Consider the following 56,764-nt stretch of genomic DNA (forward strand, 5'->3'; position numbering starts at 1 on the left):
CGTTTTTATAATTTTTAATGGCATTCGCATCATATCACTATCAACACGTTTATCTTGCATGTACTGGTAATGGTTAGCCATATTTCTAGCGTTTTTACGACTTTCTAACTCACTAATACGGTCAACAACCGTATCAAGAGATAACTTAACTTGTTTTAGTCGGTATAATTCTTTGTCAATCGCAACCATCTTATTATAGACAGTTCTACTAATATCAGAATTGACTTTAATAATTTGCTTTTGTTGAGTACTAGGATATATCCGCATTTTTAATCCGTAATGATATGCTAAATCACACATTTTCTTCATCGATTTTCACCTCACTTTCTATGCTTTTATTATATCACAATGAGTGGTATTATAAAAAATAAACATGTATAAATAAAAGGAAAAGAGTTCTGTGCAATGACTGATAAAAAAACTAGAATTAAGGATGCAATTTATACTCAAAGATACATTTATAATCTGCACTTTCATCTTATTTGGTGTACTAAATACAGAAACAAAACTTTTGTAACTGATGAATTATCTAATGAAATGAAGGATATCCTTCAACGAGTAGCTGATGATAATGAAATAACCATCGAAAATATGGAGGTTATGCCTGACCATGTACATCTGCTAATTTCTTTTCCACCTAGGAAATCAGCAGTTGACGTTATTAAGGCACTAAAAGGTAGAAGTGCATTTATATTTCTAAAAGCACACCCAGAGATTAAAGAACATCAGTATTGGAGCGGACATTTATGGTCTTCTAGTTATTACTTAGGTTCATTAGGTAATATGAGTAAAGAAACAGTGCAAAAATATATTAATGACCAGAAATATAATGCTATGATGAAAAACTAAAAAAGCCCGTAAGGGCTTTTTTTGTTAGGGGCTATCCCTCCATGGGTTAAAAACTATGGATTTCCGCCCCGTGGTCCTTGAATTTTACCCAAAAGAAGACTACAATAATTACCGTAAAATAGTTTTACATTTTGATAGAATTTGCAAAAGAGGCGAAGAATAATGGCTAGCAGATTAAGCAAGGAAGAACGTAAAGCTTTAGCTAAGAAGGCTATGGCTGAACGAGCAAAGCACCCGCAAGCTAAGACGCAATCCGGGTTCGCCAAGCTTGATGAAGATGCCAAGAAGCTACGCTAATGCGCAACTGACATCAATTTAGACCAAAAGACACCCGCAAGAAATTTCTTGCGGGTGTCTTTGTGCCTATTGGGCAAATTGACTATTGTAAAGGTTCGCGTAAAAACCATCGGCTGCCATGAGGCTATCGTGGTTCCCAGTTTCAATGATACTTCCTTGATTCATGACAATAATCTTATCTGCATCGCGAATCGTAGATAAACGGTGCGCCACTACAAAACTTGTCCGGTCCTTGAGGAGCCGTTCCATAGCTTGCTGGATTAAAATTTCTGTCCGTGTATCAACTGAACTGGTAGCCTCATCCAAAATCAAGATTTCTGGGTCAGCTACGAAAGCTCGAGCAATCGTCAAGAGCTGTCTTTGTCCCTGGGAAATATTGGAAGCATCTTCATTTAAAACTGTATCATACCCATGAGGTAATTGACGAACAAAAGTGTCTACGTGCGCGGCTTTCGCAGCTGCGATAATCTCTTCTTCCGTTGCGTCTTCACGACCATATTTAAGATTGTCGTAAATCGTCCCCGTAAATAACCAGGTATCTTGTAATACCATGGAGAAATGACGACGTAGTTCTTGGCGACTCATGGCGCGGGTATCTTGCCCATCAAGACGGATAACCCCACCTTTGATATCATAGAAACGTTCCAAAAGATTAATTAAGGTTGTCTTCCCAGCACCGGTTGGTCCGACAATCGCGACTTTTTGACCAGCTTGCACATCGAAATTAAAATCTGTCATCAATAACTTATCATCAGTGTAACCGAATTGAACATGTTCGAAACTAATTTTCTTACCATCAGCTGGAACACTAGCAACAGCTTGAGGTTTAGTCATTTCTTCTTCATCTAATAATTCAAAAATCCGTTCAGCTGAAGCCACAGTGGATTGAATGGTATTGGCAATGTTAGCCAATTGAGTAATTGGTTGGGTAAATTGGTTCACGTATTGTAAAAAGGCTTGTACGTTCCCTAAAGTTAAGCTACCATTAGCCACCCCGGTTCCCCCAACAATCGCAACTAAGATATAACCAATATTTTTGACCAAGTTCATCAAAGGCATAATTAAACCAGAAATGAACTGGGCCTTCCAGGAGTTTTGGTAGTAGCGGGTATTTTCTTCTTCAAAAACTTGGATAGCTTCATCTTCGCGGTTAAAGGTCTTAACGACAGTGTGACCGGCGTAATTTTCTTCAACGTGATTGTTCATCAAACCTAGGCTCTTTTGTTGGGCGGCAAAATATTTTTGTGAACGTGGTGCCACAATTCCAACTACAATTAACCCTAAAGGAATTGTAATCAGAGCAATCAAAGTTAACTTCAAGCTGATGGATAACATCATGAAGAAAACCCCGACAAAGGTTACCAATGACGTAACTAATTGTGCCAAACTTTGTTGTAAGGTTCCAGCAATGTTATCCATATCATTGACCGCTCGTGACATAATATCCCCGTTTTGGTGAGTGTCGTAGTAATTGATTGGCAAACGTTGCATCTTCTCTTTAACTTGCTTACGTAATTTGTAAACAATCTTTTGTGAGATATTGGCCATGATAATTTGTTGCATGAACGTCAGTAAGGCCGAAGCGACATACATAGCAGCCACAATTAAGAGGATTTGCTTAATGCGATCAAAATCAATCGGATAAGAAGTCAAATGTTTACCCATTTTCATTTCGACAAATCCGGTCTTAATTCCCTTGTAAATTTCCGTGGTTGCTTCCCCTAAAATCTTAGGTGCTCGAATTTGGAAAATCGTTCCGCCAACAGCGAAAGCAAGTACCATTAAAAAGCCCCATTTCCATGGCCCCATAAACTTAGCTAAGCGCCCCAACGTCCCCCAAAAGTTTTTCGCACCTTGCTTTGGACCGTGATTTCTTCCTGGACCCATTAAACTTCACCTTCCTTCATTTGTGAGTGAACAATTTCTTGATAAACTTCATTATCAGCTAGCAATTCTTGGTGAGTACCCACTCCGGCAACTTTACCATCATCTAAGACAATAATTTGATCCGCATTCGTCACCGTTGACACTCTTTGTGCAACAATAACCACCACACTTTGACTGATATCGCGATCAGCTTTTAAAGCTTTCCGCAAGGCCGCATCGGTCTTAAAGTCCAAAGCTGAGAAAGAATCATCGAAGACATAAATGGAAGCGGGCTTAATTAAAGCTCGCGCAATGGCTAGTCTTTGTTTTTGCCCCCCAGAGAAGTTGTCCCCACCTTGTTCAACAACTGCATCTAAGCCGTCAGGCAAATCGGCAACAAAATCCTTAGCTTGGGCAATTTCTAACGCACGCCACATTTCTTCATCCGTCGCATCAGCCTTTCCAAAAGCTAAGTTAGAACGAATAGTTCCCTTAAAGAGCACAGCTTTTTGTTGAACATAGGAAACCTTATCTTGCAAGCTAACTTTGGTTAAATCACGAACGTCTTGACCATCGACCCGTACGGCCCCAGCTTCAACATCGTAGAGCCGAGGAATCAAGGCAATCAAACTAGACTTCCCAGAACCTGTCCCCCCGATAATTGCTAGAGTTTGGCCGGCGGTTAATTTCACATCTACATCTTCTAGGGCCTTTTCTTCTGCACCTTCATAGCGGAAATCAATATGGTCAAATTCTAAACTTGCCACCACATCTTGCTTAGCTACTTGGGCATCAGCTTTTTCTTGCACCTTATTTTTAGTATCTAAAACTTCGATAATCCGTACAGCAGCCGCTTGAGCCCGAGGAAGGAAAACAAAAATCATGGATAGCATCATAAAGGAAAAAAGTAACATGGCAGCATAAGTCATGAAAGAGACTAAATCTCCGACCTGCATGTTCATCTCTCCAATCAAGTTAGCCCCAAACCAAACAATTCCCAAATTAGTCCCATTCATAATGATTGTCATAATTGGCATCATAATAGAAACAATCGAGAAGACTTTAATCGCAGTTTGGGTATAATCTTTGTTAGCGACTTCAAAACGAGCTTGTTCAAATTGGTCTTGACGAAAGGCACGAATGACACGCACCCCTGTCAAACCTTCCCGAAAAACCAGGTTAATTTTATCAATTTGCTTTTGAAGCTTTTGGAAAAGTGGTACGGCAGAACCCATAATTCCTCCAATGGCAATCACTAATAACGGAATTGCCACCAAAAAGACCCAGGTTAATTGCTTTTCGCTCTGATAAGCCATAATCCCAGCCCCAATCAACATTAGAGGAGCTTGAATCATCATCCGTAACATCATAATAATTACGTTTTGGATTTGCAAGACATCATTAGTCGTCCGCGTAATCAAAGATGAAGCTCCTAAATCATCAAATTCTTTGTTTCCCAAAGCCATTGTATGTTTAAAGATTTTACTGCGTAAACGCATCCCCATCTTTTGCGCCTGGGTGGAGGCAAAGTAAACATTACCGACAGCTGCTACCAAACCAAGCAAGGCCAGGCCCATCATCTTGGCACCTACTTGCCAAATATAATCGGTATTACCTTTAGCCACCCCATTGTTAATAATATCTGCAGTTAAATTAGGCAAACTTAAATCACAGATAACTTGGATAGCCATAAAGACAACAGAACCTAAAACCGCCCACCAATCAAGATTTTTCTTTACTAAGCGTAGCACGCTGGTCACTTCCTTTCTGTTTTTAACACACCATCTTGAAACCACGTTAGCACCTTTGTGATTTGTGCTTCAATTTGGCTAATTTTTTCAGCAGTCACTTCGTCATGACTGAGTTTACCACCAATAATCCGAAAGACCGCCCCCTCAAGTATTATATTGAAAAGTCTAAAGTCGCCATAAGATTCAAAACGATACTTTTCTTCCGACAAACTATCATAGACTTCCTGCAACCTTTTCTCAATGTTTTGGTGGTGCTCATCCTTAGATAACAGACGGTAATCGCGATTCGCAATCATCGTACGATAAAACTCCCGATTCTCCCCCAAATAAAAATCTTCTAACATCAAAGTAAAAGATTTTTGATAATAGGAAAATAAATCCTGGCCTGCGAGGGGCAAGATGGCTTTTTGAGCTGCCTCTAAATTTTCCCCCAGTTTACGGGCGAAATATTGATATAAATCATGCTTATCTTCAAAATACTGGTAAAAACTACCTCGTGATACCCCAGCTTCTTTAATAATCTGATTAATTGAAGCTTCGTTAAAGCCACGCCGACTAAACTCATGATGAGCTGCTTCCAAAAGCCGCGTTTGCTTTTCAACAGGTAAGTTGAAGAATGTTTGTTTGGGCATAGCGACCCCTCCTTTTTGTGACAAGTTGTCATATGACATATTGTCATAATACTCCTATCACTAACTTTTGGCAAGCAAAAAAGCCAGATATTTTAAATCCGACTTAAATCTTCTTATTATGCTTCTTGTTTAGTTATTGGGGTAACCAATACCCGATTAAAAATATTGAGTGCACTCTTATTATTTAAAATGGGAAAGTAAACTTCCTTAAAAACGCCGAGAAATTCGGGACGATCAAGAACTTGCTTGAAGGTTTGAGCGACTAAATATGGGTCATTTTGAGAGACCCCACACCCAAAAGCTCCTAAAATTAAAATTTCTACTTCATTATTTTTAAACATACGAATAGTACGCAAAATTTTTTCATGTAAATCGGCTTGAATGCGTCGAAAATCAAGCGGGTGTTGACGTAATTTCATATAAGTGATGTTGGGAGCACTTACGCTAGCAAAATCAATAAAACGTCGGTAAGGTAGGATTTTCCCTTCACTTTGATCTCGCAAAACCTTGACTTGATTTGAATAAATCACATTAGGACTAAAATAACCTTGATTGGGCACCTTGCGATTTAACTCATAGAAACTTTGATTAAACTTCTTTAACTCTGGATAAAGGAAGCTATTACGACAAATTGTCTCCTCTTGACCGTCATATCCCATTAAAAATCCCCCACCCGGTTCCATCGGACTAGCAAAATTCATACAACCCACTTTGCGTTCAAAGTCAATTTTCCAAATCCGTGCCAATAAATTTTCCTCTTCAACATAGATTTTAGCTGGTTTATGACCATAGGCTGCTTGTTCTGGCGGTTGAAAAGTGATAAGTTCTGAAGATTGACGTAAATGCCGACTTTCAATTTGATAAATATTCAATGCCTTATGCCCCAAAGCTTGATTTATTTTTCTTTGTTTTTGACTCATACCAACTTCACCGCCAGTTCTCTCTAATTTTTTCTAATTCTTTTCTAATTTTAATTCTATCATGAAACCCTTTTATTCGGCAAGCAATAATCACCAACTTGCATTTTTCTTTACATTTTTAGCCGAAATATGGTAACTTATTAGCAGGCACATGTTTTATGATAAAACGATTAGGAGGAGATAATATTATGAAACCAAGAATTGCGATTCCTGCCGACACTTTAGCAGAAGCAACCAATATTATTAACGAAAGAAATGCGGCCTTCGCTCCTAAACCTATTATCGAAGCCGTAGTTAAATCTGGTGGGGTGCCAGTTATTTTACCTAGTGTTAACCCCGACTTGGTTAAGCATTATTTACCACTTTTTGATGGAGTGATTTTTGCTGGGGGTTCTGATGTGGATCCTACCTTCTATGGTCAAGAACCACGCCAACAACTCGGCACCACTAACCGTAAGCGCGACCTCTTCGAAGATGAACTGCTTAAACAAGCCTACAAGGCAGGGAAAGCCATCATGGGGATTTGCCGTGGTATGCAACTAATTAATGTTAGTTTAGGGGGAACCTTATACCAAGATTTATCTGAAAACCCCGACGCGACGATTAAACACTCCCAAGCAGCTGCTGGTAACCTTCCAAGTCACCATGCTAGTGTTGAACCAGACAGCCGATTAGTGAAATTAGTCGGGGAAAGAACTTTTGTTAATTCCCGTCACCACCAAGCTTTAAACGACATCGCTCCAGATTTAAAGGTAACTGCTAAAGCTGATGATGGTGTTCCTGAAGCCGTTGAATCAATTGATAATGACCAAATTTTAGCGGTCCAATGGCACCCCGAAAACACCTTCAAACATTACGAAGATTCTAAAAACCTCTTCCAAGACTTAATTAACCGCGCCGCAATTGTCGCTCAAAAACAACGCTAAAAGAAAAATCTCCCCACAAAATGTGGAGAGATTTTTTCTTTAGTTCCAAATTTCCGAAAGACTTTGATTACCATTGCTAATTGGAAGCACCTTTTTGAAAGTAGTAGCTGCTCTAATGCTACTAAGAGCGCTAACGCCACATCATCAATCGCGATTGTCTTATTAATGACTTCGCCACTAGCAAATTGTCCCGTCCCCTTTTCTTCGACTAACGCCACCGGTTGTAAAATTGTAAAATTCAACGTTGTACTATCCATTAAGTACTTATCAGCAAAAAATTTAGCTGTGTAATAATCCTTAATATGAACATAAGGTTCAAGGTCCCAAAATTCAGGTTCAAGCGATTTTTGAGCACTTAACATAATGTAACGATTAATACCATTTAGTTTGGCTGCCTCCATCGTTTTCACCGCTCCAAAAGCATCACTTTGAAGTAAGTCTTTTCCTCGCGAACCCGCTGTAAAGTAGATAGCATCTACCTGCCCAATTACTTGAGCAATTTCCACTACCGAAGCATGTAAATCTAACTTTTTAAACTTTATACCTAAAGCTACCAGTTCAGCAACTTCATGGCGCGAACCCACAATAACTTCATGCCCTGCTTGTAATAATTGTTTAGCGAGGCTTTGGCCCACACGACCAGTCCCACCAACGATAAAAATTTTCATTTTAAAAATTCCTTTCTGTTTACCAGTTCCCCTTAAAGAGCCCTTGCCGCAATTCCGTCGCTGTCAGTGGTTCTTCTCTTTCAAACCCCTGGAAAGGCGAAATTGTCTGTAAAGCTGCGTTTTGATAATGGCGTGCCTTACGCACTGCATATTTTCGCAGTGAACCATCTTCGACATAGTTCATTAACTTAGCCGCCGGTGTCGTACGCGGATTTTCAATCCGATCTTCTAAATCATCCAATAACTCCTGATATTCCGGACCCAATTGAATCCGATTAGCATAAGCTGCTAAGGTCTGAAGGAAAGCTAGAGCTTTATTTTGGTAGCGGGTTGGTTGAGTTGGAGCTTCCAACGCCACCTCATTATTCATCTCATCTGCCCGCGACATAATAGCGTTGACTTCGTCTTCTTTGATAGCCGGATTCATGATAAAGTAACTCGCCAATAAACGAATAAAACGTAGCGTGCTAGTCCGTACCCCAACGGAGCTAGAAGGATCTAAATCCAGCATCCGTAATTCAATGTAATCAATTCCATTTTTCTTAAGATCTTGGAGATTCTTTCCTCCTTTAAGGCGGACAGGTCCATGGAATTCATAGTCAGAAATCAGTGTTCCATCTTTTGCTCCCGCTTCAATCCGTGCCACATAAGCTTTAACACTAGAATAATCACCAGAAAACTTGGTCCCAAAGCCTTGGGAACTTTGGCGAAGTGAACGGACTGCATGCGGTAATTCCTTATCTTTTTCAAAGTAATTAGCTTCTGCTACGGGACTGGCCCCAAAAAGATACGTGATAAACCAACGATAACGAACAAAACCTTGCGCCACTACGGTGTACAAGTGATTGCGAACTTCAGTCTCATTTCGGAAGCGTTCTGGAAAATTTTGAAGCACTAATTTAATAATGTGCTCACTAATACTCAAATTAATATGTACTCCACATGGCGTGCCTTGAGACCAGCCACGACGTTTTGCCCACTCGACTAAATAAGCTTCTTTAGCTGGACCAGCTTTAGCAAAGACTAGGTTTTCCTTAGCTAAATTTTCCGGTGATTTGTCAGCGGGCAAGGCTGGTGGCATTGATAGAGGCCACAACATTTCTCCCGGAGCCAAGGCCACCCGTAAAGCTGTATTAATCCCATATAGGTAGTGCATGGCATCAATCGCATGCTCAGCTGAGGGGGTTACGACTTCAGTCATCACTTCTAAATAATCAGTAGTAATCCAGGGGTTCGTTTTTTCATCACCAATCCCAGCCGGATATGGTTCCTTACTAAAATTTCCTTCTTCATCAATCCGTTGCATCTCAATTTCCAATCCCATGGTGAAATCTGAGGTTTGTGCAACAGCCTCATTATCGAAGATTAACTGACCAATTCGGCTAAACATCTTAATCATCCCCTAATTTAAATTTAAAACATTTTTCATTATCATTATTATGCACTGATTATATCTTTGGTGCAACCTTAAATTGCCACCTTTTCAAACAAAAAGAAAAAACTCGCCAGCAAGCGAGTTTTTCTCATTAACTTATCCTTTAATTTAGCCGCGACTCAATACCCAGAAGAATACTAAAAAAACAAAGAATAGTACGTACATTAAAATAGGAACCTCTTTGCCCCTTTTAGCAGCAATCATCGTAATTGGATACATAATAACCCCTAAGGCTAAGCCATCAGCAATCGAGTAAGTTAAAGGCATTCCAGCTACAATTAAGAATGCTGGAATTGCGATTTCAATTTTACCCCAGTTAACCCGGGCTAAGTTTTCCGCCATTAAAACCCCAACAATAATCAAAGCTGGTGCTGTTACATAGGTCGTAACTACAGCCAAAAGCGGGGAAAAGAACATCCCAAAGATAAATAACAAACCAGTCGTCACGGCCGTTAAACCGGAACGTCCCCCTACGGCAATTCCGGCAGATGATTCCACATAAGTTCCTACCGGTGAAGTCCCTAACACGGTCCCGACTAACATGGCAGATGAGTCAGAAATTAAAGCTTTCCCAACTCTTGGAATTCGACCATCTTTATCGATAAAACCGGCTTGGGTCGTTAAACCAACTAAAGTCCCCGCTGTATCAAAGAAAGCCACCAGTAAAAAGGTCAAAATAACAATTACTAACTGAAAACTATTAATATCAGTCACATGAAAAATCGCTTGCCCAAAAGTTGGTTTCAGGCTAGGTGCAGCTGAGATCACCGAAGATGGCATGGGAGTCAGACCAGTCGCCACTCCAAAAACCGTTGCAATCGCCATCCCAATAAAAATTGCCCCGGGTACATTGAGCACCATTAGAATCGCAATAGCAATTAAACCAACCACCGTAATCCAAGTTTGTCCTGCAAAACTTCCTAAAGTAACTAAGGTTGAACTATTTTTAACAATCAACCCTCCACCTTGTAAACCGATAAAGGCAATAAACATTCCAATCCCAGCCGAGATGGCATACTTCAAATCTTGCGGAATAGCGTTAATGATGGCTTCCCGTAAAGAAGTAGCGGACATAATGATAAAGATAATGGCTGCGATGAAGGCCCCTGCTAGCGCTGTTGGCCAAGGAATTTTCATCCCTACACAAACAGAGTAAGCAAAGAAGGCATTAATTCCTAAGGATGGGGCTGTGGCAATGGGATACTTAGCCACAATCCCCATCATTAAACACCCAAAAGCCGAGGATAACGCTGTCGCCGTAAAGACCGCACCTTTATCCATCCCCGCTGCCCCTAAAACCGTAGGGTTAACAAAGAGGATATAACACATAGAAATAAAAGTGGTGAACCCCGCTAAAAGTTCGCGCTTTACCGAAGTATTTAAGGTATTAATGTTCCCATCTTCGTCTTTGACATTAAAAAAATAAGATTTAATTGCGTTCACAATAAGACTCCTTTTTCCAAACATTGAATTAAAGAACTAATAATTTCATACTTTTAATATACAACATTCAGGAAAAAGTGTAAATACCTTCTTTATTATTAATTAATGTTCGTTTTTTATACCAAAGAAAATTTAATTATAATACTTAGATTTGGTATACTTTTTTCACATTAAAAACGAACATTATTTTAAAAGGTCGGATTGTATAATTTAAGTTGAACATTGCGTGAACAAAAAAACCATAATGATCTTTACCGCGCTTTACACCGCTTTATCCCCAAGGGACGTCCAATTGAAGAAGTTAGTGATGAGGAACTAATGCGGATTAACAGGATAATGAATACGATGCCACTCAAGTGTTTAAACTGGCGAACACCACTTGAAGTCTTTATGGAACATTATTGTTTATAATTTGTTCAATTTATTTCTTGCAATCTACCTTTTTTTAAAAAAACATTGTACAAAACATAAAAATCGTGTTATACTTTGTTGTGTTAAGAAAGCGTTTTCTGAATAACTATGGAGGTCTTGCTATGACAGAGAAGTATATTATGGCCCTCGATGAAGGTACAACAAGCACTCGAGCAATTATTTTTAATCATAAGGGGCAAAAAGTAGCTGACGCACAAAAAGAATTTACCCAATATTTCCCAGAACCAGGTTGGGTGGAACATAATGCAAACGAAATTTGGAATGCGGTTCTTTCTACGATTGCTAACGCATTTATTAAATCAGGGATTCAACCAGATCAGATTGCTGGAATTGGAATTACTAACCAACGAGAAACCACGATTATTTGGGATAAGAAAACAGGTCTGCCTATTTACAATGCAATTGTGTGGCAATCACGTCAAACTAATGAGATTGCCCAGGCATTAATTGATGCCGGACATTCAGAAATGATTCACCAAAAAACAGGCTTGTTAATCGATGCTTATTTTTCTGCTACTAAGATTCGGTGGATTTTAGATAAAGTAGCTGGAGCCCAAGAACGTGCTGAAAAAGGTGAACTTTTATTTGGAACAATCGATACTTGGTTAACGTGGAAATTAACTGGGGGACAAGTTCATGTAACGGATTATTCCAACGCTAGTCGCACCATGCTATTTAACTTAGAAACCTTAGATTGGGATCAAGAAATCTTAGACTTATTAAATATCCCCCGGGCTATCCTACCGGAAATTAAAGGAAATTCAGAGATTTATGGTAAAACAGCTGCTTACCATTTCTATGGTTCTAGCGTTCCAATTTCTGGATTAGTCGGTGATCAACAATCTGCACTATTTGGTCAATTAGCTTTAGAAGATGGCACAGTAAAGAATACTTACGGAACTGGTTCCTTTATTGTGATGAATACGGGAGAAAAGCCAACTTTATCTAAAAATAACCTTTTGACAACAGTAGCTTACAGTATTAACGGTAAAGTAAATTACGCTTTAGAAGGCTCCGTCTTTGTCTCGGGTTCGGCATTGCAATGGTTACGTGACAGTATGAAGATGTTAGAAAATGCGCCAGAATCTGAACAAGCAGCATATAACTCTAGAAATAATGATGAAGTTTTTGTAGTACCGGCATTTACGGGTCTTGGAGCACCTTACTGGGACAGTGATGCACGTGGAGCTGTTTTTGGCTTAACACGTGGAACAACAAAAGATGACTTCATCAAAGCTACCTTACAATCTCTAGCCTACCAAACACGTGATGTTGTGGATACTATGGAAAAAGATACAGGAATAAAAATTCCAACATTACGAGTTGATGGTGGAGCTGCTAAAAACGATTATCTTTTACAATTCCAAGCAGATATTTTAAACACTCCTATCGAAAGAGCTAAAAACTTAGAAACTACTGCAATGGGAGCTGCCTTCTTAGCTGGTTTAGCTGTTGGTTATTGGAAAGATATTTCTGAATTAAAAAATATTTTTGAAGTAGGTCACAAATTTGAACCTAAGATGCAACCACAACGTCGCAATGATTTATACGCTGGTTGGCAAAATGCAGTGAAAGCAACCCGCGTCTTTAAACACCAAGTAAAAGAAAACTATTAGGAGGAGTTCATTATGTCTCTATCATTAAAAACACGTCCATCAACTTTAGAAAATTTAAAGAACGAAGAATATGATTTATTGGTCATTGGTGGTGGTATTACCGGGGCAGGGGTTGCCTTACAAGCAACGGCTTCAGGTTTGAAAACTGCCCTCTTAGAAATGCAAGATTTTGCTGAAGGAACTAGTTCACGTTCAACTAAATTAGTGCATGGTGGGATTCGTTACCTCAAGACTTTTGATGTCGGAGTGGTAGCTGACACTGTGACAGAAAGAGCCGTAGTTCAAGGAATTGCTCCGCATATTCCACGCCCATTTCCAATGTTATTACCAATCTATGATGATCCATCATCAACTTTTGACATGTTCAGTGTTAAAATCGCTATGGATCTCTATGACCGTTTAGCAGGAGTTACAGGGACGCAATACGCTAACTACACAATCTCAGCACAAGAAGCTCTGCAACGTGAACCAAATTTAAAAAGTGAAAAATTGCTAGGTGCCGGGGTTTACTTGGACTTCGTTAATAATGATGCCCGATTAGTAATTGAGAATGTTAAAGAAGCCGCAGAAATGGGGGCTACTGTAGCTAGTCGAGTTAAAGTAGTCGGAATCTTACACGATGAAAATGGGAAAGCCAATGGGGTTAAAGCTCAAGATGTTCTAACCGGTAAAGAATTTGAAGTTCACGCTAAAGTAGTTATGAATACTACCGGTCCTTGGGTTTCCAAGTTATTAAATATTGATAGTAAGGCGGAGGGCCCTACTATTCGCCCAACTAAAGGGGTTCACTTGGTAATTGATGCTTCTCGTTTGAGTGTACCGCAACCAACTTATTCTGACTCAGGCATGGGTGATGGACGGATGTTCTTCGTTGTTCCACGAGAAGGTAAAACTTATTTTGGGACAACAGATACCGACTTTGACGGGGATTATGCTCACCCACGTGTCGAACAAGCTGATGTCGACTACCTTCTTAAAGCTATTAACAATCGTTTCCCAGGCGCTGATATTACGATTAATGATATTGAAGCCAGTTGGGTTGGTTTACGACCACTACTTTCAGATAATGGTAGTTCTGACTACAATGGTGGTGGTGCTAACGTTGGTAAGGTTTCTGATGAAAGTTTCAACAACTTAATTAAAATAGCTAATGAATATAGTGATGATAAAGCAAGTCGTAGTGATGTAGAAAAAGCTATCTCTAGTTTAGAAACTGCCAGTGCTGAAAAAACCTTAAGTCCTTCACAAGTTTCTCGAGGTTCTTCTTTAGATGTTGCTGCTGATGGCTTGGTAACCTTATCGGGTGGTAAAATTACTGACTACCGTAAAATGGCTGCTGGAGCTATGGATTTACTGCGTCAAATTTTTGCTGAACAATACGGTATGGAACTTACGGAAATCGACTCTAAGACACTTCAAGTTTCAGGTGGACATTTTGATCCAACCAACGTGGATGCAACCATGAAATTCTATCAAAATATTGCCATGAGTAAAGGAATTCCAGCTGCAGAAGCTTTAGATTTAGCTAACCGTTATGGTTCAAACACAGGGCGTGTGGTCTCTTACGCAGATCAAGTTGAGGCAGCTCCTGGCTTGAGTTTAGCTGATACTTTAAGTTTGCACTATTCTGTTAATGAAGAAGCCTCATATACTTTAGTGGACTTCTTATTACGGCGTACCAACTACATTTTATTCCATGAAGATGAATTAGCTCCTAAAAAAGATGCTTTTGTCAATGAAATGGCTAAGATTATGGGCTGGTCTGCACAAGAAAAAGCAGCACAAAAAGACGCTTTAGAAAGAGAAATTTCAAATACTCGTTTAGATTACTTAAAATAGAAAGTTGAGGACCCGCTTATGAATGGCTTTCTCGGTGAATTCTTAGGAACATTGGTTTTGATAGTTCTCGGAACGGGGACAGGAGCTGCAGTTAATTTAAATAAATCTTATGCAAAAAATCAGCAGTGGCTTTTTATTACTATCGCTTGGGGTATGGCAGTAACATTTGGTGTTTATGTGGCAGGACAACTGGGCTCTGATGGTCACCTTAATCCAGCGGTAACTTTAGCTTTTGCAAGTTTTGGACTCTTTTCATGGTCTCATGTAGTTCCCTACTTACTTGGACAGTTTCTCGGTGCGTTTCTCGGTGCAGTACTTGTTATAGTACATTATTACCCACATTTTAAAGAAACTAAAAATAATGAGGGTAATAGTGTAGGAATCTTTGCTACCGGTCCGGCGGTTTCTGATACCATTTTTAACTTTTTAAGTGAAGTAATCGCAACCTTCTTCTTTATTTTCACGCTATTAAATCTTGGAGATTTTACTCAGGGACTAAAACCGTTAATTGTTGGTCTCTTAATTATGGTTATTGGTCAGGCACTCGGGGCAACCACAGGCTTTGCTTTGAATCCTGCGCGAGATTTCTCACCACGATTAGCATATTACCTTTTACCAGTTCCAAATAAAGGAAACGCTAATTTTGGATATGCTTGGATTCCAATTATGGGGCCCATTATTGGTGGTTTACTAGCTACCTGGCTTCAAGTTATGATTAACTAATTTGAAATGAATATAATGTAAAGTGGATTTAGTATAAAATTGCGGTTCTTTACGAGATGCTGTGGATTCCTAATATGGGTGTCTGCAGCTTTTTGTGTTTTATGAGAAAAATCAAGGGGAGACTGGAAAAAAACTAGCTCTTTGGATAAAATTTAAGAAATACTGACAATAAAAACCGCTAGATATCAACGTTCTTAGTAACGTAATATCTAGCGGTTTTTCAATTTTGAGACTTTTCATTAAAAACGCAACTTCTTATGCTTTTTAACTTAAATTTTTTGTTGAATATCAGTAACTTTAACCTTTAAAACTTTACGAATCCAAGGAAATTTAGCTTTCATTTCCTCAAAAATAGCACCATTTTCCAAAAATGATCCTTGACCATAAATATGAAAACCTGCACCTGGCCCCTCTGTACCAATAACTTTCTTACTACCGACAGTCAAAGTAAGCGTGGAATCGCCTTCAAAATCATGTTCAATAGAGTGCATACCAGCTGCAGGAATATAAAGATTGTCATTAGCTAAATCAAGTTTTATATAAGACATCCATGTATTAACAACACTAGCTGGCTGAGCATTAACGGTAATAATAGTAACTGGACCTTCATTTTCCATAACTTGGAGAAAAACTTCATTATTCATCATCAATATTACCCCCTTATAAGGCTGATTATAGTCTGTAAAGAATAAAATAGCAATAATTATAGCTATAAAGGAATGAAACGAACTATAACTAGATAGAAGATATGATACTAAGGAAGTTAGCAAACTTTAAATTTAATTCTTATAGGTAAAAGTTAATAACAGATGTCCACAATAAGGAATATTGATTATCATAATGTACTAATTGTTAGTATGTGCGTGGTGCTAGTTGATTGGCAAGTCATAGAATCCTAAAAGGATGATATCGAAAGTAAAATCAAGGACTCTCATTGGGCTCCCGAAACAGTTGCGGCTATGTCTAAGAGTAAATTTTGCTTCAAATCAATCTATAACTGGATTGATAATAACTTACTTGATATTCAGCTAGAAAACCTTCTAGATAAAGGAATTCGTAGAAGACGTGCAGCTGAAACTAGAGGGAAAGCTACTCAACAAGGTAAGTCCATTGAAGTCCGTCCTAAAGATGTTAATAAGCAACTTGTTTTTAGCCATTTTGAGGGCGATACAGTTCTTTCAGGTAAGACTAAAGGACAAGCTTTAGGAACGTTTTTAGAGCGTATGAGTCGCCTCTATATTGTGACACGTTTAAGCGACCGTAATAGTGCTGCCATGACGGAAGCTATCCTTAACTTAGCTGAAAAGTTAGGAACTAAAGGTATGAAGTCGATTGCTGTAGACCATGGGAAGGAATTCTCAGGTTACAAGCAAGTCGAAGAACAGTCTGATATTGACGTTTACTTTGCCCACGCTTACGCGCCACATGAACGTGGAGCTAACGAGAATCGTAACCGTGCTTTACGCCGCTTTATCCCTAAGGGATGTCCAATTGAAGAAGTTAGTGATGAGGAACTAATGCGGATTAACTAGACAATGAATACGATGCCACTCAAGTGTTTAAACTGGCGAACACCACTTGAAGTCTTTATGGAGCATTACCGTTCATAATTTGTTCAATTTATTTCTTGCAATCTGTCTTACGAAAACAATTGACATCGCTTTCGAGAAGAACTATATTTAAGTTGTAAACAATGTTTTTTCGTCAAGATTAAGAGGTGTTTATTATGGAAAAACAAAAAGTTATCATTGTCGGAGCCTCACATGGTGGCCACCAAAGCGCACTTGAACTTTTAGACAAGTACGATAATGTTGATGTCACAATCTATGAAGCGGGTGATTTTGTCTCTTTCATGTCTTGCGGGATGCAGTTGTACTTGGAAGATAAGGCAACCGCTAAAGATGATGTGCGAAACTTCGCCCCTGCTGACCTTGAAGCTAAGGGAGGGCGAATTTTCAACAATCACCAAGTCACAAAGATTAACGCTGATAAGAAGACAGTAATCGTTAAAGACGTTTTAACTGACCAAGAAGAAGAGGTTTCCTACGATAAGTTAATTCTTAGTTCTGGGGTAACCCCTCAAACGCTACCTGTCCCAGGAAATGACCTTGAAAATATCTACCTCATGCGTGGATATGACTGGGCCGGCAAGATTAAATCTGCTTTGAACAATCCCGCTATCAAGAATGTTGCGGTGATTGGGGCCGGAAATATCGGGATTGAAGCCGTCGAAGTCTTCGCCAATGCTGGGCGTAATGTCACGCTCTTAGATATGATTGACAAACCAATGGGCAATTATGTCAACGATGAATTGGCAGACCTTGTCGCAGCTGAACTTGAAAAGCACCATGTCACCCAGGTCTTAGGGGCTAAAATTGAAGCCTTTGAAGGGGATGGTAAGGTCACAGCTATAAAGACGGACAAGGGTCAAGTTGATACAGACTTAGTAATTGTCGCAGCCGGAGTTAAACCAAATACAAAATGGCTTGAGGGCACCGTTGATTTAACTGATCGGGGCTTTATCCAAACAGATGCTTACTTGCGCACTAATCTCCCTGATGTTTACGCAATTGGGGATGCTATCTTACCATGGTCCATCCCAGGTCAAGCTCACATGCCCGTCGCTTTGGCAACAACCGCACGCCGTGAAGCCATGTATCTTGCCAGTCACCTCTTTGAAAGTAAGCCATCCCGTCCATTTAAAGGAGTGGTGGGCTCTTCAGCATTTGGTGTCTTTGACTTACACGGGGCTTCAGCAGGGTTAAACACCTTTTCTGCTGGAAGAATTGGCAAGAAGATTGCGACTTCACTTTATGAAGATTCCAAACGTCCGGCATACGTTCCAGAAAAAGACAATGCCAAAGTATACGTCAGCTTAACTTTTGATCCAGATAGTCACCAAATTTTAGGTGGGGCAGTCTTATCTAGTGATGATATCACCGCCCAAACCAATGTCTTATCACTAGCGATTGAACATAAATTAAGCTTGGAAGATTTGGCTGAGGCCGACTTCTTCTTCCAACCAGGCTACGACCGTCAATGGAGTTTACTGAATTTGGCGGCACAACACGCCTTAGGTTGGGCAAGATTCTAAGATAAAGACCGAGGTACTTCATGTAATGTGAGGTGCCTTTTTTTGTCGTTTCACGCAAACGTTATTATAACAAAAAGTCGTGACTATACATAAATTATAAGATAAGTTAATTATCCGTAAGTTCCTATATATCAAGGTTTATAAGAATAAATTCTTTGATATATAAATTGATTGTCTGCTATATTAAAGGTGCCCAAGAAAGGAAGATTTTATGTTAAAAAGAGTATTAATAGCTTTAGCGGGAGTAGTGGCCTTTTGGGTGCTTTTAATAGGAGGAATCTACGCAGTGGACAGATATCAACATTATCAAATGGTCAAAATTGTGAAGAGTGAGGAAGCGCATAAGGCGTTTGATGAGTGTCTTGAAAGTTATAAACGAAATAAAGAGGATTTTCCGTACGCAGATAAAATGAAATCTTATAAGGTGGATTACAGCAGTATAAAAAAGAATCCAATGTTTGACACAGATGTCACCCTTATTATAAATGATAATAAAGGTTGTGCGTGGTGCTAGTTGATTGGCAAGTCATAGAATCCTAAATTGTACATCAATAAAGAATTTGAAAACCTGTCAAAGAACGGGCGCGATTCTTTTCGATGTCATAATTACTGTTTAAAATCGAAAAACAACGCTCTATCTTACCTCTACAGCGAATTAAATCGTAACTATTTTGCCCCTTTGCACCCTTCATATTAGAGCGATATGGGGTCCAGAAATTATAGCCTAAATCCTTGGCATAAGCTTCACCAATATAGCCCATATCCGCAAGGATATTCTTGCATGGCCTTTCAGCGATTAGTTCAGGTGCTACCCTTACATCATGAATTGATGCTTTGGTGATACTGTAATTCAGAACTATACCTGTAGCTGATGTCATTACATGAGCTTTAAAACCGTAGAACTTTACGTTCTTTGTCGTGTTTTTACCGACATCTGCAATATCCTTGAAAATTTTTGTGGTGTACCGTCTATGTGACATTGATAAAGGCATCGGGAAGCTATCTATAATGGCAATGTCAGCTCCAGGTCCGCTAATTTCAACTAATCTGCGACGCATTATAGCAAGCACCGGTAAGAGTTAACGAGAACGCCGATTAAAACGTGAACGGCTTAATAATGTCTTTTCTGGGAAAGACGTCCTAAATACCCGATAAAATTTACGTTGTGAATTAACACCAATTGCATTTTGGTAAAGCATGAGTGTCAATACCTCAGTATCGGAATTTAGTGCTAAATGACTGCTCTTACGAGATTTTAAGCTAGTGGGACATAGGTTGGCATACAAGAAACGAGCAATTTTCTCAAAGTAATGTCGCGCGTTTTTCTTTAAAATTTAAGTGGTCTAACATGGTATGTAACAACTCCTATAGTTTGATCACTTAAGAGTTTACACCATGTTAGACTTTTTATCTTACAATTTTTAACTAGCACCACGCACAGTATATATTTATATACAAATATATATGTATATTTGTATATCTTTTATCCTCTATAAGGCAAATAAACTTTGCTTAAAGCTCTGTTTTTTCTTTACGAAAAACACCTCCGTACTGAGCCAAATAAAAAGGCACTATTTTCGTAGGGACGCACAAGTACTACTTCCTGCTTTATATCTGTAAAAAAATAATTCGTAATCTTCACTGATTACGAATTATGGCTAAAAGATTTAGTCCTTACTCAAAACCCAAAGGAAAATAATAAAGACAAAAAATAAAGCATACATTAAGACGGGAACTTCCTTACCACGCTTAGCTGCCAACATAGTAATTGGATACATGATAAAACCTAATGCTAAACCATCAGCAATGGAATAAGTCAAGGGCATCCCCGCAATAATCAAGAAAGCAGGAATAGCAATCTCTAATTGATTCCATTCGATACGCGCTAAGTTACCGGCCATTAAAACCCCGACAATAATCAAAGCCGGTGCGGTTACATATCCAGAAACAACCGTTAAAAGTGGGGAGAAGAACATCCCGATTACAAAGAAAATCCCAGTAACCACCGCAGTCAAACCAGAACGACCACCCACGGCAATCCCAGCTGAGGATTCGACATAAGCTCCAGCAGGTGAAGTCCCTAAAATTGAACCAAATAGCATCGCTACTGAATCAGAAATCAAAGCCTTCCCAATCCGTGGAATCCGCCCATCCCGGCTAGTAATACCAGCTTGAGTGGTTAAACCAACTAAAGTCCCGGCTGTATCAAAGAAACAAACCAAAAGAAAAGTCAAGACCACAATTACCATTTGAATAGAATTAACTTCCGAAAGGTGGGTAAAGGCTTGCCCAAAAGTTGGTGCTAAACTTGGGGCCGCTGAGACGATGTGGTGTGGCATGGGCATTAAACCGGTGCTAATGCCAAAAATCGTGGCGATAACCATCCCTATAAAAATGGCCCCTGGCACATTGATAATCATCAAAATAGCTGTCACAATCAAACCAATGACAGTCATCCAGGTTTGCCCGGAAAAGCTTCCCAAAGTTACTAAAGTAGAAGCATCTTTGACGACAAAGCCCCCACCTTGTAAGCCAATAAAGGCAATAAACATCCCAATTCCGGCAGAAATAGCAAATTTCAAATCACGGGGAATAGCGTTAATCACGGCTTCCCGCAAAGGAGTCGCTGAAATAATCACGAAAATAACCGCCGCTACAAAAGAACCTGCCAAAGTTGTTTCCCAAGGAATCTTCATCCCGATACAAACTGAGTAAGCGAAAAAGGCGTTAATCCCTAAAGATGGCGCATGGCAATCGGATACTTGGCCACAATCCCCATCATAAAAGAACCAAAAGCAGCCGCTAAGGCCGTTGCCGTAAAGACCGCTCCCTTGTCCATTCCTGAAGCCCCTAGGACTGTTGGATTAACAAAGAGGATATAGCACATGGATATAAAAGTAGTGAATCCTGCTAGAAATTCTCGTTTGATACTGGTCTCTAATGTTTGGACGTCACCATGTTCGTCCTTTACATTAAAAAAATAAGCTTTAATTGCATTCACAATAATTCTCCTTATTTATGATAAGTGTCACCTAAAGAGTTTACCATATTCCAACGCCAATGTTCATAAAAACATTTAAATTTTAGCTTAATTTTATTTAATCTTCGCATTTTTAGCTATTAAGTCCTAATACCAAGGCTAAAAACACAAAAAAAGAACCGAACCTACGTTCAGCTCTCCTTTTACTATGTTGCCTAGTTGTTTGAAGTAAAACCGTACTTCTTGTTGAAGCGGTCCACACGACCATCGGCTTGAGTAAACTTTTGACGTCCTGTGTAGAATGGGTGGGAGTCAGAAGAAATTTCAACCCGAATCAATGGGTAAGTTTTACCTTCAAATTCAACTGTTTCATCAGAAGTCTTTGTTGAACCAGAAACAAACTTGTAGCCTGTAGCTGAGTCCATGAAAACAACTTCGTGGTATTCTGGGTGAATGCCTTGTTTCATTTTAAATTCTCTCCTTGTGCCCTGATTCATTTGCTGAACCAGAGTTATTTTCTGTCATATTACAACAAGCCTTATCATAACATGTTTTTTAGGCAAGTGCAATCTTATTTTTGCTTTTCTTGTGCCAAAACTTCCCGACAAAAGACCCGATTACTAGAGCTTTGCTTGAGTTTAGCTAAGAGCGTACGCATCTGTTGTGTTTGATCGATTTCACGAGTAAAGCTACCCTCACGACTATCATAAGTACGACTGAAGTGATCACGTAACGCCCAGCTAGCTTTCAAAACTTGCCGGTCAAGTAACAATTCTTCCCGCCGCGTCGAGGAAGCTTTAATATCAATCGCTGGAAAGACCCGTCTTTCCGCTAAAGTACGGTCAAGACGGATTTCTTGATTCCCTGTGCCTTTGAATTCTTCAAAAATCACTTCATCCATGCGACTACCAGTTTCAACCAAAGCAGTTGCGATAATGGTTAAACTTCCGCCTTCTTCGACATTACGTGCTGCCCCAAAGAAACGCTTCGGCCGATACAAAGCTGCCGGATCCACCCCACCGGATAGAGTCCGCCCACTAGGCTTTTCCACAATATTAGCCGCCCGTGCTAATCGCGTCAAAGAATCCATGAGGATAATGACATCTTCGCCTTCTTCGACCAACCTTTGCGCTCTTTGTAAGACCAAATCCGCCACCCGCAAATGATTTTCTGGTCTTTGATCAAAGGTCGAATAAACCACTTCACCCTTAATAGTTCTTTCTAATTCCGTTACCTCTTCAGGTCGCTCATCAATTAATAACATAATCAAGTGAGCCTCAGGATAGTTTTTACTAATTCCTTGAGCAATTTCTTTCAATAAAGAAGTCTTACCCGCCTTAGGAGGCGCCACAATCAGGGAACGTTGACCAAAACCAATCGGCGCAAAAATATCAATCAACCTCGTTGCTAAACGAGTTGGCGTCGTGGTTAATTTAATTTGTTCTTCGGGATAAATAGCCGTCAAGCCCTTAAAAGGTGGGCGCAAGCGCGCTTGACCCGGTGCTTTATTATTGACCTTATCTACCCAAAGGAGAGCTCCATTTTGCCCCAGACGAGCCGGACGTGCAATTCCCGATAAAAGGTCTCCCTGGCGTAAACCAAGTCGTAATTGGGAATACGATACATATAGATCTTCTCGGGAAGGACCATAGTTAACCGGTCTTAAAAAGCCGTAAGGATCCTTATCTTGAGGGTGCATAATTTCTAAAACCCCTTCGATAAAATAATGCCCGTCTTGATCAGCCATGGCCTGTGCCACTGCGATAATTAATTCCTGACGACTCATGTCTGACGCATCTAGACCATACTTATCCGCATCCGCATACAATGCCGCCAATGACTTAGCTTGTAAGGTTGAGATAACATCTTTGCGTGCTTCCGTAATTTGAGCTCGTTCGCTTTCAGTTAGCTCACGCTCAGATTTTCGCTTAGAATAACGTCTATTATCGGTCTGCTTTTCTACCATTATCTCACCTTCACCTACTAATTACCGACAACTTCCAAGTCAACGGACAAACCTTTGAATTTTTCCACAATCCGATCGTAACCGCGCAAAATGTGTTCAGCATTTTCAATCACCGTTGTCCCATGTGACATCAAGCCTAGTCCTACGAGAGACACACCAGCCCGAATTTCGCAAGCATCAACCGTGGCCCCATGAAGGTCCCTTGATTCTTGGACCGTGATAACGCCATTGGCACTGGCAATGTTACCACCCATACGATTCATTTCTGCAATGTGTTTTACCCTTTCGGGGTAAAGGGTGTCAATAATCATTGATTGACCCTTAGCCTTCATTAAAAGAGGCGTAATTGGTTGTTGTAAGTCCGTCGCAAAACCTGGGAAAGGTGACGTTGTGATGGTGATGGGTTTCAAATTATCGCCACCCGGTACATAAATTTGGTCTTCGCCGATTTCTAACTCAACACCCATCTCCACCATTTTTGAAATAAACGGATCTAAGTGTTCGGGAATAACATTTTTTACGGTCACACCTTCACCATTAGCGGCCGCAAAAGCCAAGTAAGTTCCCGCCTCAATCCGGTCCGGAATAACAGTGTGGATGTTTTTGGCTTCTAAGCGATCCACCCCTTGGATCCGAATTTCGTTGGTTCCAGCCCCACGAATCTTAGCCCCCATGTTATTCAAAAATGTTGCTAAGTCGATAATTTCTGGTTCTCGCGCCACATTTTCCATAATGGTCGTACCTTTGGCGCGCACCGCAGCCAATAAAACATTAATCGTTGCCCCGACAGAAACCAAGTCAAAGAAGACCCGCGCACCCTTTAGCCCCTCTGGGCCCGTCGTGATGCGTACTTGGTTACCGTCTTCTTCAACTTTAGCTCCTAAGGCCTTAAAACCCTTAATATGCTGATCAATCGGACGGGGACCGATATTATCGCCCCCAGGAAAACTCACCGTAGCTTGACCAAATTTACCTAATAACGCCCCCATAAAATAATAGGAGGCCCGTAAAGAACGAATGGCATCTCCTGGCAAGGAACTTTCTTCAATTTGCGTTGGGTCAATTTCTAAAACCCCATGTCGAAAACTTGATTCAACATTCATCGCTTTTAAAATCCGCATCAAGTTTTGGACGTCCAAAATATTAGGCACCGAATCCAATTTCACCGGTGTATCGGCTAAAATTGCTGCGGGAATCAAAGCTACAGTACTATTTTTTGCACCACCAATCGTCACTTCACCAGCGAGTTTTTGCCCGCCTCTGACAATCATTTTTTTCATTTATGTTCCTCTCAACAAAACACTTTTGCTTTCTAAGTTGTATTTAATATAAATCGTTTTACCGGATTAATCACTCACGTTTCAGCCGGCAATTTCAAGGCGCAAGAAAGCACCTTTCTTCAGTTTACAAAATTAATTTCTTTCTTTCAATGGATATCAGATTAAATTTGTAAAAATTAGGAAATTTTTTCTTTATTACAAAAAAAGCGCGAAAAAGTTCCTGCTTAACAAAAACTTTTTTGCGCTTCAAATACAATTAGTTAGCACTAGCAGTCACAAAGGCTTTGAATAGCCCTTCTGGACGTTGTGGCCGGGATAAGAATTCAGGGTGGTATTGAGCGGCCACGAAGAACTTGTGGTCACTAACTTCCACAACTTCCACTAAACGGTTGTCAGGGGAGGTCCCTGCAAAGGTTAAGCCTTTTTCACTCAAGAGGTCACGGTACTTGTTGTTAAATTCGTAACGGTGACGGTGACGTTCTTGAATAACATCTTGGTTATCGTAAGCTGCCGCTGCAACCGTACCTGGCTTCAACTTACATGGGTAAAGCCCTAACCGTTGGGTACCACCCATGTTTTCCACATCTTCTTGGTCGGCCATTAAGGCAATCACATTATTCTTGCCATCTGGAGTGACCTCTTGGGTGTTGGCATCTTCAATTCCAGCCACATCGCGGGCAAATTCAATACATGCCATTTGCATTCCTAAGCAGATTCCCAAGAATGGTACGTTGTTTTCCCGAGCGTAACGAATGGATTGAATCATTCCTTCTAAACCACGGTCCCCGAAACCGCCAGGAACGATAATCCCATCGTAAGCTTGTAATTCTTCTTCAGCATTTTCTGCCGTAATGTTTTCGGCATCAATAAAGTCAATTTCCACCTTGGCATTAATTTGGTAACCGGCGTGCTTCAAAGCTTCATTCACAGAGATGTAAGCATCTGGCAATTGGACATACTTCCCAACTAACCCAATCTTGACTACACCTTCAAGGTTTTGGACGCGATCCTTCAAAGCTGTCCATTCTGTCATATCAGCCGCTGGAGTATCTAAGTGTAACTTTTTGCAGACAATCTCATCCATACCTTGAGCTTGTAAGTTCAAAGGAATTTGGTATAAAGTATCCACGTCCATGGATTCGATGACCGCTTCCGGTTCCACGTCACAGAAGTTAGCAATCTTGTTGCGCATACTTTGAGAAATTGGTTGTTCCGTCCGTACAACTAAGATGTTAGGTTGGATTCCCAAACCACGTAATTCCTTCACAGAGTGTTGAGTTGGCTTGGTCTTCATTTCTCCAGCAGCCTTGATATAAGGCACTAAAGTCGTGTGGATATAAGTTACATTATCAGCCCCAACTTCGGACTTCATTTGTCGTAAAGCTTCCAAGAATGGTAAGGATTCAATATCCCCTACCGTTCCACCAACTTCGGTAATCACCACATCAGCATCAGTCACCGTACCGGCGCGCATGATTTTTTCTTTAATCATATTAGTGATGTGTGGGATAACTTGCACAGTTGCACCCAGGTAGTCCCCGCGACGTTCCTTCTTTAAAACTTCTGAATAGATCTTACCAGTCGTCACGTTGGAGTATTTGTTTAAATTAATATCAATAAAACGTTCGTAGTGGCCAAGGTCTAAGTCTGTTTCCGTACCATCATCAGTCACGAAAACTTCCCCGTGTTGGTACGGACTCATGGTTCCTGGGTCAACGTTAATGTATGGATCAAATTTTTGGATTGTTACCTTTAAACCCCGATTTTTTAATAAGCGACCTAAGGAAGCTGCAACAATCCCTTTACCTAATGAAGAAACAACCCCACCGGTAACAAAAATATATTTGGTCATTAGAAAATACTCCTTTATAATTTATGATTTTATTGGGTAAGATACGTTAAAAATAAAAACAACAAGCTCCCTATCCACTCATGAATAGGGAGCTTGTATCTTCCGTACGCTTGCTTCAGCAAAAACTGAAGCGCCCATATAGCATTCTACATGCTTTAAGGATTTGCGTCAAGTAAAAATATATTATTCGTCGTCTTCGGATGCAAAGGCATCTTCGTCAGAGATGGTTGAAAGTTGATCTTCTAAACCGCCATCCAAATCATCATCTTCGTCATCTATGCCTTCAAGATCACGACTGTAATCTTTCAATTCATTATCATCGTCATCTTCGTCATCGTAGACGTCGTTTTCTTCTTGGTCGTCATCATCATCTTCGTCATCATAGTCGATAACATCATCATCTTGAGCGTCATCATCCATAAAGGCGTTAACTTTGGTGTTTTTCTTCGCCGTATCATCGTCATCTTCAGAATGCACGAGCGCTTCGTCGATTGAGTCGAATGGATACCACGAACGTAAACCCCAGGTGTTGTCACCTAATGAAATGAAGCTTCCATCGACGTTTAAGTCAGTATAGAATTGCGACAAGCGTTCACGAATTTCGGCGTCACTTTTACCTAAGTATTCTTGAATCGCATTTGTTAAGTCCGCAAAAGACATAGTTTGTCCTTCGTGTCTTAAAACTGCGTGGGCTACTTCCACCATTGATAATTCATTTTTGTTTACATTTTTAAATTCTTCAAGCTCCAAACTGGTACACGTCCTTTCCACAGTCTACTCTTCATCTTACAATATTAATTTGTAAAATGCAATCGTAATTTATAGTCACCTAATAGTTCTTGCCCAGAATAAAGCTGATAATCAGCCTTAATTACACCTTTGGTTTCCACTTCATCTAGCTCAATCAATAATTTTTGTGTTTGTGCTTGAAGGTCTAATTTGCCAAACGCGGTATGATAACGTGCCGCTAAAGTTTGGCCAGCGCTTAATTGCATTTGCAAACGCAACTGTTCTTGCTTCCGGGTTAGTAAAACCTCTGCTGCACTAATTTTTAGTATCACTTGGGCTTGCCCATTTTCATTTTCCTCTATATAACGCAAATAATATTTATCATCTTTTTGGGTTAATTCCCCTGTAAACTTTTGATTGAACAAGGTGGTTTGGCCATCTTGAACTTGTTTGGTTCGTAAATGAACCCTAACTTTTTGTGATTTCACTTCCATTTTTTTCCTCACTTTGTTTCAAATGTTACCATCTTAAGCTTAACCGGGTCAATCAGACTTTGACGGACCCGCTAGAAAGCTTATAATGGACTTAAGTACTCTTAGTAGAAAGTAGGTTGCCTATGCAAAATACCATTCTTTTAACCAAAGAAAAAGTCCTCCGCGACCCAATCCATAATTACATTTATTTACAACATCAGGTCATTGTTGACTTGATTAATACCCGTGAATTTCAACGTTTGCGACGCATTAAGCAGTTAGGCACAACCAATCTCACCTTTCACGGAGCCGAACACAGTCGTTTCACCCACAGCGTCGGAGTGTATGAAATCACCCGCCGGATTTGCGATCTCTTCTTACGCAATTATCCTTCAAAAAGTCCAAACGATGGCCTTTGGAATGACGACGAGCGTTTGGTTGCCTTATGCGCCGCTTTACTGCACGATTTAGGACATGGTGCTTACTCCCACACCTTTGAACACATCTTCAAAACTAATCACGAAGAAATGACTGTGGCAATTATCACCAACCCTGAAACCCAAATCAATCAGGTTTTAAAAAACGTAGCTCCAGACTTCCCTGAAAAGGTAGCCTCCGTGATTACCAAGACCTATCCTAATCCCCAAGTTGTCCAAATGATTTCTAGTCAAATTGACGCTGACCGCATGGACTATCTCCTGCGGGATTCCTACTTTACTGGCGCTAATTACGGAACCTTTGATTTGACTCGTATTTTACGGGTAATGCGCCCCGATAGTAAGGGTATCATTTTTGATATCAATGGGATGCATGCCGTCGAAGACTACATCGTTAGTCGTTTTCAAATGTACCAACAAGTCTACTTCCACCCCGTTTCTCGCGCGATGGAAGTTATCCTAGACCACCTCTTATCACGTGCCCACCACTTATTTGAAGATGGTAAGTTAAATGACCCACTAAGTCAGCAGTTCCTGCACCCCTTCTTTAATGGAACTTTTACCTTACAAAACTACCTCGCCTTGGATGACGGTATTTTAAACACTTGCTTTGAGCTTTGGCGTAACCATGACGACCCCGTTTTAAGCAATTTAGCCACTCGTTTCTTAGATCGTCAACCATTCAAGAGCGTTAAGACCTCTATGGAAACGCAAGCCCTCTTACCCGAATTACGGCAACTAGTAACCGATGCAGGGTTTGATCCGCTTTATTACACCGCCGTCAATGATAGCTTCGACCTGCCTTACGATGTTTATAATCCACGCAAGGATAAAAAACCCACTCAAATTCGCCTACGCCAAAAGGACGGTTCCACTGCCGAACTTTCCCAGGAAAGCGCCCTAGTTAAGGCTATTACCGGACGGCAAAGCGGAGATGAGCGTTTCTTCTTTCCCAAAGAGATGTTAGCCCAAAATCAAAATCTCGATATTTTCATGCCAGTTTATTTAGAGTTTGCTCAACATATCAAAAACGACCATATCGTTTAAACTGTCAACAGGATTGCTAAAATAATTGCCAAAATCCCTAAGAACAAAGTATTAGCGGCAAACTTATCAAAGTGGATGGGACTATTCTTCTTACTAGCAACGGTATGCACATCAATTTTACGTTTTTGGTAATCTTCATCCCGTTCTCCCTTGCGCTGGCTCTTAAACCAGCCACTCATTAAACTGGCATATAGCAAAATATTAATAATCGCCAGACAAACCAAAGTTAAGCCACCCATGAAGAAAATATCCGATAGTAAGCGGGCCTGACTAGTGAAACGACCAATTAAAGCCACTAAAAAAGCCACCGCACCCACTGTTCCCGTTAGTGGGAGGACGATTTTATTTTTAAAGTTATCTATCATCGCATCTCATCCTTAATTTTTTCTTTAGTGTAGCAAAGACCAAGGACAAATGCAAAAGCTCCACTGCAAAAAAGTGGAGCTTTTTTTAAGCTGCTTTATGACCTTGTTTTTTATAGTGGCGACGACCTACTAAATAAGTAGTGAGCCAAATAACCAAAATAACCGCCAAGGAAGAATATAAGACCTCAACACATTGGCCGACAAAAATCTTGGAATTGAGATAGTATGATGGTTTAGCACCCAATTTATCTAATAAGATAAAAAGTGCGAGATTGCTTCCAAACATCCCAAAAAATAAAGTATTGAAAGTCATTCCCATAATCTGAAAACCAATTGTGCGTCCACTTTTATAAAGTTGACGAAGCAACATGTCCGGTTGTTGTTCTAGCAACTCCTCCAAGCCACTAGCCACTGCAATCGCCGCTTCGGCAATTGCACCTAAAGTCGCTAACATGGTGGTAGCAATTGCTAATTGTTCAAAAGAAACCCCGATTAAAAGATTAAAGGCCTCAATTTCTTCTGATTGTTCATTGGCAAAACCATGAATTTGTAAAACTTTATCAAAACCAATAATCACCACCATAACTACAGCCATCACCAATACGGTAGCAATAAAAGCTAAGTTGGTCACATTTTCGTTATTATTTCCCATATAGATGGTAATCGCGAGGATGGTGACACCCGCAAAAATACTTACACTTAAGGGGGCAAAACCACTAGCTATCAACAAAATTGTGATAAACAAAATTACAAAGTTCAATACAACACTAAAGTAACCCACTAATCCTTGTTTTCCCCCCACTATGGTCATAACCACCAATAAAATTAGGGCTAATAAACTAATGGCTGACATCTTTTTTCCCTCCTAAAGCTTGAGCTGCCAAAAAGGCGGCTGTCGGTACCACTAAGGCAATACCAATCCCACTAATCAAAGATTGAACTACTCCAAGTGACATGGTCCATTCAAAGGTATAAGCAATAGTATTACCCGTCCGAAAATAAAGCACTCCTATGGCAAAACTTTCCGCAAAGAAAACTAAAAACAAGACATTAATTAGCGGACCCATGATAGACTTACCAACTTGGTGACCCGATTTAAATAATTGGGTCTTAGAAACTTCTGGCATGGAAGCCTTCATTTCAAAAACAGTCGAAACAATGTCAGTGGCCGCATCCATCACAGCCCCCAACAACCCAATTAAGGTAATTGAGAAAAATAATTGTTCGGGGTCTTGAGTCGCCATGTCTAAAGCTTCATAATGAAGACCTTTGCTATCAGTTAACCACAAAGCTCCATAGCCTAACAAGAGGCCTAAGCCCGTCCCAATAATAATCGAACTAAAAGTTACCCAACATTGCTTATTGAAGCCCAGCACAATCACTAAAGAGAGACCTGTAAAAATCAGGGCTCCCAAAGCGAAAATCCAAAAGAAATAAGTCTGATTCCAGGCGACATCAAATTGAACCAAAGCAAGGAAAATCACAAAATTAATGGCCACGCTAAACAAGGAACGTAAACCTTGAAAACGCATGGTTAAAAACAACAGACTAAAAATTAACCAACATAACATCAGTAGGTAAGTATCTCGTTTATAAGTTGCGATACTAGCATTAATCTTGCCCTTTTTAACCTGATGGACATCCAAGAATATTTGTTGACCAACCTTGAATTTCTGGTCCAATGCTCCTGATTTAGAATAATTATTTTTTAAATTTACGCTCCAATTACGATATTTTCCATTTAAGATTTTCAGTTTTAAATACTGACTAGTAACGCGATCGTGATTATCAAATTCATCGCTTTGCGCTTGTCCGGGACCATTGTTTACCTTAACCACCTGACCAATTGGTTGCTGGTATAAAAAAGCATCATGGCTAGTAACAACATAAATAACCAAACCCAACAATAACAAAGCGACAACTTCAAGTAAACGTGCGCTTTTATTTTTTAACACAAAAAGACTCCCTTACTGCAAACTAAGCCTAAAGTAACACGCTCGTAGGCAAAATAAAAGCCTTTGGTTAATTTTTAACCAAAAGCTTAAGAAATTCAATAAATATGTTGCACATGCTCAGTAACCCATTCGCTTGGTAAAAGCGCAGCAGCAGCCTCATCTAACAAAACCGTGACGTGGGGGTGCTTTTGTAAGACACTGGCTGGGAGGTCCTCCGTTACCTTCCCTGTAAGAGCTTCCTTGACAGCTTGGGCCTTTTCAGGACCAAAAGCCATTAGAAGAATCTGCTTGGCTTGTAAAATATTACCTATTCCTTGAGTTAAGGCCTGGGTTGGTACCTGACTTTCATCTTTAAAATAACGACTGTTAGCTTTAATGGTGGAAGGAGTTAAATTAACCACATGCGTAGTAGAGGTAAATGGTGTCCCAGGTTCATTAAAACCAATGTGGCCGTTTTGCCCGATACCTAAAATTTGGAGATCTATCGGATTTGTGGCTATAATCCAGTTATAGTGAGTACATTCAACCTTGGCTGAAGGGGCCATCCCATCAGGAAGATATGTTTCAGCGAAAGGTTTTTGGTTGAATAAGTTACTTTGCATATAGTAACGATAACTTTGGGGATGATTACCATCTAAGCCCACATATTCATCCAGATTAATAGCGATACAATCCCGAAAATCTAGGTCACTTTGGCATAATTCCCGATATAAACCCTCCGGGGTACCTCCAGTGGCTAAACCAAACGTCCGGGCTCCATGCTTATAAGCCTGGCGGAAAATTTTCACTCCTTGACGGTCTGCATCTTTTTGATTTTTTACAACAAGCACTTTCATAGCATTCTTCCTCTCTTGTACATTTTGGTATATACCAATTATACGTCTAGACCAATTTTTATGCAAGCGGAAACAAAAAGACCAGCCCATTTTTTGAGCTGATCTTGACCTTATTTGTATAATTCAGCAACTTGTGCTTGAACCGTTTCGTGGTTCAAAAATTCGTCATAAGTTGTTTCAATCCGGTCCACGCAACCTTTAGCAGATACTTCCACAATGTGGTTCGCTACGGTTTGAATCACTTGATGGTCATGGGAAGTCAAAATAATGGCTCCTGGGAAATCAACCAAAGCATCATTTAGAGAAGTAATAGACTCCAAATCTAAGTGGTTAGTTGGGTCATCCAAGACTAAGACATTAGCCTTTTGGAGCATCATTTTAGATAAGAGACAGCGAACTTTTTCTCCCCCAGATAAAACACCGACTTCTTTTTCGATATCATCTCCAGAAAAGAGCATCTTCCCTAAGAAACCACGTAAGAAAGTATTATCGTTTTCTTCTTTAGAAGCAAATTGCCGTAACCAATCTAAGATGGACTGATGTTTATCATCAAAAGCGGCGTTTAAGTCCCGACCCATGTAAGAACGACTAGTAGTTTGCCCCCAAGTCACTGTTCCTTCATCCGGTTGGATTTCACCTGCCAAGATTTGCATCATGGTTGTCGCCGCCAAGTCATTTTGAGAAATGATAGCCGTCTTTTCACCCGGACGTAAGATAAAGGAAATATTATCCAAAATTTTCACACCGTCAATGGTCTTCGAAACATTTTCAACTTTAACTAAGTCATTTCCTAATTCTCTTTCCATTTCAAACTTCACAAACGGATATTTCCGAGAAGATGGCTTGATGTCGTCCAAGGTAATCTTTTCTAATTGTTTCTTTCGGGAAGTGGCTTGTTTAGATTTAGAAGCATTAGCAGAAAACCGAGCGATAAACTCTTGGAGTTCCTTTGATTTTTTCTTCTTTTTTAGCATTAGCATTCGCTTGTAGCTTAGCAGCTAACTGGCTTGATTCTAACCAGAAATCATAGTTCCCTACAAACATCTTAATCTTCCCAAAATCTACGTCACACATTTGGTACATACTTGGTTCAAAAAGTGACGGTCGTGAGAAACAACAATCACAATGTTAGGGTAATCCGCCAAGAAATCTTCTAACCAGGAAATAGTTTTCACATCTAAACCGTTAGTCGGTTCGTCAAGCAATAAGATATCTGGTTGACCAAATAGGGCTTGCGCCAAGAGCACCTTAACCTTATCTTTTTCGGCTAATTCAGACATCATTTGGTAGTGCATGTCTTCACCAATTCCTAAAGATTGTAATAACTGAGAGGCATCAGGTTCGGCGTTCCACCCGTCCATTTCCGCAAATTCCCCTTCAAGTTCAGCGGCTCTAATCCCATCTTCTTCGGAGAAGTCTTCCTTAGCGTATAAGGCATCCTTTTCCTTCATGATTTGGTAAAGCTGTTTGTGTCCTTGAATCACCGTATCCATGACCGTAAATTCTTCAAAACCGAAGTGGTCTTGACTTAAGCTAGACATCCGCTCATTAGGCCCCATACTGATTGTCCCAGTAGTGGGTTTGATTTCGCCTTCTAATAGCCGTAAAAATGTAGATTTCCCAGCCCCATTGGCCCCAATTACCCCATAACAGTTACCCGGGGTAAATTTTAAGTTAACTTCATCGTATAAAAGACGACCTGAAAAGTTTAAACTTAAATCATTAACTGTAATCACGCTTTATTTTCCTCACTTTTTCTTTTTGCTCCCCTTAAAGTACCATACCTCTCCCCCAAAAAGCAAATTTTTCCAAAAGAAAAAGGCCCCGTAGGACCTTTGATACCATTTTTATTCATCTACAACTGGAATGGCTTCCTCATCAGTACCAGTTTCAACACTCTGTGTTACATTAGGTTCTTTATTACTCTGATTGCCATCATTACTACCACCAACTGGATTAGTTGGTGGAACATAGGAACTGTGGCTTCTCCTTGCAACACCACCATTGCTTGACGTTGCACTCCCCCATGGTGTAGTAGTTGTCGTAGTGGTATCTTCAGTTGCTTGATCGATAGTCTCTTCAGAAGATGATTCTGATTCTGATGATGATGCTTCAGAAGAACTTTCGCTAGAAACCTCTTCACTACTTGTTTCTTCTTGAGCGGAATCCTCCCGCTTAGCTAACACCTTTAGAGCCTTGGTCAACTTCTTATTGATTGTCTTAGCTTGCGCAAAGGCTTGATAGTCGGCAAGTTGGTCTTGTAAGTCCTTGACGTCATCTTCGCTAACAGACTGCTTTAACTTACCATGCTATTGTAAAGATTATCTACCTTACCACTTAATTTACTTAGTTCATCAGCCTTACTTACCAAATTATTATAGAATTTTACACGTTTTGCATAATAGGTTGGTAAAACCGTTTCTACACTGGTTTCACTTAAATTATTTTTAAGCTGGCTCGCATCACTTCCCACAGATGACTTATACAATCCTGCCATATCTTTCAAATCTTGACTAGCATCACGATCTTCTAAGGCTTGCTTTCCTGCCTTGCTAAACGCGCATACTTTTGTTTTTCAGAGGTTTCAGAACCACTTTTAGCGTACGCTGCCAACTTGTTCATATCACTTTGACTTGCTTGATCAGTTAAATCGCTTTGGTCATTCGTAAAAGCTCTAGCTACAATATCTTGGGCTTCTTGGGCAGAAACATCTTGGTTGTTACTCTTGCTCAAGAAGAAGTAGCCTCCGATGACAACTAATAAGAGGGCTAACACCAACCAAAGTAACTTTTTGCCACCTTTTTTACCCCCCTTATTCTTGGAAGACTTGTGTCCTTTATGGTGGGGAGAAACGCGCCGTAGGGGGGCATTTCCCGTCACGGGAACTTCCGCTTCTTGTGTTGAAGTTAGATGCTCAGAAGATGCCTCTCTTTCAGGCTTTTGCGTACTTCCAAAGGAAATCCGGTCATTCTCATCAAAATTAACTTTTTGTGACTCTTCTTTTTTAGCCTGTGAATGCTTACCTGAAGGTTGCTTGAAGATATCAATGATTAATTCTTTTTGCGCAGAACGTTTGGCGTTTTTGGCCTCTTCTTCGCGCCGACGCTTCTCAGTACGAGAAAGTAGTGTTTTTTCATCTTTTTCAGTCATTTTTTTCTCCTATATTTTTAAAAAATTTATACCAAATGGCTTTAAATTTAACTCAATTTTATCATTTCCGTGCTAGAATAAAGTTAGATAAGATACGAAAGGATGAGTATTATGAGCGAAAATGTTTTCTTTAACCCTGGTCAAGCCATTGCCAGTGACTATGACTATAACAAAGCCTATATTGCCGCCCAAATCTATCACCAAAAGTCACAAGCCCCCGTCCTAATTGTGCAAAGTAAAGACGGACATCCTTACTATATTTTTGATGAAGCCACAGCCCTTAAACAAGAAGAAGCTGTCAAAAAACAGCAACAAGCTTATCACGTGGTCTCTCGTATCACGCCCGAAGATCATTAAACTTCTTTTAAGTATTCATTAAATCCCCGGCCCCTAGAGCTGGGGATTTTTTGATAAAACCGATATCCGCAACGTTTTACTACCGCCTGACTTCGCTGGTTATCTTCTCTGATTAAAGCATGAATTTCATGTAAATTCAACTTTTCTTTGTTGAGTTTTTCTAAAATTCCCACGGCCCGCGTCATAATCCCTTGACCCCAGGCAGAAGACGCTAACCAATAACCGAGGTCCGCCTTACCTTTTTGCCAATCAATATCATGCAGATCAATCATTCCAACTAACTTCGGGCCTTGATAAATCAGATAACTCCGACAATTATCGGTCAATACTTCTTTGGCTATTATGTATTCTAGATATTGGTCTAAATCCTGGTGGTTTTGAATCTCGTCGACCCAACTGAGCTGCTGATTAAGCTCCTGACGACTTTGATCTAGGACCTCAAAAAATTCCTGGCGGTCTACCTCAAAAATACTTCTTAAACTAATTACTTGCACTCTTTCACCTCCTGACAAAAAAAGTCCGCACAGCACGGACTTTCTTCATTTTTTTGTATTTAGTTTGCTTCTGGGTTACGGAAACGTGTATTAAACAATGGACTAACTGGTTTGTTTTCGTGAATCCGCATAATGGCATCCCCAATTAAAGGACCAACGGAAACTTGAACCAATTTTTCAATTTGTTTTTCTTCTGGTAATTGAATGGAGTCTGTTACCACCATCTTCTTGATTGGTGATTTTTCAATCCGTTCGATGGCTGGACCAGAGAAGACAGGGTGCGTAGCACAGACATAAACTTCTGTTGCACCAGCATCCTTTAAGGCTTGCGCTGCCAAAGTAATCGTTCCAGCCGTATCAATCATATCATCGATTAAGATACAACGCTTGCCTTCAACTGAACCAATAATGTTCATCACTTCGGCCACGTTAGCCTTAGGACGACGCTTATCAATGATGGCAATTGGCGCCTTCAAAAATTCAGCTAACTTCCGTGCCCGAGTTACCCCACCATGGTCCGGTGAAACCACAACCGCGTCTTTTTCCAAACCGTTAGTTAAGAAGTAGTCCGCCAACAATGGAGCTCCCATCAAGTGATCAACAGGGATGTCGAAGAAACCTTGAATTTGCGCTGCGTGTAAGTCTAAGACGATGGCCCGGTCAGCCCCTGCCTTTTCGATCATATCTGCGACTAACTTAGCTGTGATTGGTTCCCGCGAACGAGCTTTACGGTCTTGACGCGCATAACCGTAGTAAGGAATTACCACGTTAATGGTTGCCGCACTAGCACGACGTAAGGCATCAACCATAATTAATAATTCCATCAAATTGTCGTTAACTGGTGCAGAAGTTGATTGGACAATAAAGATTTCGTCCCCACGGATACTTTCTTCAATGTTAATCCGGATTTCTCCATCGCTAAAGCGGTCAACTGACATCTTACCTAAAGGAATGCCAACTGTTTGAGAAATCTTTTCAGCTAAAGGTTTATTTGAGTTCAAAGCGAATATTTTCATCTGTGAACCAGCGTTTTGTTCAGACATAACAGCCTCCATAATTTAATTCAGTATTATCCATCTATAAATATAAGTCATTTTCCCGGTTAAAATCAAGCTCTTTGACAAAACTTTTCGGGTTATTACTCATTTTTTGTTTCTGCATCTTTGGCTGCTTGCGCCACTGGGTAACGGTCGAAGTAGCCCTTCTTATTTATCTGACGCCCCCGAGCAATTCCCATATCATGGGCATCAATATCATCGGTAATCGTAGAACCAGCTGCTACATAGGCATGGTCAGCAATATTGACAGGACCAATGATGTTAGAACCGGAACCGATAAAGGAGTAGTCGCCAACATTCGTGTGGTGCTTATTTACCCCATCGTAGTTCACAAAGACCGTCCCACAACCAACATTGATATCTTGACCTAAAGTGGCATCGCCCACATAAGTTAAGTGACCAACCTTAGTATTCTTACCCAAGGTAGCCTTCTTGACTTCGACAAAGTTACCGATGTGAACACCTTCGCCGATGTCGGCTTGTGGGCGCAAATGACTGTAAGGTCCAATGTTAGAGCCTTGACGCATAATGGCATTTTCTAAATAAGAAGAAGTAACTGTTACTTGATTTTCGAGTACAGTATCCACCAAAGTTGAGTTAGCCGTAATGTAGCAATCTTCACCAATCACAGTTTTACCCTTGAGGCTTACACCGGCTTCAATGACTGTATCAGCTCCAATTTGTACATCAGCATCAATGTAAGTCGCTGTAGGGTTAACTAAAGTTACCCCGTTTTGCATGTGACTTTGGTTAATCCGCGCTTGCATTACTTGGCTAGCCTTAGCTAAAGCCACACGGTCGTTAACCCCCATAGATTCTTCAAAGTTCTTCATTTGGTAAGCCGCGACCACCTTACCTTGACTTTGGAAAATTTCCATCACATCAGGTAAGTAGTACTCACCTTGAGCATTATCATTTTTGACTTGGTGTAAGGCTTCAAAAAGCGCCTTGTTGTCGAAGCAGTAAACCCCCGTATTAATTTCTTGTACTTCAGCTTCTTCAGGTGTAGCGTCCTTTTGTTCCACAATTTTTTCCACAATACCAATTTCATTGCGAATAATCCGGCCGTAACCAAAAGGATTAGGCGTGTGGGCGGTTAAAACCGTGGCCACCGCACCTTTAGATTGGTGATATTGGAATAATTCTTGGAAAGTTTGGGCGGTAAACAAAGGCGTATCACCACAAGCAATCAAAGTCATCCCATCTTGATCACCTAAGATATCTTCAGCCTGTAAGACAGCGTGGCCGGTCCCTAGTTGTTCTGCTTGTAAGGCATACTTAGTCCGGTTACCTAAAGTTTCTTCTACTTTTTGTGCCCCATGGCCGACAATCGTTACCACTTCATCCATATCATTTTTTTCGATTTGGGTTAAGACATGATCCACCATCGGCTTACCACACACAGGGTGTAAAACCTTGTATAATTTGGATTTCATCCGGGTACCTTTACCCGCTGCCAAGATAACGGCAAATTTTTTCATCAAATTTCACTCATTTCTCTAAACACTTAATTTTTACCTCCCTATTATAGCGCATTTAACCTTGACTTTCATCAAGCAAAAAAGCAACGACAGCTGTCGTTGCTTAACCAGTTATTTTTCTTCAGGACCAAAGACCTTGTCCAAATAATTACCGGCACTCACAGAAATGGTCTTGTCCACCGTATTAACTTGGTCAACCTTCAATAAAGAGGTGTACTCATCAACCATGCGCTTGCCTTCGAAAGAACCTTCAGCAAAAACAGTAATTCCGACGAGTTCAGATTCGAATTCTTCAATCATACTCTTCATCCCATTAACTGTCCCGCCGCCTTTCATAAAGTCATCGACGACTAAGACGTGAGATCCACGCTTAAGACTACGCTTAGATAATTCCATCTTTTCAATCCGTTCACTAGAACCAGAAACGTAATTTACGGAAACCGTAGAGCCCTCGGTAATCTTAGAATCCCGACGAACAATCACAAAAGGTACATTAAGATAACTAGAGACACTTTGCGCAATAGGCACACCTTTAGTAGCTACCGTCATCACAGCATCAATTTCCTTATCAATATATTGACGGGCAATTACACGACCAACTTTACGTAAGACATCAGGGCGTCCTAAAAGATCAGATAAGTAAACGTAACCACCTGGTAAAAGCCGATCTTGTTCTGATAATTCACTGGTCATTTGTGCAATAAAATCGCGCGCTTCATCTTCAGAAATAGAGGGAATAAAACGCGCTCCTCCAGCAGCTCCCGGAATAGTTTCTAAAATTCCAATTCCTCTTTGAGCAAAAGTCCGTTTCACAATCGCCAAGTCTTCAGATATTGATGATTTGGCCGATTCATAACGTTCTGAAAAGAACGTTAAAGAAATTAAGGTGTGTGGTCTTTCTAATAAGTAACGTGTCATATCAATTAAGCGATCACTTCGTTTGGTTTTCAAATTTATCCTCCTTTAGTAGCATCTGCATTTTTTATTAATTACACTTGCTATTATACGTTATCTTTCGTTGTTTTCCTAGTTTTTTCCTAAAAAATAAACACAACGTTCGTTTTATGTAAAATTTCGATACCTTTTGACTAGCTAAATTTTTCATTTCATCTAAAAAAATTAATGTTCGTCAATAAGCAACCTAATTAGAATATCATTCTCATCCCTGAGCGTCAATCTTTTCTGGAAAAAAATTTTATTTTAGCTTGATTTTTAAACCTTTCTACTCTATAATAGTACCTGTTATTGCGGGTGTAGTTTAGTGGTAAAATCCCAGCTTCCCAAGCTGATGTCGCGAGTTCGATTCTCGTCACCCGCTTATCGTTTATATTATGACTTAACCTCCTGTTTTATCAGGAGGTTTTTTACTTACCTTTGGTAATTATTTTTGCAAGTGGAGGCGTTTTCTCTTATAATAAATTTAAAAATATATGGGAGCTGATTTTCTTGATTAAATTAATTGCAACTGATATTGATGGTACCCTGGTCAATGATGATAAAAAGCTTAGCGCCAAAACTATTGCTACCATCAAAAAAGCCCGTCAAGCTGGAATTTATGTGGTTTTATGTACTGGTCGTCCCCTCAGCGGTGTCGCTGAATATCTTGAAGAGTTAGGTCTAACCAGTGATGATGATTATGTTATCACCTTCAACGGAGCAGCAGCCCAAAAAGTCGCCAGTCAAGAAGTGCTCTTCAAACACACTTTAGAATTCGATGAATTCCAAGAACTCTTGGACTTTAGCTTAGCCAACCAAATTAAGCACCAAATCATTACTCCTGACAACCAAATTTATACTTGTGATTTTGATGTAAGCTCCTACACCGTGCTCGACGCATTCTATACGCACATGCCACTACATGTACGTACCAAAGCCGGCTTACCCCAAGATTTGACTTGTGCGAAGTTTATGTGGGCCGATCAAAAAGAAAATCTCGACCGCGGGGAAAAGATTTTACCTGCTAAACTCAAAAACGGTCTCTACACTGTTCGCAGTGAAGACTGGTTTTTCGAATTTCAAAATGCCAAAGCCACTAAAGGTCAAGCCGTCTACCAACTAGCAGAACACCTTGGCATCAAACCAGAAGAAGTAATGACGGTTGGCGATCAACAAAATGACCTTTCCATGCTAACACCAGACTTCTTTGGCGTTGCCATGGGCAATGGTAACGATTTGGTCAAAGCGGCCGCAAAAGTTACCACGGCTAGCAATAATGATGATGGTTTAGCTCAAGCAATCGAAAAATATGTCCTCAACTAGTTTGCGCCCTCTTTCTTTTACAAGTATAATGAAAGCAATATAACTTATCGTACTTGGAGGTGAACCCGGAGTGGAAATTATAGAAAAAGCCCCTGCTAAGCTGAATTTAAGCTTAGATACCCCTTTTCGCCACCCAGACGGCGAACCCGAATGGAAGATGGTCATGATTGCGGTGGACCTGGCGGACTATGTAACCGTTAAAACCATCCCACAAAGTCGTAAAATCACGGTCCAAACTAATTCCGGTTTCTTACCTTGTGACAAGCGTAATCTAGCCTATCAAGCAGCTCTATACTTACAAAGCAAGTTCGACATCAATGAAGGGGTAGCCATTTCAATTCAAAAAAATATCCCTGTTGCCGCCGGCATGGGAGGAGGGTCCGCTGATGCGGCCGCCGTCTTACGTGCCTAAACCGCGCCTGGCAACTTGGCTTATCTAAAGCTGAGTTAGCGCAAATTGGGTTGCAAATTGATTCCGACGTCCCATTTTGTATTTATAGCGAACCCGCTCTAGTTACCGGCCGTGGTGAGGTTATCACCCCTTTGGATACCTTACCTCCTATGTGGATTGTCATCGCTAAGCCCAAAGATAGTGTCTCCACACCGTCGATTTTGCGACAAATTGTTGAGGAAAATATCGACCACCAAGATGTGGATGCAGTTGTGTCCGCCCTAAAAACCAAGGATTACCTAGCCTTGGCTCGCCACGCCGGGAATGCCTTGGAAGGTTTAACTTCCCAAAAACATCCAGAAATTTCCCGGATTAAGGAAAAATGCCTCAAATTTGGGGCTGACTTTGCCCAAATGAGTGGTACGGGGCCTACTGTTTTTGGTGTCAGCCAAAAACACAGCCGAGCCCAACACATCTATAATAGTCTTCGTGGTTTTTGTAACGAAGTCTACTTGGTCAGACCCATCCAACTTAGCTAAAGTCCTGCTTCGCCAGGACTTTTTTTGCAATGCAACAAAAAAGCCACCGGATTAAATCCGCCGACCACTGGAAGATTATGCTTCAAAATCTAACTTGATAGTGTTAGTCAACACATCGCGGTAACTGTAAGATACTCTTTCGATGCTTTCTTCTTCACCGACCAGTTCCACAATAAAAATTGCCGGGAAGGTACTAGCCAAGGTCCCATGGTGAACCTTTTCGGTATTACTACGGCCCTTGATAGTTACGGTCAAAGGCTGGCCTAAATGCTCATCGAGATTATGCTTGATTTGTGCCAAATTTGTAGGCATGATATCACCTCTTTAATAAAACATTTTACCACAGAGTAATCAAAAAGTAAAATTATACCATACCAACTTATTGAATTCAATCTATAATTCAAAAAATCCGCTAGTTTTTTTACTAGCGGATTTTGAGACTAAAAGACTGATTTTAAGCAATTCCAAGCGCCAACAAGGCATCTGACAAAATAATGAAATCGTGAATGGTCAGTCTTTCCGCCCGCACACTTGGAGCAATCCCTACTTTTTCTAAGGCTTGAGTCATCGTCGCTTTAACTTCTGAATCTTTTCCATAAAGGCCTTGAAGGTTATTCCATAGACTCTTTCTCCGGTGCATGAAAGCTCCACGTACTAACTTATTGAAGTGTTTTTCATCTTGGGGCTTTTCTGCAATGACTTCCTTCTTCTTGAGGGCAATAATGGCTGAGTCAACCTTAGGCTGTGGCATGAAGACCGTCTTAGGGACAATAAAAGCAATTTCTGCATCCATCGCATATTGAATCCCAATGGATAAAGAAGAATAATCCTTGCTACCAGGTTGAGCCGAAAGTCTTTGCGCAACTTCTTTTTGCATCATCACCACAATCGTCGCAAAATCAATACCTGATTCCAGAAGATGCATGATAATTGGCGTTGTGATGTAATAAGGTAAGTTGGCCACCAACTTCAAATTATGTTTACCATCAAAATTTGCCGCAATTAAAGCCGCTAAATCCGCCTTTAAAACATCCTGGTGGACAATCGTCACATTATCATAAGGTGACAAGGTTTCCCCAAGGACCGGAATTAAACGGTCATCAATTTCTAAGGCCATTACTTGATGAGCCCTTTTCGCTAGTTGTTCTGTTAAGGCCCCAATCCCTGGGCCAATTTCAATCACATCATCTTCAGGACCGACTTCGGCTGCAGCTACAATATTCTTCAAAATATTAATGTCAGTTAAAAAATTTTGGCCTAAACTCTTCTTGAAATTCAAGCCGTAAGTTTCCATGATTGCCTTCGTCCGTGTCGGTGAGGCAATTTCAGGGATTTGGTTGGTCATTAAAGTTCCTCCGTAATTTCTTGCATTGCTTCTTCAAATTCTTCCGGGGTAATTTGGAAAAGATTCAAGCGCTTATGAAGTTGTTTGCCATTGGTATAACCAATATGCAAGTATTCTCCCAATAATTGGCGCTTCTTCTTAGCATCTGCTCCTGACATTAACCCCGCTTGCATTAACATGGTCTTGGTAATTAGTTCTTCACCTTCAGGTTCTTCCGTATACAGATTCTTCAAGGCTGATCGAATCGCTTCAGGACTAGCATGTTCGACCCCAAGACTACCTTGTCCATGAGGCACAGCTTCTCGGCGATTTAAAAAGGCGTGTTTCACACCAGGAACGGCCTCACGAATTGTCTTACGAATTTTTTCCCCTGAAAAATCTGGATCTGTAAAGACAATCACGCCTCGCTTGTCATGTAATTCTTCAATATATTCTAAAGTTTCATCGCTAATGGCAGAGCCCCGCGTTTCTAAGGTGTCGGCATTCACGGCCTGGTGAATGCGTTCCGTATCGGACTTACCTTCCACCACGATGACTTCTCTAATCTTTAATTTTTCCGTCATATTCCTAAAATTCTTTCTGTATTCTCCGTCGTTTTTTGGGCTAATTCTTGCGCAGATAGACCTAGCTTTTGAGCTAAAAATTCCAAAGTATAGCGCGTCATTGCCGGCTCATTCAACCGCCCTCTAAAAGGTAAGGGTGTTAGATAAGGCGCATCCGTTTCTACCAAAATTTTATCCAGTGGTGTATTTAAAGCCGCATCTAAAACTTCCTTAGCATTACCAAAAGTCACTACTCCACTATAAGACAAATACATGCCTAATTCAAGAAACTTCTGTGCCCATTGTTGATCACCATTAAAAGAGTGCATAATTCCTCCAAATTGATCAACCTGTGCGGCCTTTAAAATAGGATAAGTATCAAAAATCGCATCGCGATTGTGAATCGTGACTGGCATATTTAATTCTTTGGCTAAATCTAGCTGGCGCTTAAACACCGCCTTTTGTTGGTCATGATCTACTTCATTATGGTAGTCTAGCCCAATTTCACCTAAGACTTTAACCTTTTCATGTTTCAATAAATCTAACAACCATTTTTCCATTCGATCATCATATTTATCAGCACTATCCGGGTGGATGCCAACGGCACCATAAAAGTGGTTATACTTTTCAATCAAGGGCAACATTCTTTGCGCGCTTTCCTGGTCGTAAGCCACAATTAACATTTGTTTAACTTCCATTGCCAAAGCTCGCTCAATTACATCAGGAATATCTTGAGCAAATTGCCAAGCATTAATATGAGTGTGGGAATCAAAAATCTGCATTTTCTACCTCTATTCTGCAAAAAAAGCAGCTTAAAGCTGCCTTTTTCCTATCCTACCAATGAACCGTTAGGAATGTTGTCATCCACCGTCAATAATTGAACAGTCTCGCCAAATTCTGCTGATAATAACATCCCCTGACTAATTTCACCACGCATCTTCCGAGGTTTCAAATTCGTCACGGCCATCACTTTCTTACCAACTAATTTTTCAAAATCTGGGTACCATTGAGCAATTCCAGACAAGATTTGACGGTCACCTTCATCACCAGCATCCAAACGGAATTTCAAAAGCTTGTCAGCCCCTTTTACCTTAGAAACTTCCTTGATTTCTGCAACTTTGATTTCAACTTTATCAAAATCATCAAACTTAATGGCATCCTTAGTTAAGAGTAAGTTACTATCTTCAGGGTTAAAGTCTGCCTCTTGCCCCTTAGCCATATTCTTGCGTCCCTTAGCCTTTTCATTTGCCGTCATTTGACTCTTAATGTAAGCTACTTCGGCTTCCATATCCAAACGTGGGAAAATTGGTGTCCCCTTAGCGACAACTTGCGTAGCTGTTGGGTAAGCAAAGAAGTCTACCTCAGTTAAGCCCATATTTTCTAACGCCAAACCTAATTGAGTGAAAATTTCTTTTGGTGCATGCGTCATCACTGGTTGAATCAAAATAGCAATTTCACGTAAGGCCGCTGCCAAGTGGGCTAAGACACTATCTAATTCTGCTACCTTGCTTTCATCCTTAATTAAGGCCCATGGTTGGGTTTCATCAATGTACTTGTTAGCCCGAGAAACAAACTTCCAAACAGCGTCTAAAGCATTAGAGAAACGCACTTTTTCCATTTCTTCTTCGTAAGCCACTACTGTTTCTTTAGCCGCTGCTTCGAGGGAAGCATCAAATTCCGTTACACCTGCGACTAACGCTGGTGTCTTACCGTCACGATATTTGTTAATCATAGCTACCGTCCGGTTCAATAAATTCCCCAAGTCATTAGCCAAGTCGTAGTTAACTTTAGCCACAAAGTCTTCTGGTGTGAAGACCCCATCATTTCCAAATGGTACGGCCCGCATGAGGTAGTAACGTAAAGCATCTAAACTATAACGGTCAGCTAAGGTTTCAGGGTAAACCACGTTACCTTTAGACTTCGACATCTTCCCATCTTGCATCACTAACCAACCATGACCAATAATGTGCTTAGGTAATGGTAAGTCCAAAGCCATTAAGATAATTGGCCAATAAATAGTGTGGAAACGTACAATTTCCTTACCCACCATGTGAATATCAGCGGGCCAGAATTTCTTGAAGAGACTGTCATCTTCCCCAGTTTGGTAACCCAAAGCTGTGATGTAGTTACACAAAGCATCAATCCACACATAAACCACGTGCTTAGGATTAGAAGGCACCTTAACCCCCCAGTTAAAAGAAGTCCGTGTTAAAGCCAAGTCTTCCAACCCCGGTTTAATGAAGTTGTTCAACATTTCATTTTTCCGACTTTGAGGAATAATGAAATCAGGGTGTTGGTCATAGTATTCCACCAAACGATCTGCATACTTGCTCATCTTGAAGAAGTAACATTCTTCTTCTACCAATTGGACTTCGTGGCCGGATGGGGCAATTCCTCCTATCATTTGACCATTTTCATCACGGAAAACTTCCTTTAATTGTGATTCCGTAAAGTATTCTTCGTCAGAAACAGAATACCAACCACTGTACGAACCTAAGTAAATATCACCTTGGGCTAGCAATTTTTCAAAAATATTAGCTACGGCTTTTTCATGGTAGTCATCTGTCGTTCGAATGAATTTGTCGTTAGTAATTTCTAACTTCTTCCATAATTCTTGAATATCGGCGGCCATCTTGTCGACATATTCTTGAGGTTGAATTCCCAAAGCTTCAGCCTTTTGTTCAATTTTTAAACCATGTTCATCAGTTCCTGTTAAGAAGAAAACTTCGTAGTCTTGCAAACGCTTGTAACGCGCTAAAACGTCACAGGCGATAGTTGAGTAAGAGTTACCGATGTGTAAGCGCCCAGAAGGGTAGTAAATCGGCGTGGTAATGTAAAATGTCTTTTTTTCTGCCATGTCAGCGATTCCTTTCTGCACAATTTGTCAATAGTTTTCATTATAGCATAGTTTTCCTTATAATTGACCCCTTAAACCTGGACTTGAGCAAATTGCTCCCTGGCATCCCCGATAATTTGTTGTGCTCCTCGAGGCAAAGACAGTGCCTCCCGATTTAAAGCTACAACTTGCGCTCGAGACTGACGATATTCCAATAAATCAGCAAAAGGATAGACAACCAGCGAGGTACCACAAACTACCAATAAATCTGCTCTTTGGATTGCGACTATCGCCCTTTGAAGCCGTGATGTAGGAATCCCTTCTTCATAAAGAATGATATCTGGTCGTAAAACACCGCCACAACCTATGTGGATGGGACTAGCCAAATAATCCTGATAGGATAAATGTCTTTGACCACATTTTTGACAAAAAATTTCGTAAAGATTACCATGAAACTCCACCAAACAATCCTCGGGGGTTCCAGCCTGACGATGTAAATCATCAATATTTTGGGTGATAATTTTCGCCCGACCTTTTTGTGCAAGCTGCGCCATTTTTTGGTGGATAACATTGGGTTGCGCCTTGGGGTAATACATTTTTTGCACAAACGCGTAAAATTTCTGTGGCTCTTTAGCCAAACAAGTGCGACTCAACAAATATTCCGGCCGTTCTTTGCCACCATAAAGGCCACCTTTGGAACGGTAGTCTGGAATTCCCGAAGCCGTTGAAACGCCTGCTCCAGTCAAAAAAACAATCTTTTGCGCTTGATCCAAATAAGTTTGTAAATCCATTTCTATGCGCCCCCTCTGCAACAACTAACGGATTAAGTAAGTAAAACCAAGTTCTTGTAGGTACTGTCCTACTGGTTGTTCGTAGAGACGTTTCATCTCCTCCGGACTAGATTCTGCAGGTAAAGAGAGGACAAAGGAGTTTTGCCCATCATTTTTAAAACGACCAATATAAGCATCCTTGAATTTCAGATTATCCTGTAAATTGCTATGGTAAATTTCAAAGAGTTGACTTAATTGTAGGCGAGTTTGTCTCTGACTCAAAACCGGACTTAGGGTCATAAATTCCTTAAGCCCCATCGGTGCATATCCTGCATCTTGTAAGATTTGGTCAAAACCATCCCATAAGCGCACAATCGCCCGACGCACATTACTTGGTGTGTTAAGTTCTTTTTCCAACATTACTTGATAAAGCATTTGAGCATAACGGAAAGAGACAGGATTATTTTGGGCAAACAACTGGATTATATCTTCATCACCACCTTGGAAGAAAACCAAAGCGTCTAAAAGTGTCAAAATCCGTAAAACTAACCATTGATCAGCTTCTTCTTCCTTAGGGAAACGTTGTACGACCCCTTCTAAATAAAGCTGTTCGATTTCTTCCGTAATAAAGCCGCGCTTCCTTTGTTCTTGATAAATACGGGCATGCAAAACTGCGCTATATAAGTCACTCCCCGCAGCAGTCAAAGTCGCATCTAAGTCCTTATCACCGGTCGTAACATTCACGCTTGCTTGAGGTGTCTTATCAAACATTAACATGAAGTGCAAGAGTTCATGAGAAATTGTGTATTCAGGAGCTGTTTGGTCATAAACATCAACTTGCACCTTACCATCAGCGACATAATGTTGCCCGTGGTCATGGCGCAAATAACCAATTTTTTCATTTTTGGGGTAGTTGATTTGTATTTCTTGGGGATGGATTGCTTTTACCTCTTCTAAAAGCGCTTCTAAAGCTGGACTAAATGTCATATTAATTTCCTCGACTTTCACGTATTTGTGCTAATAATTGACGGGCGCTATTTTCATCACGTTTACCCGCCTTTTCCATTTGGGCTACTAGACTAGTAACCTCACTTTGAGTGGCTCCCACTTTGACTGCCAGGGTCTTTAATTGTAGGTGCATATGGCCTTTTTGAATTCCGTCAGTGACTAAAGCCTTCAGAGCTGCTAAATTTTGTCCCAACCCAACCGCAACAATCACCGTTGCTAGTTGTTTTGCATCCTTAATTTGTAGGAGCTGGTGATTGGCCTTTACTAAAGGAATGACCCCAATCGAACCACCTACCGAACCAACGGGCATAGGTAGGGTCAGACTACCATGAAGCTTACCATCTTGATAGTTCCATTGACTTAAACCACGGTACTGACCATCACGACTAGCATAGGCATGAGCACCTGCTTCAATCGCACGCCAATCATTCCCCGAAGCAAGCACCACCGCATCGATTCCGTTCATAATTCCCTTATTATGGGTGGCAGCCCGAGACGGATCTAATTGTGCTACATGACTTGCTAGAGCAATCTTTTGGGCGACCTCTTCACCGGATAATTCTCCTTTGGCTAGGAGTTTCGGTTCAATTTCACAAGTTACCGTCACTAAACTATGCACAGCATAGTTGGATAAAATCGCCATCAAGACTTCTTGGCCCAGTTCTTGACGTATTTTTTGAGCTAAGGCTTCTAGCATTGTGTTCAACATATTAGCTCCCATGGCTTCTTGAACGTCAACCGCTAAATCAAGTGACAGTAAGCCTTCACTTTCGGAAAGAATCCGTACTTCTAAAAAACGTGCGCCACCACCACGTTTCACAATAGAAGGGTGAGCTTCATTGGCACAGGCCAAAAAATCAGCTTCCTGAGCTAAAATTGTTGCTTTCAGTTTGGCAGGCTCCGCCACCTTTTCTAACACCACCTGCCCTACCATTAAGCGTTCCGTAATATGACTTTGAAAGCCCCCAGCCCGTTTGACCAGGCCGGCTCCATTACTGCTAGCAGCAACCACCGAGGGTTCTTCCGTGACCATTGGAATCAGGTACTCATGACCATCAATAACATAATTGGTAGCTAAACCTTGGGGTAAGCTATAATCAGTCACATAATTTTCAATCAAGCTATCAAATAATTCGGCTTGGTGACCGTTTACTTGGAATAATTTAATTTCATCATCAGATAATAATTGGCTTTGCGCCAAAATGGCGAGACGCTCTTGCCAGGATTTTTGATAAAATTTATGGATTGCTTTCATGAAGACCTCCATTAAGACTTAAGAATTTCCTTAATTATACCACAGATTATCTTTGCTATAATGAGTGAGGAAACTATCGAGAAGGTGAAGTTATATGTTCAAAAAATTTTGCTTGGCCTTGGCCAGTACCTTTTAGCTTGGGGATTAGGACTAGAAATTAGCCAGGCACAAACTATTAAAATCGGAATTTTAAGTAATCCCAGTGCCATAAATTTAAAAAATAAAGCCTATGCTAGTTATCAATTTGACCGCGCTTTAGCCCACAAGGTCTTTCCCAACGACCAAATTAAATTTTACCCTCGCACACAAGCACAAAGCTTGCTTACAGACTTGAAAAAACAAAAATTAGACTTAGTCATGGGACTTGAGGCTCAGAGCGACTTGCAAAATTCGCCCAGTTACTTAAATCCTGGTAATGTCCTCTTTACCCGTCATGACAGCAAGTACAAATCCCTTGCTAAGTTAACTATAAAGCAAAAAAAAGTCGCCCTTCTGGCTTCTGGCAATCAAGGGCCTCTCTTAAAACAACTCGGTCTAAAAACTAAGCGTTACCCTTCAGTTGCGGCCATCGAAACCGCCTTAGCGCAAAAGCAAGTCGCCGCCGCTGTGATCACAGACTACCAATATCAAAGCTACCTCAGCCAAAAACCAACCTTAATTGCCGCCAAAGATGTAAATAACCGCATAGAAACTGATCAAATTTGGGTCCGAATTGCCGAACCACAAATCACGGCCCAACAATTGGTCTTTACCTCCTACCACCAACTACAACTTCAAAAACAAATTAAGACTAAGTTGGCTCAACTCAAAAAACAAGGGCAACTAACAGAATTATCAGAAAAATACTACCACCAAGATTGGTCATATCGTTAAAAAGCCAAGCAGCGCACTGCTTGGCTTTTTAACTTAAATTTTTCCGAAAAGATACGATCCCCCGAGGACGGCGATAATAACTCCCATCCCAATAACCGATAATTTTAAAACCGCAGCAATTAAAGCAATAATTACTAGCCAAAAAATTATTCGAAAGGAAATCTTTAAAATTTGCCACCCCAACCAAATCAATAACAACATCAGTAGAATGGTCATCGTATTTACCTCACTATTCTTCTGTCAAACTACTTGCTAAGAGTCCTTCACGAACCCCACTTTCTGAAAAAATAAGCTCAGGAATTGCTAATTGGGAAATCAGTTGAGCAATGGGCGTCAAGCCCCCCAAAATAATATCTGCTCTTTCACCATCAACACCTAGTTTAGCGACCCGTTCGGCTTGATTTAATCCGAGCCATTCAGTGTAAATATTTAAAAAACTCCGGGCTGACATCCGAATCCCATGGAAATCCTCAAGTTCTTGTCCCCGACGTCTCATTTCCGCCCGCGCTACCACTCGATTAGCCCCGCCTAAGAGGACTAAAGGTAAGTAACGGCCTTCAAAGAGCCAAAGCTGTTCATTGATTAAATCTTGAATAAAACCTTGGAATTTGAAAAGATTTTGCGCTGAAAGAAGATCTTGAGCATGAAATTTTTCCGTTAAACTCACAGCCCCATAAGGAATACTTGTTAAATCCACCGCAATCCCATTTTTGACCACGACAAGTTCAAAACTGCCGCCACCCATATCACAAAGCACAAAATTATCGAGTTTTAAGGCATTACGCGCACCAACATAATCATAGTAGGCTTCCATATCACCAGTGAGAACCTGCACATCTACCCCGGTTAAATCCTTAACCAAAGCTAGAAAATCAACTTGGTTGCTCGCAACCCGCACGGCAGCGGTCGCAATCGCACGTACAGTTACATCTGGGTAACTTTCATAGATAGCTTTGTAATCTGCCAAAGCTTGTAACGTTCGCTTAATCGCCGAATCTTGGAGCGTTTTCACTTCGCCTTGGCCCATATTTTCAGCCATCCGTGTCATCTGCTTTTCGCGTCTAACTTCTTTAAATTGGCCCCCCGGTAAAACCTCACTAATAGAAAGGCGTGTTGAATTAGAGCCTAAATCTAAAATTGCAATATAAGCCATTTAATCCCCTCAACTTTTCTCTTGACTATTCTTTAACCAAAATAGTTAAGTCCCATTGCTTCTTTAACTTCTTTCAAGGTTTGCTCAGCAACGGCATTAGCCTTTTGACTTCCTTCCTTTAACATTTGATAAACGGCCGGCATATCTTGGGCAAATTCCAAGCGGCGTTCCCGAATCGGAGCTAGTTTAGCTTCCAAGACCTCGTTTAAGTACCGTTTAATCTTTACATCTCCTAACCCACCTTTTTGGTAGTGTTCCTTTAATGCTTGCACATGTTTTTTATCATCATCGAAAATATCTAAATAAGTAAAGACGACATTACCTTCAACTTGACCAGGATCTTCAATATGGATATGGTTAGGATCAGTGTACATCGACATAACTTTTTTGCGTAAAGTATCAGCATCATCAGATAAGTAAATTGCGTTACCTAAAGACTTACTCATCTTGCATTTCCATCTAAGCCAGGAATCCGCCCTTGTCCCTTAGGTGGGAAGTAGCCTTCTGGTTCAACTAAGACTTCCTTACCGTAAATAGAGTTGAAGGAACGCACGATTTCACGGGTTTGTTCCAACATTGGTTCTTGGTCATCTCCCACGGGTACGACACTAGCCTTGAAAGCCGTAATATCCGCAGCTTGACTAACAGGATAAGTAAAGAAACCTGCCGGAATAGAACGTTCAAAGTTCTTTTGTTGAATTTCGGATTTGACCGTAGGGTTTCTTTCCAAACGCGAAACAGTCACTAAGTTAAGGTAATACAAGTTCAATTCAGCCAAAGCTGGAATTTGAGACTGAACAAAAATCGTGGTCTTAGCTGGATCCAAACCTACGGCCAAATAGTCTAGAGCTACTTCAGTTAAGGACTTACGAATTTTTTCTGGATCACGAGCATTATCCGTTAAGGCTTGTTGGTCTGCAATCATGACGAAAGGGTCGTATTCGCCACTCTCTTGCATTATAACCCGATTCTTCAACGAACCTACATAGTGTCCAATGTGTAATTTACCGGTTGGTCGGTCTCCAGTTAATAAACGTTTTTTTACTGTCATTTTTGACTTCCTTTCTGCTAAAAAAGCCCTAAACTCCCCCCTAGGGAAAGATTAGGACGAATTACCGTGGTGCCACCTAATTTGCAGGCTAACCTGCCACTTTAAGTATCTAATTTTAACTCTCCGAAACCCAATTCAGTTTTGCCCCTTTTTCCAGCTACCAAGGAGTCTCTGAACTAACCTACTTTATTTCCTCACTGAGTTCTCAATTTCAATTGTAGCCGATTTCTTCAGGGCTGACAAGAGCATTTACATTGTATTTTATCCTCACTATGATAAGATGAAAAAGACAAAAAACGAGGTGAATCTAATGCAGGAAGAACAACAAAAAGAACAAGTCCGCGTCGACAACGTATTGGCCAAAATTAAAGACAGTATCCAAAAGCAAGAAGCCGAAGTCCAAAAGGCCGAAGCCGAACGGTCTTTGGTGGAAAAAAACTATGTCCAAAATGCCCGCATCAATACCTTAGAAGTTGATGACCAAATGGAAACTAACGCCGAAGTCCAACAACAAAAACAACTGGTAGCCAAAAACTTAGAAAATGAAACTATCCTAAAGAACCAACTAGAAGTGCTCAAACTCCTCAAGGACAGCCCCTACTTTGGTCGCATTGACATTCAAGATCCTGGCGATGACGTCGAACAGCTTTACATTGGTACAGCCTCATATGTTGATGAAAATCAAGATTTTCTAATTTATGACTGGCGCGCACCAATTTCTTCCATCTACTACAATGGAACTCTGGGGTCGGTCGCCTATGAAACCCCTGGTGGCCAATTTACCACCGAATTATTAAAAAAGCGGCAATTTAACATTCAAGAAGGCCAAATCGTCAACATGTTTGACACCAACGAAACCATTGGCGATGAAATTTTACAAGCTGTTTTAGGACAACAAAGCGATGAATATATGCATAATATTGTAGCAACCATCCAAAAAGAACAAAATGATATCATCCGTGATACCTACATGACCTGCTCTTAGTACAAGGGGTCGCCGGTTCAGGAAAAACCTCGGCAATTCTTCAAAGAATTGCCTTTCTCCTTTACCATAGTCGCACCGAATTAAGTGCCGACCAAATTGTCCTCTTTTCGCCTAATTTACTGTTTAGTCACTACATTTCCGAAGTGTTACCCAGCTTAGGAGAAAAAAACATGCAGCAGGTAACCCTGGCCCAATTTTTAGCCCAAAGACTCCAAGGACTCAAGGTCCAGACCCTCTTTGAACGTTATGAAGAAAAAGAAAAACTCTCCGCTCAGGTACTAACCGCTCGTCAGGAAAAAGAAGCGGCGAACTTTATGCACTTAGTAGAAAGCTATGTTGCCACCGTACCTGCGACTGATTTGAAGTTCAATGACCTCTACCTCGAAGGACAAGTGATCTTCACTAAAGAAGAAATTCTTACCCTCTATCAGGAATTACCTAGCTTAATGCAACCTAAGCACCGCTTTGAAGAAACCAAAAAACAACTCTTCAGCCTACTCAAAAAACGCATACGTACTGAAAGCCACCAAGATTGGGCTCAAGAAGCGGTGAATTATCTCTCTGACCAAGAATACCACCAATTACTGGTAGATAAATCTAAATTGGAAGATGACTATCAAGGACAATTAGATTACTTGGCCTACCAATTAGTCAAAAAGAAATTTGCTCCGATCTATGACGCTATCTACAATAATTTCTTCTTCGATGCTTATGCACAATATAGCCATTTCTTAGGGCAGGTCCTCCCAAATGGTTTAGCCAGCTATAACGAAAACTTAGAGTTCCACCAGCTCGCGCTCGAAGACTGTGCACCCTTACTTTACTTACGCGATCTCCTAACCGGAAATGGTCAAAACCGAAGTGTGGCTCACCTCTTCATCGATGAAATGCAAGACTATACCTGGCACAATTAATTTATCTCCACCACGCCTTTCCAAAGGCGAAATTAACCTTACTAGGGGATGCCGAACAAGCGCTCTTTAATCCCTTGATTAGTCCCCGGGATTTCTTGCAAAAACTTCAAGAAAATCTCGGAATAAAGAAATCACGGGTGATTTCTTTAAACAAGAGCTACCGTTCAACTAAAAATATTACGGATTATATGAAGGCTATTCTACCAGATGGTGATTTAATTCAGGCTTTTACGCGTCAAGGAGACCTGCCCCGAGTGTTGGTAAGTAATAATCAAGAATTAGGACTAGCAACGCTAAAAAAGGAAATTCAAGCCCAATTAGCTCAAGATAGCACAGTTGCGCTAATCACCAAGGATGCTCAACAAAGTCAAGAACTCTATTATGCCCTCCACCAAGACTTTGATCTAACCTTGCTAAATAACAACGACCAAGGCCTACCTAAGGGTGTTATTATTCTACCAATTTATCTAGCTAAGGGCTTGGAATTCGATAATGTGATTGCCGTCGACGTTTCAGCTACAAATTACCATGGTCCAGACAGTCTGGGAATCTTATACACAATTTGTTCACGTGCAATGCACCACTTAACTTTGATTTCCTTCGGACCTTTGGCAGAACCCCTTAAAAAAATTGATCCTGATTTATATCAACTGCAAGCCGATTTCTATCTAGCTTAAGATTATCTTGCAATTACTTAGCCCCTATAATATACTTATTTAAGTAATTGTTTGCCACTTTAGCTCAGTAGGTAGAGCGCCACCATGGTAAGGTGGAGGTCACCGGTTCAAACCCGGTAAGTGGCTTAGTTTTAAGACCGGAAATTCGTTTTCCGGTCTTTTTTGTTTCATATGAAACATTCTGCCCTCCTCCGACCTTATAAACCGTTTACATTTAACTTTAATTATCGCTATGATAGGTAAGTACACATAATTATAGAAAGGTCGTGTCGTCTTTGGACATCGAAATCAAAGTTCTCTTGGAAGAAATTCAAAATAGTTCTAGCAGCAAGGCTTTCAGCCAGCTCTTTCTCAAGTTCCGTCCTCTGGTCAACTTCGCCATCAATAATTTTCAATTCCGTCATTATGAGGTGGATGACCTACTCCAAGAAGCTCGGATTGTTTGTTATCAAAGTGCACTCACTTTCAATACGAATAACTACCCTCTCTATGGTGCTTACTTTAAGAAGTCTCTCTTCAACCGTTTTAATAGTCTACTCCGCTACGATCTTTCTCATCGGCGTGCAGCAACTAAAGCTGACCTCTCTTATGATCAATTTTACGAAGAGCACGCTGCCTATTTCCATACCCATCTTAAAACTGAACTAGACATTGATACCCGTCTTGCAATCGAAGAAGTTTTACCTGATATTCCAGTAATTTTTTCAAATTTAGAATATCAAATTTTTAATTTACATTGTATTCAAGACCGAAGTGTCAAAGAAATTGCACAACTTCTAGAAATGAAAGAAATGACCGTTTACGGGGCTATCAGTCGTTGTCGCAAGAAGATGAACTCTTTAAAAATCAACAGAAGATAACTACTAGTTTTTCTGAAAAATAGCGACAGTAAAAGCCTTAAGAAATCAAAGTTTTTAAACGTAATTTCTTAAGGCTTTTGGTTTATAAGACTTTTTCCAAACTCTCTTTTAATATGTAAAAAAAGGAAGTCGAACTTGACTTCCTTTTTAACTGCATAGCGACGTCCTACCCTCACAGGGAGCGATCTCCCAACTACTCTCGGCGCTATCAAGCTTAACTTCTGTGTTCGGAATGGGAACAGGTGTATCCTTGATGCCATCATCACTACACTAAATAAAAGAGCGGAAGACGGGATTCGAACCCGCGACCCCCACCATGGCAAGGTGATGTTCTACCACTGAACTACTTCCGCAT

51 protein-coding genes, 3 tRNA genes, 1 rRNA gene and 7 pseudogenes are annotated in these 56,764 nt (G+C 40.5%); 19 read left to right on the top strand and 43 right to left on the bottom strand.

Annotated features, from left to right (window positions below; genetic code table 11):
* Window positions 1-309: pseudogene (locus JCM10991_RS12420) on the bottom strand (helix-turn-helix domain-containing protein); the annotation flags it as partial.
* Between the two features lie 96 nt (window positions 310-405).
* Here JCM10991_RS12420 and tnpA point away from each other — a divergent pair.
* Together tnpA and JCM10991_RS16040 are read left to right on the top strand one after the other, a co-directional pair.
* On the top strand, window positions 406-849 hold the full coding sequence (tnpA, locus tag JCM10991_RS03060; RefSeq protein WP_025020516.1) for an IS200/IS605 family transposase: 444 nt from the start codon (window positions 406-408) through the stop codon (window positions 847-849).
* 162 nt (window positions 850-1,011) lie between these two features.
* Window positions 1,012-1,146, top strand: coding sequence for a hypothetical protein (locus tag JCM10991_RS16040; RefSeq protein WP_263640280.1), 135 nt, complete (start codon window positions 1,012-1,014; stop codon window positions 1,144-1,146).
* A gap of 66 nt (window positions 1,147-1,212) precedes the next feature.
* On the opposite strand, the gene JCM10991_RS03070 is transcribed toward JCM10991_RS16040, so the two are convergent.
* From JCM10991_RS03070 to JCM10991_RS03085, 4 genes are all read right to left on the bottom strand, one after another.
* A complete protein-coding gene (locus tag JCM10991_RS03070; protein WP_025020517.1) occupies window positions 1,213-3,033 on the bottom strand; it encodes an ABC transporter ATP-binding protein in 1,821 nt (606 codons plus the stop codon).
* Window positions 3,033-4,763 carry an ABC transporter ATP-binding protein gene (locus JCM10991_RS03075; protein WP_025020518.1) on the bottom strand — a complete coding sequence of 577 codons (1,731 nt, stop codon included), beginning with the start codon at window positions 4,761-4,763 and terminating at the stop codon, window positions 3,033-3,035. The genes JCM10991_RS03070 and JCM10991_RS03075 overlap by 1 nt, the downstream gene beginning before the upstream one ends.
* Window positions 4,764-4,768: 5 nt before the next feature.
* On the bottom strand, window positions 4,769-5,395 hold the full coding sequence (locus JCM10991_RS14320) for a TetR/AcrR family transcriptional regulator (RefSeq protein WP_023859320.1): 627 nt from the start codon (window positions 5,393-5,395) through the stop codon (window positions 4,769-4,771).
* A 116-nt stretch (window positions 5,396-5,511) separates the two neighbouring features.
* The gene (locus JCM10991_RS03085; RefSeq protein ID WP_025020519.1) at window positions 5,512-6,315 is read right to left on the bottom strand and encodes a TIGR02452 family protein; all 804 of its coding nucleotides are present in this window, start codon (window positions 6,313-6,315) and stop codon (window positions 5,512-5,514) included.
* A 188-nt stretch (window positions 6,316-6,503) separates the two neighbouring features.
* On the opposite strand from JCM10991_RS03085, the gene JCM10991_RS03090 reads away from it, so the two are divergent.
* Entirely contained in the window at window positions 6,504-7,241 is a 738-nt protein-coding gene (locus tag JCM10991_RS03090; RefSeq protein ID WP_025020520.1) for a gamma-glutamyl-gamma-aminobutyrate hydrolase family protein, read from the top strand.
* On the opposite strand, the gene JCM10991_RS12430 is transcribed toward JCM10991_RS03090, so the two are convergent.
* The 3 genes from JCM10991_RS12430 to JCM10991_RS03105 form a co-directional block, all read right to left on the bottom strand.
* Window positions 7,238-7,909: an SDR family oxidoreductase gene (locus JCM10991_RS12430; RefSeq protein WP_225349907.1), complete on the bottom strand. Its 672-nt coding sequence runs from the start codon at window positions 7,907-7,909 to the stop codon at window positions 7,238-7,240. The two genes, JCM10991_RS03090 and JCM10991_RS12430, sit on opposite strands and share 4 nt — an antisense overlap.
* A gap of 19 nt (window positions 7,910-7,928) precedes the next feature.
* Window positions 7,929-9,299: a glutamate--cysteine ligase gene (locus JCM10991_RS03100; RefSeq protein ID WP_025020521.1), complete on the bottom strand. Its 1,371-nt coding sequence runs from the start codon at window positions 9,297-9,299 to the stop codon at window positions 7,929-7,931.
* A 153-nt stretch (window positions 9,300-9,452) separates the two neighbouring features.
* Window positions 9,453-10,787 carry an NCS2 family permease gene (locus tag JCM10991_RS03105; RefSeq protein WP_025020522.1) on the bottom strand — a complete coding sequence of 445 codons (1,335 nt, stop codon included), beginning with the start codon at window positions 10,785-10,787 and terminating at the stop codon, window positions 9,453-9,455.
* Window positions 10,788-11,042: 255 nt separating this feature from the next.
* On the opposite strand from JCM10991_RS03105, the pseudogene JCM10991_RS03110 reads away from it, so the two are divergent.
* The 4 genes and pseudogenes from JCM10991_RS03110 to JCM10991_RS03125 form a co-directional block, all read left to right on the top strand.
* Window positions 11,043-11,198: pseudogene (locus tag JCM10991_RS03110) on the top strand (IS30 family transposase); the annotation flags it as partial.
* Window positions 11,199-11,320: 122 nt separating this feature from the next.
* Entirely contained in the window at window positions 11,321-12,835 is a 1,515-nt protein-coding gene (gene glpK / locus JCM10991_RS03115; RefSeq protein ID WP_025020524.1) for a glycerol kinase GlpK, read from the top strand.
* A gap of 12 nt (window positions 12,836-12,847) precedes the next feature.
* Window positions 12,848-14,674, top strand: coding sequence for a type 1 glycerol-3-phosphate oxidase (gene glpO / locus JCM10991_RS03120; protein WP_023858633.1), 1,827 nt, complete (start codon window positions 12,848-12,850; stop codon window positions 14,672-14,674).
* Window positions 14,675-14,692: 18 nt separating this feature from the next.
* On the top strand, window positions 14,693-15,397 hold the full coding sequence (locus JCM10991_RS03125; RefSeq protein WP_025020525.1) for an MIP/aquaporin family protein: 705 nt from the start codon (window positions 14,693-14,695) through the stop codon (window positions 15,395-15,397).
* Between the two features lie 269 nt (window positions 15,398-15,666).
* On the opposite strand, the gene JCM10991_RS03130 is transcribed toward JCM10991_RS03125, so the two are convergent.
* Window positions 15,667-16,044 carry a hypothetical protein gene (locus JCM10991_RS03130; RefSeq protein ID WP_025020526.1) on the bottom strand — a complete coding sequence of 126 codons (378 nt, stop codon included), beginning with the start codon at window positions 16,042-16,044 and terminating at the stop codon, window positions 15,667-15,669.
* 273 nt (window positions 16,045-16,317) lie between these two features.
* Between JCM10991_RS03130 and JCM10991_RS12435 the strand changes: the two genes are divergently transcribed.
* The 3 genes from JCM10991_RS12435 (at window position 16,318) to JCM10991_RS03145 (ending at window position 19,005) form a co-directional block, all read left to right on the top strand.
* Window positions 16,318-16,929: an IS30 family transposase gene (locus JCM10991_RS12435; RefSeq protein WP_225349911.1), complete on the top strand. Its 612-nt coding sequence runs from the start codon at window positions 16,318-16,320 to the stop codon at window positions 16,927-16,929.
* 194 nt (window positions 16,930-17,123) lie between these two features.
* Window positions 17,124-18,491 (top strand): FAD-dependent oxidoreductase, encoded by a 1,368-nt coding sequence (locus JCM10991_RS03140; RefSeq protein ID WP_025020527.1) that lies wholly within the window; start codon window positions 17,124-17,126, stop codon window positions 18,489-18,491.
* Between the two features lie 211 nt (window positions 18,492-18,702).
* Window positions 18,703-19,005, top strand: a complete 303-nt coding sequence (locus JCM10991_RS03145; protein WP_025020528.1) for a DUF1310 family protein — start codon at window positions 18,703-18,705, stop codon at window positions 19,003-19,005.
* Between the two features lie 34 nt (window positions 19,006-19,039).
* Here the strand turns inward: JCM10991_RS03145 and JCM10991_RS14325 are convergent, their stop codons facing one another.
* The 8 genes and pseudogenes from JCM10991_RS14325 to JCM10991_RS03185 form a co-directional block, all read right to left on the bottom strand.
* On the bottom strand, window positions 19,040-19,561 hold the full coding sequence (locus JCM10991_RS14325) for an IS982 family transposase (protein ID WP_305068725.1): 522 nt from the start codon (window positions 19,559-19,561) through the stop codon (window positions 19,040-19,042).
* A gap of 597 nt (window positions 19,562-20,158) precedes the next feature.
* Window positions 20,159-21,492, bottom strand: a pseudogene (locus JCM10991_RS12445) (NCS2 family permease).
* 194 nt (window positions 21,493-21,686) lie between these two features.
* Window positions 21,687-21,938 carry a type B 50S ribosomal protein L31 gene (locus JCM10991_RS03160; protein ID WP_025020529.1) on the bottom strand — a complete coding sequence of 84 codons (252 nt, stop codon included), beginning with the start codon at window positions 21,936-21,938 and terminating at the stop codon, window positions 21,687-21,689.
* Window positions 21,939-22,042: 104 nt separating this feature from the next.
* Window positions 22,043-23,437 carry a transcription termination factor Rho gene (gene rho / locus JCM10991_RS03165; RefSeq protein ID WP_023859818.1) on the bottom strand — a complete coding sequence of 465 codons (1,395 nt, stop codon included), beginning with the start codon at window positions 23,435-23,437 and terminating at the stop codon, window positions 22,043-22,045.
* A gap of 17 nt (window positions 23,438-23,454) precedes the next feature.
* Complete coding sequence (gene murA / locus JCM10991_RS03170) at window positions 23,455-24,717, bottom strand: UDP-N-acetylglucosamine 1-carboxyvinyltransferase (RefSeq protein ID WP_025020531.1); 1,263 nt, start codon at window positions 24,715-24,717, stop codon at window positions 23,455-23,457.
* Between the two features lie 256 nt (window positions 24,718-24,973).
* Window positions 24,974-26,569: a CTP synthase gene (pyrG, locus tag JCM10991_RS03175; RefSeq protein ID WP_023859816.1), complete on the bottom strand. Its 1,596-nt coding sequence runs from the start codon at window positions 26,567-26,569 to the stop codon at window positions 24,974-24,976.
* 183 nt (window positions 26,570-26,752) lie between these two features.
* Window positions 26,753-27,319: a DNA-directed RNA polymerase subunit delta gene (rpoE, locus tag JCM10991_RS03180; RefSeq protein ID WP_025020532.1), complete on the bottom strand. Its 567-nt coding sequence runs from the start codon at window positions 27,317-27,319 to the stop codon at window positions 26,753-26,755.
* 44 nt (window positions 27,320-27,363) lie between these two features.
* Entirely contained in the window at window positions 27,364-27,792 is a 429-nt protein-coding gene (locus JCM10991_RS03185) for a YwiB family protein (RefSeq protein ID WP_025020533.1), read from the bottom strand.
* Window positions 27,793-27,914: 122 nt separating this feature from the next.
* On the opposite strand from JCM10991_RS03185, the gene JCM10991_RS03190 reads away from it, so the two are divergent.
* The gene (locus JCM10991_RS03190; protein WP_023859813.1) at window positions 27,915-29,255 is read left to right on the top strand and encodes an HD domain-containing protein; all 1,341 of its coding nucleotides are present in this window, start codon (window positions 27,915-27,917) and stop codon (window positions 29,253-29,255) included.
* Here JCM10991_RS03190 and JCM10991_RS12450 read toward each other — a convergent pair.
* From JCM10991_RS12450 to JCM10991_RS03235, 9 genes and pseudogenes are all read right to left on the bottom strand, one after another.
* The gene (locus JCM10991_RS12450; RefSeq protein WP_225349908.1) at window positions 29,252-29,620 is read right to left on the bottom strand and encodes a DUF3899 domain-containing protein; all 369 of its coding nucleotides are present in this window, start codon (window positions 29,618-29,620) and stop codon (window positions 29,252-29,254) included. The genes JCM10991_RS03190 and JCM10991_RS12450 overlap by 4 nt on opposite strands.
* 85 nt (window positions 29,621-29,705) lie before the next feature.
* Window positions 29,706-30,473: a YibE/F family protein gene (locus JCM10991_RS03200; protein ID WP_025020535.1), complete on the bottom strand. Its 768-nt coding sequence runs from the start codon at window positions 30,471-30,473 to the stop codon at window positions 29,706-29,708.
* Window positions 30,460-31,575 (bottom strand): YibE/F family protein, encoded by a 1,116-nt coding sequence (locus JCM10991_RS03205; RefSeq protein WP_025020536.1) that lies wholly within the window; start codon window positions 31,573-31,575, stop codon window positions 30,460-30,462. The genes JCM10991_RS03200 and JCM10991_RS03205 overlap by 14 nt, the downstream gene beginning before the upstream one ends.
* A 95-nt stretch (window positions 31,576-31,670) precedes the next feature.
* Entirely contained in the window at window positions 31,671-32,411 is a 741-nt protein-coding gene (locus JCM10991_RS03210; RefSeq protein WP_025020537.1) for a glucosamine-6-phosphate deaminase, read from the bottom strand.
* Window positions 32,412-32,521: 110 nt separating this feature from the next.
* Window positions 32,522-34,147 (bottom strand): annotated as a pseudogene (locus JCM10991_RS16380) (ABC-F family ATP-binding cassette domain-containing protein).
* Window positions 34,144-34,266: a hypothetical protein gene (locus JCM10991_RS16055; protein ID WP_263640283.1), complete on the bottom strand. Its 123-nt coding sequence runs from the start codon at window positions 34,264-34,266 to the stop codon at window positions 34,144-34,146. The pseudogene JCM10991_RS16380 and the gene JCM10991_RS16055 overlap by 4 nt, the downstream one beginning before the upstream one ends.
* Window positions 34,259-34,597 (bottom strand): hypothetical protein, encoded by a 339-nt coding sequence (locus JCM10991_RS03225; RefSeq protein ID WP_025020538.1) that lies wholly within the window; start codon window positions 34,595-34,597, stop codon window positions 34,259-34,261. Before JCM10991_RS03225 ends, JCM10991_RS16055 begins: the two co-directional genes overlap by 8 nt.
* 110 nt (window positions 34,598-34,707) lie before the next feature.
* Window positions 34,708-34,908, bottom strand: coding sequence for a hypothetical protein (locus tag JCM10991_RS03230; protein WP_155889562.1), 201 nt, complete (start codon window positions 34,906-34,908; stop codon window positions 34,708-34,710).
* Window positions 34,909-34,940: 32 nt separating this feature from the next.
* The gene (locus tag JCM10991_RS03235; protein ID WP_025020540.1) at window positions 34,941-35,561 is read right to left on the bottom strand and encodes a hypothetical protein; all 621 of its coding nucleotides are present in this window, start codon (window positions 35,559-35,561) and stop codon (window positions 34,941-34,943) included.
* A 111-nt stretch (window positions 35,562-35,672) separates the two neighbouring features.
* Here JCM10991_RS03235 and JCM10991_RS03240 point away from each other — a divergent pair, with 111 nt between their 5' ends.
* Complete coding sequence (locus tag JCM10991_RS03240; RefSeq protein ID WP_025020541.1) at window positions 35,673-35,918, top strand: hypothetical protein; 246 nt, start codon at window positions 35,673-35,675, stop codon at window positions 35,916-35,918.
* Here the strand turns inward: JCM10991_RS03240 and JCM10991_RS03245 are convergent.
* The 4 genes from JCM10991_RS03245 to purR form a co-directional block, all read right to left on the bottom strand.
* Entirely contained in the window at window positions 35,915-36,412 is a 498-nt protein-coding gene (locus JCM10991_RS03245; RefSeq protein WP_025020542.1) for a GNAT family N-acetyltransferase, read from the bottom strand. The two genes, JCM10991_RS03240 and JCM10991_RS03245, sit on opposite strands and share 4 nt — an antisense overlap.
* 59 nt (window positions 36,413-36,471) lie before the next feature.
* Window positions 36,472-37,455: a ribose-phosphate diphosphokinase gene (locus tag JCM10991_RS03250; RefSeq protein ID WP_025020543.1), complete on the bottom strand. Its 984-nt coding sequence runs from the start codon at window positions 37,453-37,455 to the stop codon at window positions 36,472-36,474.
* A 95-nt stretch (window positions 37,456-37,550) separates the two neighbouring features.
* On the bottom strand, window positions 37,551-38,951 hold the full coding sequence (glmU, locus tag JCM10991_RS03255) for a bifunctional UDP-N-acetylglucosamine diphosphorylase/glucosamine-1-phosphate N-acetyltransferase GlmU (protein ID WP_035187916.1): 1,401 nt from the start codon (window positions 38,949-38,951) through the stop codon (window positions 37,551-37,553).
* 111 nt (window positions 38,952-39,062) lie between these two features.
* Window positions 39,063-39,902 carry a pur operon repressor gene (purR, locus tag JCM10991_RS03260; RefSeq protein ID WP_025020545.1) on the bottom strand — a complete coding sequence of 280 codons (840 nt, stop codon included), beginning with the start codon at window positions 39,900-39,902 and terminating at the stop codon, window positions 39,063-39,065.
* Between the two features lie 296 nt (window positions 39,903-40,198).
* On the opposite strand from purR, the gene JCM10991_RS03265 reads away from it, so the two are divergent.
* The 3 genes and pseudogenes from JCM10991_RS03265 (at window position 40,199) to ispE (ending at window position 42,140) form a co-directional block, all read left to right on the top strand.
* Window positions 40,199-40,269: transfer RNA gene (locus JCM10991_RS03265), tRNA-Gly, on the top strand.
* 128 nt (window positions 40,270-40,397) lie between these two features.
* Window positions 40,398-41,210: a Cof-type HAD-IIB family hydrolase gene (locus JCM10991_RS03270; protein ID WP_225349909.1), complete on the top strand. Its 813-nt coding sequence runs from the start codon at window positions 40,398-40,400 to the stop codon at window positions 41,208-41,210.
* 70 nt (window positions 41,211-41,280) lie between these two features.
* Window positions 41,281-42,140 (top strand): annotated as a pseudogene (gene ispE, locus JCM10991_RS12460) (4-(cytidine 5'-diphospho)-2-C-methyl-D-erythritol kinase).
* 75 nt (window positions 42,141-42,215) lie between these two features.
* On the opposite strand, the gene JCM10991_RS03280 reads toward ispE, so the two are convergent.
* The 8 genes from JCM10991_RS03280 to JCM10991_RS03315 form a co-directional block, all read right to left on the bottom strand.
* Window positions 42,216-42,452 (bottom strand): Veg family protein, encoded by a 237-nt coding sequence (locus tag JCM10991_RS03280; RefSeq protein ID WP_023859799.1) that lies wholly within the window; start codon window positions 42,450-42,452, stop codon window positions 42,216-42,218.
* Between the two features lie 142 nt (window positions 42,453-42,594).
* On the bottom strand, window positions 42,595-43,485 hold the full coding sequence (gene rsmA, locus JCM10991_RS03285; protein ID WP_023859798.1) for a 16S rRNA (adenine(1518)-N(6)/adenine(1519)-N(6))-dimethyltransferase RsmA: 891 nt from the start codon (window positions 43,483-43,485) through the stop codon (window positions 42,595-42,597).
* A complete protein-coding gene (rnmV, locus tag JCM10991_RS03290) occupies window positions 43,485-44,048 on the bottom strand; it encodes a ribonuclease M5 (protein ID WP_025020547.1) in 564 nt (187 codons plus the stop codon). The genes rsmA and rnmV overlap by 1 nt, the downstream gene beginning before the upstream one ends.
* On the bottom strand, window positions 44,045-44,809 hold the full coding sequence (locus JCM10991_RS03295) for a TatD family hydrolase (protein ID WP_025020548.1): 765 nt from the start codon (window positions 44,807-44,809) through the stop codon (window positions 44,045-44,047). Before JCM10991_RS03295 ends, rnmV begins: the two co-directional genes overlap by 4 nt.
* A gap of 47 nt (window positions 44,810-44,856) precedes the next feature.
* Window positions 44,857-46,884: a methionine--tRNA ligase gene (gene metG / locus JCM10991_RS03300; protein ID WP_025020549.1), complete on the bottom strand. Its 2,028-nt coding sequence runs from the start codon at window positions 46,882-46,884 to the stop codon at window positions 44,857-44,859.
* Window positions 46,885-46,955: 71 nt separating this feature from the next.
* Entirely contained in the window at window positions 46,956-47,654 is a 699-nt protein-coding gene (locus JCM10991_RS03305) for an NAD-dependent protein deacylase (RefSeq protein ID WP_035187899.1), read from the bottom strand.
* 24 nt (window positions 47,655-47,678) lie between these two features.
* Window positions 47,679-48,620: a hypothetical protein gene (locus JCM10991_RS03310; protein ID WP_025020551.1), complete on the bottom strand. Its 942-nt coding sequence runs from the start codon at window positions 48,618-48,620 to the stop codon at window positions 47,679-47,681.
* 1 nt (window position 48,621) lies between these two features.
* On the bottom strand, window positions 48,622-49,896 hold the full coding sequence (locus JCM10991_RS03315; RefSeq protein ID WP_025020552.1) for a hydroxymethylglutaryl-CoA reductase, degradative: 1,275 nt from the start codon (window positions 49,894-49,896) through the stop codon (window positions 48,622-48,624).
* Between the two features lie 84 nt (window positions 49,897-49,980).
* On the opposite strand from JCM10991_RS03315, the gene JCM10991_RS03320 reads away from it, so the two are divergent.
* Window positions 49,981-50,769, top strand: coding sequence for a substrate-binding periplasmic protein (locus tag JCM10991_RS03320; protein ID WP_025020553.1), 789 nt, complete (start codon window positions 49,981-49,983; stop codon window positions 50,767-50,769).
* Between the two features lie 33 nt (window positions 50,770-50,802).
* Here JCM10991_RS03320 and JCM10991_RS03325 read toward each other — a convergent pair whose 3' ends face one another.
* The 3 genes and pseudogenes from JCM10991_RS03325 to trpS all read right to left on the bottom strand — a co-directional run bounded on the left by JCM10991_RS03325 (window position 50,803) and on the right by trpS (window position 52,973).
* Window positions 50,803-50,985, bottom strand: coding sequence for a hypothetical protein (locus JCM10991_RS03325; RefSeq protein WP_025020554.1), 183 nt, complete (start codon window positions 50,983-50,985; stop codon window positions 50,803-50,805).
* A 13-nt stretch (window positions 50,986-50,998) separates the two neighbouring features.
* Window positions 50,999-51,922: a Ppx/GppA phosphatase family protein gene (locus JCM10991_RS03330; protein WP_025020555.1), complete on the bottom strand. Its 924-nt coding sequence runs from the start codon at window positions 51,920-51,922 to the stop codon at window positions 50,999-51,001.
* Window positions 51,923-51,954: 32 nt separating this feature from the next.
* Window positions 51,955-52,973 (bottom strand): annotated as a pseudogene (trpS, locus tag JCM10991_RS12465) (tryptophan--tRNA ligase).
* 310 nt (window positions 52,974-53,283) lie between these two features.
* Between trpS and helD the strand changes: the two are divergent.
* The 3 genes and pseudogenes from helD (at window position 53,284) to JCM10991_RS14330 (ending at window position 56,409) form a co-directional block, all read left to right on the top strand.
* A pseudogene (gene helD, locus JCM10991_RS12470) lies at window positions 53,284-55,549 on the top strand (RNA polymerase recycling motor HelD).
* A gap of 53 nt (window positions 55,550-55,602) precedes the next feature.
* Window positions 55,603-55,675: transfer RNA gene (locus JCM10991_RS03355), tRNA-Thr, on the top strand.
* Between the two features lie 149 nt (window positions 55,676-55,824).
* Window positions 55,825-56,409 carry an RNA polymerase sigma factor gene (locus JCM10991_RS14330; RefSeq protein WP_051527944.1) on the top strand — a complete coding sequence of 195 codons (585 nt, stop codon included), beginning with the start codon at window positions 55,825-55,827 and terminating at the stop codon, window positions 56,407-56,409.
* A gap of 153 nt (window positions 56,410-56,562) precedes the next feature.
* Here JCM10991_RS14330 and rrf read toward each other — a convergent pair.
* Both rrf and JCM10991_RS03370 read right to left on the bottom strand, forming a co-directional pair.
* Window positions 56,563-56,679, bottom strand: a 5S ribosomal RNA gene (gene rrf, locus JCM10991_RS03365).
* An 11-nt stretch (window positions 56,680-56,690) separates the two neighbouring features.
* Window positions 56,691-56,762, bottom strand: a tRNA-Gly gene (locus JCM10991_RS03370).
* Window positions 56,763-56,764: the final 2 nt, after the last annotated feature.

The sequence above is a fragment of the Ligilactobacillus equi DSM 15833 = JCM 10991 genome (genome assembly GCF_000615765.1).
Lineage (GTDB): Bacteria > Bacillota > Bacilli > Lactobacillales > Lactobacillaceae > Ligilactobacillus > Ligilactobacillus equi.

Coding starts and splice junctions, on each gene's coding strand:
- tnpA (WP_025020516.1), top strand. CDS start 406: ATGACTGATAAAAAAACTAGAATTAAGGATGCAATTTATACTCAAAGA.
- JCM10991_RS16040 (WP_263640280.1), top strand. CDS start 1,012: ATGGCTAGCAGATTAAGCAAGGAAGAACGTAAAGCTTTAGCTAAGAAG.
- JCM10991_RS03070 (WP_025020517.1), bottom strand. CDS start 3,033: ATGGGTCCAGGAAGAAATCACGGTCCAAAGCAAGGTGCGAAAAACTTT.
- JCM10991_RS14320 (WP_023859320.1), bottom strand. CDS start 5,395: ATGCCCAAACAAACATTCTTCAACTTACCTGTTGAAAAGCAAACGCGG.
- JCM10991_RS03085 (WP_025020519.1), bottom strand. CDS start 6,315: ATGAGTCAAAAACAAAGAAAAATAAATCAAGCTTTGGGGCATAAGGCA.
- JCM10991_RS03090 (WP_025020520.1), top strand. CDS start 6,504: ATGAAACCAAGAATTGCGATTCCTGCCGACACTTTAGCAGAAGCAACC.
- JCM10991_RS12430 (WP_225349907.1), bottom strand. CDS start 7,909: ATGAAAATTTTTATCGTTGGTGGGACTGGTCGTGTGGGCCAAAGCCTC.
- JCM10991_RS03100 (WP_025020521.1), bottom strand. CDS start 9,299: ATGTTTAGCCGAATTGGTCAGTTAATCTTCGATAATGAGGCTGTTGCA.
- glpK (WP_025020524.1), top strand. CDS start 11,321: ATGACAGAGAAGTATATTATGGCCCTCGATGAAGGTACAACAAGCACT.
- glpO (WP_023858633.1), top strand. CDS start 12,848: ATGTCTCTATCATTAAAAACACGTCCATCAACTTTAGAAAATTTAAAG.
- JCM10991_RS03125 (WP_025020525.1), top strand. CDS start 14,693: ATGAATGGCTTTCTCGGTGAATTCTTAGGAACATTGGTTTTGATAGTT.
- JCM10991_RS03130 (WP_025020526.1), bottom strand. CDS start 16,044: ATGATGAATAATGAAGTTTTTCTCCAAGTTATGGAAAATGAAGGTCCA.
- JCM10991_RS03140 (WP_025020527.1), top strand. CDS start 17,124: ATGGAAAAACAAAAAGTTATCATTGTCGGAGCCTCACATGGTGGCCAC.
- JCM10991_RS03145 (WP_025020528.1), top strand. CDS start 18,703: ATGTTAAAAAGAGTATTAATAGCTTTAGCGGGAGTAGTGGCCTTTTGG.
- JCM10991_RS03160 (WP_025020529.1), bottom strand. CDS start 21,938: ATGAAACAAGGCATTCACCCAGAATACCACGAAGTTGTTTTCATGGAC.
- rho (WP_023859818.1), bottom strand. CDS start 23,437: ATGGTAGAAAAGCAGACCGATAATAGACGTTATTCTAAGCGAAAATCT.
- murA (WP_025020531.1), bottom strand. CDS start 24,717: ATGAAAAAAATGATTGTCAGAGGCGGGCAAAAACTCGCTGGTGAAGTG.
- pyrG (WP_023859816.1), bottom strand. CDS start 26,569: ATGACCAAATATATTTTTGTTACCGGTGGGGTTGTTTCTTCATTAGGT.
- JCM10991_RS03185 (WP_025020533.1), bottom strand. CDS start 27,792: ATGGAAGTGAAATCACAAAAAGTTAGGGTTCATTTACGAACCAAACAA.
- JCM10991_RS03190 (WP_023859813.1), top strand. CDS start 27,915: ATGCAAAATACCATTCTTTTAACCAAAGAAAAAGTCCTCCGCGACCCA.
- JCM10991_RS12450 (WP_225349908.1), bottom strand. CDS start 29,620: ATGATAGATAACTTTAAAAATAAAATCGTCCTCCCACTAACGGGAACA.
- JCM10991_RS03200 (WP_025020535.1), bottom strand. CDS start 30,473: ATGTCAGCCATTAGTTTATTAGCCCTAATTTTATTGGTGGTTATGACC.
- JCM10991_RS03210 (WP_025020537.1), bottom strand. CDS start 32,411: ATGAAAGTGCTTGTTGTAAAAAATCAAAAAGATGCAGACCGTCAAGGA.
- JCM10991_RS16055 (WP_263640283.1), bottom strand. CDS start 34,266: ATGAATAAAAATGGTATCAAAGGTCCTACGGGGCCTTTTTCTTTTGGA.
- JCM10991_RS03230 (WP_155889562.1), bottom strand. CDS start 34,908: ATGGCAGGATTGTATAAGTCATCTGTGGGAAGTGATGCGAGCCAGCTT.
- JCM10991_RS03235 (WP_025020540.1), bottom strand. CDS start 35,561: ATGACTGAAAAAGATGAAAAAACACTACTTTCTCGTACTGAGAAGCGT.
- JCM10991_RS03240 (WP_025020541.1), top strand. CDS start 35,673: ATGAGCGAAAATGTTTTCTTTAACCCTGGTCAAGCCATTGCCAGTGAC.
- JCM10991_RS03250 (WP_025020543.1), bottom strand. CDS start 37,455: ATGTCTGAACAAAACGCTGGTTCACAGATGAAAATATTCGCTTTGAAC.
- glmU (WP_035187916.1), bottom strand. CDS start 38,951: ATGAAAAAATTTGCCGTTATCTTGGCAGCGGGTAAAGGTACCCGGATG.
- JCM10991_RS03280 (WP_023859799.1), bottom strand. CDS start 42,452: ATGCCTACAAATTTGGCACAAATCAAGCATAATCTCGATGAGCATTTA.
- rsmA (WP_023859798.1), bottom strand. CDS start 43,485: ATGACCAACCAAATCCCTGAAATTGCCTCACCGACACGGACGAAGGCA.
- rnmV (WP_025020547.1), bottom strand. CDS start 44,048: ATGACGGAAAAATTAAAGATTAGAGAAGTCATCGTGGTGGAAGGTAAG.
- JCM10991_RS03295 (WP_025020548.1), bottom strand. CDS start 44,809: ATGCAGATTTTTGATTCCCACACTCATATTAATGCTTGGCAATTTGCT.
- metG (WP_025020549.1), bottom strand. CDS start 46,884: ATGGCAGAAAAAAAGACATTTTACATTACCACGCCGATTTACTACCCT.
- JCM10991_RS03305 (WP_035187899.1), bottom strand. CDS start 47,654: ATGGATTTACAAACTTATTTGGATCAAGCGCAAAAGATTGTTTTTTTG.
- JCM10991_RS03310 (WP_025020551.1), bottom strand. CDS start 48,620: ATGACATTTAGTCCAGCTTTAGAAGCGCTTTTAGAAGAGGTAAAAGCA.
- JCM10991_RS03315 (WP_025020552.1), bottom strand. CDS start 49,896: ATGAAAGCAATCCATAAATTTTATCAAAAATCCTGGCAAGAGCGTCTC.
- JCM10991_RS03325 (WP_025020554.1), bottom strand. CDS start 50,985: ATGACCATTCTACTGATGTTGTTATTGATTTGGTTGGGGTGGCAAATT.
- JCM10991_RS03330 (WP_025020555.1), bottom strand. CDS start 51,922: ATGGCTTATATTGCAATTTTAGATTTAGGCTCTAATTCAACACGCCTT.